Annotated in this window: 42 protein-coding genes (1 of these 42 running past the window's edge); 22 read left to right on the forward strand and 20 right to left on the reverse strand. The window is 69.8% G+C overall.

Annotation, left to right across the window (positions count from 1 at the left end; all coding sequences use genetic code 11):
• Positions 1-257: 257 nt before the first annotated feature.
• The 3 genes from BSP109_RS09270 to BSP109_RS09280 all read right to left on the reverse strand — a co-directional run bounded on the left by BSP109_RS09270 (position 258) and on the right by BSP109_RS09280 (position 3,637).
• Positions 258-1,325 (reverse strand): hypothetical protein, encoded by a 1,068-nt coding sequence (locus BSP109_RS09270; RefSeq protein WP_101600164.1) that lies wholly within the window; start codon positions 1,323-1,325, stop codon positions 258-260.
• A 368-nt stretch (positions 1,326-1,693) separates the two neighbouring features.
• The gene (locus tag BSP109_RS09275) at positions 1,694-2,176 is read right to left on the reverse strand and encodes a cupin domain-containing protein (protein ID WP_087003231.1); all 483 of its coding nucleotides are present in this window, start codon (positions 2,174-2,176) and stop codon (positions 1,694-1,696) included.
• A gap of 156 nt (positions 2,177-2,332) precedes the next feature.
• The gene (locus BSP109_RS09280) at positions 2,333-3,637 is read right to left on the reverse strand and encodes a glycine cleavage T C-terminal barrel domain-containing protein (RefSeq protein WP_101600166.1); all 1,305 of its coding nucleotides are present in this window, start codon (positions 3,635-3,637) and stop codon (positions 2,333-2,335) included.
• A gap of 183 nt (positions 3,638-3,820) precedes the next feature.
• On the opposite strand from BSP109_RS09280, the gene BSP109_RS09285 reads away from it, so the two are divergent.
• A complete protein-coding gene (locus tag BSP109_RS09285) occupies positions 3,821-4,651 on the forward strand; it encodes a methylenetetrahydrofolate reductase (protein ID WP_101600168.1) in 831 nt (276 codons plus the stop codon).
• 69 nt (positions 4,652-4,720) lie between these two features.
• On the opposite strand, the gene BSP109_RS09290 is transcribed toward BSP109_RS09285, so the two are convergent.
• From BSP109_RS09290 to aceA, 3 genes are all read right to left on the reverse strand, one after another.
• Entirely contained in the window at positions 4,721-5,473 is a 753-nt protein-coding gene (locus BSP109_RS09290) for an IclR family transcriptional regulator (RefSeq protein WP_087003241.1), read from the reverse strand.
• A gap of 159 nt (positions 5,474-5,632) precedes the next feature.
• Positions 5,633-7,381, reverse strand: coding sequence for a malate synthase (locus tag BSP109_RS09300; RefSeq protein ID WP_257944630.1), 1,749 nt, complete (start codon positions 7,379-7,381; stop codon positions 5,633-5,635).
• Positions 7,382-7,622: 241 nt separating this feature from the next.
• Positions 7,623-8,909 (reverse strand): isocitrate lyase, encoded by a 1,287-nt coding sequence (aceA, locus tag BSP109_RS09305; RefSeq protein ID WP_101600173.1) that lies wholly within the window; start codon positions 8,907-8,909, stop codon positions 7,623-7,625.
• Between the two features lie 172 nt (positions 8,910-9,081).
• Here aceA and BSP109_RS09310 point away from each other — a divergent pair, with 172 nt between their 5' ends.
• Positions 9,082-10,569 carry a helix-turn-helix transcriptional regulator gene (locus BSP109_RS09310; protein WP_101600175.1) on the forward strand — a complete coding sequence of 496 codons (1,488 nt, stop codon included), beginning with the start codon at positions 9,082-9,084 and terminating at the stop codon, positions 10,567-10,569.
• A gap of 28 nt (positions 10,570-10,597) precedes the next feature.
• Here BSP109_RS09310 and BSP109_RS09315 read toward each other — a convergent pair whose 3' ends face one another.
• Positions 10,598-12,028, reverse strand: a complete 1,431-nt coding sequence (locus BSP109_RS09315; RefSeq protein WP_101600301.1) for an MFS transporter — start codon at positions 12,026-12,028, stop codon at positions 10,598-10,600.
• Between the two features lie 372 nt (positions 12,029-12,400).
• Between BSP109_RS09315 and BSP109_RS09320 the strand changes: the two genes are divergently transcribed.
• The 3 genes from BSP109_RS09320 to BSP109_RS09330 all read left to right on the forward strand — a co-directional run bounded on the left by BSP109_RS09320 (position 12,401) and on the right by BSP109_RS09330 (position 14,873).
• Complete coding sequence (locus BSP109_RS09320; protein WP_101600177.1) at positions 12,401-13,354, forward strand: siderophore-interacting protein; 954 nt, start codon at positions 12,401-12,403, stop codon at positions 13,352-13,354.
• Between the two features lie 154 nt (positions 13,355-13,508).
• Positions 13,509-14,117: a DUF4333 domain-containing protein gene (locus BSP109_RS09325; RefSeq protein ID WP_101600179.1), complete on the forward strand. Its 609-nt coding sequence runs from the start codon at positions 13,509-13,511 to the stop codon at positions 14,115-14,117.
• Between the two features lie 87 nt (positions 14,118-14,204).
• Positions 14,205-14,873 (forward strand): hypothetical protein, encoded by a 669-nt coding sequence (locus BSP109_RS09330; protein WP_143275773.1) that lies wholly within the window; start codon positions 14,205-14,207, stop codon positions 14,871-14,873.
• Positions 14,874-15,008: 135 nt separating this feature from the next.
• Here BSP109_RS09330 and BSP109_RS09335 read toward each other — a convergent pair whose 3' ends face one another.
• Together BSP109_RS09335 and lhgO are read right to left on the reverse strand one after the other, a co-directional pair.
• On the reverse strand, positions 15,009-16,922 hold the full coding sequence (locus tag BSP109_RS09335) for a calcineurin-like phosphoesterase family protein (protein ID WP_101600181.1): 1,914 nt from the start codon (positions 16,920-16,922) through the stop codon (positions 15,009-15,011).
• A gap of 205 nt (positions 16,923-17,127) precedes the next feature.
• Entirely contained in the window at positions 17,128-18,381 is a 1,254-nt protein-coding gene (lhgO, locus tag BSP109_RS09340) for an L-2-hydroxyglutarate oxidase (protein ID WP_101600183.1), read from the reverse strand.
• A gap of 140 nt (positions 18,382-18,521) precedes the next feature.
• On the opposite strand from lhgO, the gene BSP109_RS09345 reads away from it, so the two are divergent.
• From BSP109_RS09345 to BSP109_RS09355, 3 genes are all read left to right on the forward strand, one after another.
• Positions 18,522-18,893: a hypothetical protein gene (locus BSP109_RS09345; protein WP_101600186.1), complete on the forward strand. Its 372-nt coding sequence runs from the start codon at positions 18,522-18,524 to the stop codon at positions 18,891-18,893.
• A 25-nt stretch (positions 18,894-18,918) separates the two neighbouring features.
• Positions 18,919-20,217, forward strand: coding sequence for a site-specific DNA-methyltransferase (locus BSP109_RS09350; RefSeq protein ID WP_257944631.1), 1,299 nt, complete (start codon positions 18,919-18,921; stop codon positions 20,215-20,217).
• A gap of 106 nt (positions 20,218-20,323) precedes the next feature.
• Positions 20,324-21,796 carry an APC family permease gene (locus BSP109_RS09355; RefSeq protein ID WP_101600189.1) on the forward strand — a complete coding sequence of 491 codons (1,473 nt, stop codon included), beginning with the start codon at positions 20,324-20,326 and terminating at the stop codon, positions 21,794-21,796.
• A gap of 305 nt (positions 21,797-22,101) precedes the next feature.
• On the opposite strand, the gene BSP109_RS09360 is transcribed toward BSP109_RS09355, so the two are convergent.
• On the reverse strand, positions 22,102-23,406 hold the full coding sequence (locus BSP109_RS09360) for a CaiB/BaiF CoA-transferase family protein (protein WP_101600191.1): 1,305 nt from the start codon (positions 23,404-23,406) through the stop codon (positions 22,102-22,104).
• Positions 23,407-23,616: 210 nt separating this feature from the next.
• Here BSP109_RS09360 and BSP109_RS17285 point away from each other — a divergent pair, with 210 nt between their 5' ends.
• Positions 23,617-24,075: a thioesterase family protein gene (locus BSP109_RS17285; protein ID WP_180959679.1), complete on the forward strand. Its 459-nt coding sequence runs from the start codon at positions 23,617-23,619 to the stop codon at positions 24,073-24,075.
• Between the two features lie 9 nt (positions 24,076-24,084).
• Here the strand turns inward: BSP109_RS17285 and BSP109_RS09370 are convergent, their stop codons facing one another.
• Entirely contained in the window at positions 24,085-25,635 is a 1,551-nt protein-coding gene (locus BSP109_RS09370) for an NAD(P)/FAD-dependent oxidoreductase (protein ID WP_101600195.1), read from the reverse strand.
• A gap of 125 nt (positions 25,636-25,760) precedes the next feature.
• Here BSP109_RS09370 and BSP109_RS09375 point away from each other — a divergent pair, with 125 nt between their 5' ends.
• From BSP109_RS09375 to BSP109_RS09405, 7 genes are all read left to right on the forward strand, one after another.
• On the forward strand, positions 25,761-26,390 hold the full coding sequence (locus BSP109_RS09375) for a helix-turn-helix transcriptional regulator (RefSeq protein ID WP_101600196.1): 630 nt from the start codon (positions 25,761-25,763) through the stop codon (positions 26,388-26,390).
• A 71-nt stretch (positions 26,391-26,461) separates the two neighbouring features.
• A complete protein-coding gene (locus tag BSP109_RS09380) occupies positions 26,462-27,673 on the forward strand; it encodes a serine hydrolase (RefSeq protein ID WP_101600198.1) in 1,212 nt (403 codons plus the stop codon).
• A gap of 2 nt (positions 27,674-27,675) precedes the next feature.
• The gene (locus BSP109_RS09385) at positions 27,676-28,179 is read left to right on the forward strand and encodes a hypothetical protein (RefSeq protein ID WP_101600199.1); all 504 of its coding nucleotides are present in this window, start codon (positions 27,676-27,678) and stop codon (positions 28,177-28,179) included.
• Between the two features lie 145 nt (positions 28,180-28,324).
• A complete protein-coding gene (locus BSP109_RS09390; protein WP_101600202.1) occupies positions 28,325-29,008 on the forward strand; it encodes an HAD domain-containing protein in 684 nt (227 codons plus the stop codon).
• Positions 29,005-29,970, forward strand: coding sequence for a glutamate racemase (locus tag BSP109_RS09395; protein ID WP_257944632.1), 966 nt, complete (start codon positions 29,005-29,007; stop codon positions 29,968-29,970). The genes BSP109_RS09390 and BSP109_RS09395 overlap by 4 nt, the downstream gene beginning before the upstream one ends.
• Positions 29,967-30,710, forward strand: a complete 744-nt coding sequence (locus BSP109_RS17905; RefSeq protein ID WP_101600204.1) for an HdeD family acid-resistance protein — start codon at positions 29,967-29,969, stop codon at positions 30,708-30,710. The genes BSP109_RS09395 and BSP109_RS17905 overlap by 4 nt, the downstream gene beginning before the upstream one ends.
• 201 nt (positions 30,711-30,911) lie before the next feature.
• The gene (locus BSP109_RS09405; protein WP_180959680.1) at positions 30,912-31,499 is read left to right on the forward strand and encodes an HdeD family acid-resistance protein; all 588 of its coding nucleotides are present in this window, start codon (positions 30,912-30,914) and stop codon (positions 31,497-31,499) included.
• A 68-nt stretch (positions 31,500-31,567) separates the two neighbouring features.
• Here BSP109_RS09405 and BSP109_RS09410 read toward each other — a convergent pair whose 3' ends face one another.
• The 5 genes from BSP109_RS09410 to hutI all read right to left on the reverse strand — a co-directional run bounded on the left by BSP109_RS09410 (position 31,568) and on the right by hutI (position 38,587).
• The gene (locus tag BSP109_RS09410; RefSeq protein ID WP_101600207.1) at positions 31,568-32,428 is read right to left on the reverse strand and encodes an IclR family transcriptional regulator; all 861 of its coding nucleotides are present in this window, start codon (positions 32,426-32,428) and stop codon (positions 31,568-31,570) included.
• A complete protein-coding gene (locus tag BSP109_RS17715; protein WP_374700152.1) occupies positions 32,425-34,254 on the reverse strand; it encodes an amidohydrolase family protein in 1,830 nt (609 codons plus the stop codon). Before BSP109_RS17715 ends, BSP109_RS09410 begins: the two co-directional genes overlap by 4 nt.
• Positions 34,251-35,534, reverse strand: a complete 1,284-nt coding sequence (locus BSP109_RS09430) for an allantoate amidohydrolase (RefSeq protein WP_101600209.1) — start codon at positions 35,532-35,534, stop codon at positions 34,251-34,253. The genes BSP109_RS17715 and BSP109_RS09430 overlap by 4 nt, the downstream gene beginning before the upstream one ends.
• A 63-nt stretch (positions 35,535-35,597) precedes the next feature.
• Positions 35,598-37,286: a histidine ammonia-lyase gene (gene hutH / locus BSP109_RS09435; protein WP_101600210.1), complete on the reverse strand. Its 1,689-nt coding sequence runs from the start codon at positions 37,284-37,286 to the stop codon at positions 35,598-35,600.
• Positions 37,287-37,399: 113 nt separating this feature from the next.
• Positions 37,400-38,587: an imidazolonepropionase gene (hutI, locus tag BSP109_RS09440; protein WP_101600212.1), complete on the reverse strand. Its 1,188-nt coding sequence runs from the start codon at positions 38,585-38,587 to the stop codon at positions 37,400-37,402.
• Positions 38,588-38,898: 311 nt separating this feature from the next.
• Between hutI and BSP109_RS09445 the strand changes: the two genes are divergently transcribed.
• The 3 genes from BSP109_RS09445 (at position 38,899) to BSP109_RS09455 (ending at position 43,712) form a co-directional block, all read left to right on the forward strand.
• Positions 38,899-41,391: an immunoglobulin-like domain-containing protein gene (locus BSP109_RS09445; protein WP_101600214.1), complete on the forward strand. Its 2,493-nt coding sequence runs from the start codon at positions 38,899-38,901 to the stop codon at positions 41,389-41,391.
• Between the two features lie 128 nt (positions 41,392-41,519).
• On the forward strand, positions 41,520-41,837 hold the full coding sequence (locus BSP109_RS09450; RefSeq protein ID WP_101588414.1) for a TM2 domain-containing protein: 318 nt from the start codon (positions 41,520-41,522) through the stop codon (positions 41,835-41,837).
• 243 nt (positions 41,838-42,080) lie between these two features.
• Positions 42,081-43,712 carry a BCCT family transporter gene (locus BSP109_RS09455; RefSeq protein ID WP_101600216.1) on the forward strand — a complete coding sequence of 544 codons (1,632 nt, stop codon included), beginning with the start codon at positions 42,081-42,083 and terminating at the stop codon, positions 43,710-43,712.
• 35 nt (positions 43,713-43,747) lie between these two features.
• Here BSP109_RS09455 and BSP109_RS09460 read toward each other — a convergent pair whose 3' ends face one another.
• On the reverse strand, positions 43,748-49,402 hold the full coding sequence (locus BSP109_RS09460) for a non-ribosomal peptide synthetase (RefSeq protein ID WP_180959681.1): 5,655 nt from the start codon (positions 49,400-49,402) through the stop codon (positions 43,748-43,750).
• A gap of 144 nt (positions 49,403-49,546) precedes the next feature.
• Here BSP109_RS09460 and BSP109_RS09465 point away from each other — a divergent pair, with 144 nt between their 5' ends.
• Genes BSP109_RS09465 through BSP109_RS09475 form a run of 3 tightly spaced genes read left to right on the forward strand, consistent with a single transcriptional unit; the run spans position 49,547 to position 53,920 of the window.
• The gene (locus tag BSP109_RS09465) at positions 49,547-51,268 is read left to right on the forward strand and encodes an ABC transporter ATP-binding protein (protein WP_101600221.1); all 1,722 of its coding nucleotides are present in this window, start codon (positions 49,547-49,549) and stop codon (positions 51,266-51,268) included.
• Positions 51,265-52,986, forward strand: coding sequence for an ABC transporter ATP-binding protein (locus BSP109_RS09470; RefSeq protein WP_101600223.1), 1,722 nt, complete (start codon positions 51,265-51,267; stop codon positions 52,984-52,986). The genes BSP109_RS09465 and BSP109_RS09470 overlap by 4 nt, the downstream gene beginning before the upstream one ends.
• Positions 52,964-53,920, forward strand: a complete 957-nt coding sequence (locus tag BSP109_RS09475) for an NAD(P)/FAD-dependent oxidoreductase (protein WP_101600225.1) — start codon at positions 52,964-52,966, stop codon at positions 53,918-53,920. The genes BSP109_RS09470 and BSP109_RS09475 overlap by 23 nt, the downstream gene beginning before the upstream one ends.
• Before the next feature lies 1 nt (position 53,921).
• On the opposite strand, the gene BSP109_RS09480 is transcribed toward BSP109_RS09475, so the two are convergent.
• The 3 genes in view from BSP109_RS09480 to BSP109_RS09490 are tightly spaced (each overlapping or abutting the next) and all read right to left on the reverse strand, a layout consistent with a single transcriptional unit that may run on beyond the window.
• Positions 53,922-54,962, reverse strand: coding sequence for a 3-oxoacyl-[acyl-carrier-protein] synthase III C-terminal domain-containing protein (locus BSP109_RS09480; protein ID WP_180959682.1), 1,041 nt, complete (start codon positions 54,960-54,962; stop codon positions 53,922-53,924).
• On the reverse strand, positions 54,946-57,162 hold the full coding sequence (locus tag BSP109_RS09485; protein WP_101600229.1) for an ATP-binding cassette domain-containing protein: 2,217 nt from the start codon (positions 57,160-57,162) through the stop codon (positions 54,946-54,948). Before BSP109_RS09485 ends, BSP109_RS09480 begins: the two co-directional genes overlap by 17 nt.
• Positions 57,155-57,671, reverse strand: the 3' portion of a protein-coding gene (locus BSP109_RS09490; protein WP_101600231.1) for an ABC transporter permease. It continues 419 nt past the right edge of the window; 517 of the gene's 936 nt are visible here — the last part of the coding sequence; the start codon falls outside the window, past its right edge; its stop codon occupies positions 57,155-57,157. Before BSP109_RS09490 ends, BSP109_RS09485 begins: the two co-directional genes overlap by 8 nt.

Genomic DNA, 57,671 nt, shown 5'->3' on the forward strand with positions numbered 1-57,671 from the left:
TACTCTCGTGCACAGGCTCGTGGTCCTCTGAGATTCGGATGTCTTGACAACACCCATCACAGCAGGACCACGAGCCGTTCTACGTCAACGACGCGACGCTCCCCATCACCACGAACCGGGAAGAGCCAGTTAAAGGAACTACCGAAGAACACCACGAAAAGGGACTTGACCAGTAGGACCGGGCTGCCCACCGCCACAGGTGGGAATATGGCCCTCAGGAATAGGCGCTCAGGAACGGGCACTCCGCGGTTGCGGGGTCAGTGCGCGCTCGGAAAGCGGAGAGTTCCCGCACGCAGCGCCGCGAACCGCTCGGTCAGAACGCCGATCAGCTCCACGAGTCCGGTCCTCTTCGTGAGCCGTTCGACGAAGTAGCCGGCTGAGCGGACAGCGTTCGCACGCTCGATGTCGGCCTCCACCTGCCACCTGTTCGTGCGATGCTGCTCTCCCTCGTACTCGATCGCAGTGCGGATGTCCTCGTAGAGAAGATCCGGCGTCAGGTGACGCCGCAGCTCCGCGATCCACACCGCTCGGCCCACAGCCGGTTCGGGAAAGCCCCAGTCGACGAGGTCGAGCCGGATCTCCGACTCTCGCGGCGGTCCGACACCCGGCCGAGCCCTCGCCCGTGCGTTGCGCAGCTTCCGTGCACCGCGTCTCCCCGGGTTCTCCCTCATATGCCGGTCGATCTGCTCCAGCGCGACCGGTGAGCCTCTCCACGGACCGATGAGGGCGTCGATCGCGACCACGAGGTCGCGTTCAGCCAGGAGCGGGGCCAGCTGCATCACTGTCTGGAGGTGGCCGGTCACCTCCACCCCGCCGGTCGTGACCGACGGCTCGGTGAGCGAACCGCGATGGCCGTGGGCGCCTCGGGCCTGGACTGCGTTCAGGACATGGATCGGCGCGTGTCTGCCGCGGAGGTGGGACGGCAGTGGGATCCCGAGGAGTTCCGCCGCAGACGTATGCGATCCGATGGCGTCGGGCCGCAGTGTCTGCAGCGCGGCCAGCCGGGACCGGACGGCGAACCATTGCGGCTCTGCCCAGCCCGGGTGCTCCACCGTCTCCGTTGTCCGCGATGACAGTCGGACACCGTAGTGGGGCGCCCGCATGCTGTCCCCCGCCAGCGCTTGAGCCCGGGTGAGGCCGGCACCGCTGGGGTCGTCGACCCCGAAGACCAGCGGCACCTCGGACTTCTCAGTCGTCTTCCGCGTATATGAGGGAAGGTCGGGGTCGTGCGGATCCGTCCCGGCCGTCACGATCGGCACCCGCGCCGCGTGGTCGGCGAACGTCGGAGCGCTGCGGCGGGTGCGGGGCCTGCGTTGCTTCGGCATGGCCACAGTCTGCGGTGCTTCCTGTGCGGCCTGGGACGGGACAGGATTCCTGTGGATGACGGTGAAGCTGGGATCATTCCTGTGGATGACGGTGAAGCTGGGATCCGGAACTGTGACCTGCAGTCGACGGCAATCCGGGGACGGGCACCCGCACCCACCGGCACGGCGTCGAGTGAGTGCAAACCGGCCCCTGATCAGGCGTGAGTGGACCAGGTTGTACTCACTCGGCGCCGGGGGTGTGTGAGAGGGCGCTCCAGACGACTCATGTGAGGACACGAGGAGCCAGACCCGTCAGGATCTGGCTCCTCGTGTCCTCACTCGGCGCGAATAAGGGTGAAGATGTCAGGGGGAGAAGGACCGCGTCGCCGTCAGTCGCGGACGGGGCCGACCGTCCACTTCGGCAGATCCTGGCCCGTCCAGGCAGGCGGGACGTCCTCACCGGACTCCTCGTCGATCTCCGCATCCTCAGCGGTCGGGTGGATGCGCCCCTGCGCGTGGTGCACCGGCGAGTAGATCGAGTACAGGCGCAGCGGCTCCGATCCCGTGTTGATCACGTCGTGCCACACACCCGCCGGCACCTGGATCGACCAGTCATCCGAGACGTCCTGCTGGAAGTTCAGCTGATCCTCCGCGGGCCCCATGACGCAGCGTCCCTCACCGGCCTCGATGCGGAGGAACTGATCATTCTCGTCGTGCACCTCGAGACCGATCGACTCCCCCACGGGGATCGACATGAGCGTGACCTGCATGTGGCGGCCCGTCCACACGACCGTGCGGTAGTTCTCGTTCTCGACGGTCGCCTCTTCGATGTTGAAGGCGTTGGGGTTGGGGCCGTTGTCGATGATGTCCATAGAGTGCATTCCTCCCTGTCGATACGTCCGATACGTCGGGGCGCCGGAACCGATTCCGGAGGCCGGACGACAGTCCTCGTATGTGAGAACCTTAGCCGTCCGAACCGCGCGCCGACAGGGAGGGACGCCTATCCTCAGACCGCGGTGTCCCTAACCTCACACTGCGGTGTCGAGCCCCTTCTCCCGCAGCCGTTCGCGCTGGCTGGGATTGGCGGAGGGGCGGAACGGCATCGCGACGACCTCGGCCGCCACCGGCACCCCGGGCTCGTCGGCGTACTCGTCCGGGAGCCACACCCACAGCTCGGTGCCCAGCGCGGTGTCGCGCAGCGGCACGTAGCCCATCGCGATGTTGTTCTCGAGCTCCGGCGAGTACCAGGGCGAGGTCACGTATCCGATCGGCTCGCCGTGCTGCTGCTCGCTGATCAGCCAGAAGTCAGGCGCGTAGTCGTCGATCGGCCGGCCTCCCAGCTTCAGTCCCACCAGCTGCAGCGAGTACGGCGGCCGCCCGTCCTCGATCTCATTCCGCGCGGCCTCGAGCGCTTCCTTCCCGATGTACTCCCCTGCCTTCTTCCGCGGGACCTGGTAGGCGAGGTTCACCTGGAACGGGAGGGTCTCCGCATCCATGTCCTGGCCCCACGACAGGATGCCCGCCGCGATCCTGCGGTGGTGCGCCGGCGCCACGACCCGCAGACGGTGCGCCGCGCCCACCTCGAGGATCGCGCTCCACAGAGTCTCCGCGTTGAGAGTGGAGTCCTGCAGATAGATCTCATAGCCCTTCTCTCCGGAGAACCCGGTCTGGGAGATGATCACCTCACAGCCGCGGATCGTCGCCGCCATGAGCCCGTAGCTGGGAATCTCCGCGACCGCGTCGCCCACGAGGTCGATCATGAGGGCGAGCGACTTCGGCCCCTGGATCTGCACCGGCGAGACATCGATCTCCGCTATGTCGACGTCGAACCTCCACCCGACGTTCACGCCCTGCAGCCAGAGCATGAGGTCGGAGTCCGACAGGCTGAACCAGAACTCGTCCTCCGCCACCCGCAGCAGGACGGGGTCGTTGAGGATGCCGCCCGCCTCGTTGCAGAGGATCACGTACCGGGCCCGCATGACCGGGATCTTCGTGGCGTCGCGCGTGATCACCCGGTCGACGAACGACTCCGCGTCCGGGCCCGTGACCCGGATCTGCCGTTCGACGGCGACGTTCCAGAGCGTCACGTCGTTCACGAGTGAGTCGTACTCGACCATCATCCCGCCCTCGTCGGGACGGACGTAGCCGCGCGGGTGGTACATCCGGTTGTAGACGGAGGCGCGCCAGCAGCCGTGCTGCATCGACAGGGCCCAGTACGGAGACTTCCGCACACGGGTGTCGATGAGCATCTCCACGGGAGTCGGCCCTGACTGCCGGAGATTGATGGGAACCAGCCGGTCGCGCTGGTCGATGGACGGGACGTTGAAGTTCATGGCATCCTCCTCAGTGAGTTCTGCCCTCCGGGAGTTCTGTCCCACATCCCGGGCTTATATCATAGAGTTCTGGACTACCTGCGGACAAGAGACTGTTCCCGCACGACGAACCGCAGGTTTCCAGCATGGACAGGACCCACGGGTCCGCGGCGACAATGGGATCCCCGGTGAAGGGAGAATCCGATGACCGGCGACACGAGCACCATCGCCCGCCTCCTCCGCACGGCGCGGCTGGAAGTCCTGCCCACCGATTCGATCACCGCCGAGGTTCGGGCCCACGCACCGCAGCACCGCACCGTCACGATCACCGCGTCGGAGAGCCTGGGGCTCGACGCGACCCTCGCCGTCGCCTGCGCACTCCGCGCCGACGGCCGTCGAGTGGTCCCCCACCTCGCCGCACGCATGGTGTCGGGCCGCTCGCACCTCGAGGACATCGTCGACCGCCTGCACGCAGCCGGCGTCGACGCCGTGTTCGTCCCCGGCGGCGACGCGACCCCGGGGCCGGGCGCCTACACGTCCTCACTCGCACTGCTGCGCGACCTCGAGCAGATGGACCACCCGTTCCGCGACATCGGCGTCGCCGCCTATCCGGAGTCGCATCCGACCATCCCCGACGCCGAGGTCGTCCGGGCTCTGGCGGACAAGCATCCGTTCGCGACGGAGATGGTGAGCAACCTCTGCTTCGACCCGGACGCGCTCAGTGCATGGATCCGCTCTGCACGGGATCGGGGGACCGCCCTGCCCCTCTGGCTGGGCGTCCCCGGCCGCGTGGACGCCGCCCGCCTGGCGAGGGTGGGGGCGCGCATCGGGGTGGGCCAGTCGCTGCGGTTCCTCAAGGGGAAGCTCGGGACGATCACGCGTCTCGTCACCCCCGGCGGCGTCGACACGCACCGTCTGCTCACCCGGATGAGCGGCACGCTGGACGATCCGACGTCACGGATCGCGGGGCTCCACCTCTACACGTTCAACCAGGTGGAGCTAACGGAGGCGTGGCTGCACGACACCGGCGGCTGACAGCGCGGCCGAGGCCCCGCACGAACCTGAGACCGCCTCGCGGCCGAGGCCCGCGACTCACTCCCCGACTCACTCCCCGCGAGCGGGAAGCTTCGCCAGACCGCGCGACAGCAGATCCGCCTCACGGACCAGGAGACGACCGAACTCCTCGATGCGCTCCGTCATCCGCACCGCCGGCCCGGAGATGCCGATCGCCGCGAGCACGGCCCCGCCCTGCCCGCGCACCGGTGCCGCGACCGCGTCGAGTCCCAGCTCGAAGTCACCGTGCGTGATCGCGAAGCCGCGGGTCCGGATGAGCGCGGCGTCCTCCACGACGCTGGCCTCTGACAGCACCACCCCGTCAGAGCAGCGGGTCAGCGATCCCTTCGGCAGCTCCAGCGGACCGAACGCGCTCAGCACCATCCCCAGCGCGGAGCAGTGGATCGGCACATCGATGTCGACCCAGTTCGCGGCACCCAGCACGTAGGTCGAATCGACCTGAGCCACGTGGACCACGCGCCCCCCGCTGGGCAGACCCAGGTTGACCGTCTCCCCCGTCTTCTCCCCGATCCGCTCGAGGGTGGGGGTCGCGGCGGCGGCGAGCGCCTCGGTCCTGTCGAAGCGCGCGGCGTACGCGGCGAACAGAGCGCCGCCCCGGTAGGCACCGTCCGGCATCCGCTCGAGCAGCCCGTTGTCATGCAGCGAGGCGAGCAGGCGCGACACCGTCGAGCGCGCCATGCCGGAATGCTCGACGACATCCGTGAAGGACACCGGCGCCGGGGCATTGATGACGAACATCAGGAGCGCGGCGGCCCTGTCGATCGATTGCGTGCCCTGGCCCATCGGTTCCTTCCACCTTGTCCTCTGTGGACTGGACCACAATCATACGACCGACGCCGAGGTGCCGGACCCCTCGGAGGGGTCCGGCACCTCGGCGTCGGTCGCTGTACCGGTCATCGCGCCGGGCTGGGAGGCGATGCCTCCGTCAGCCGGCGACGGGACTCACGCGGCGAACGGGTAGGGCATCCGCGCCGCCCGGTCGACCATGAACCGCTGGTAGGCCTCCACGGTGAAGGAGTCCGGCAGCTCGTCGCCCAGCGCACCCCAGCGCAGCAGCTCCGCGGATTCGCAGAAACGGTCCAGCGGATTGCGCGAGGTGATCGCGAGCTCCTCCGCCACGTACCGGTCCACGAGCACCGTCGTGAGCACGCGGCCGTTGTCCATCTTCACGCCGCGGCGGATCCACTGCCAGATCTGCGCACGGGAGATCTCCACGCTGGACACGTCCTCCACCAGGTGGTCGACCTTGAGCGCGCCCTTCCCCGACAGCCACGCGTCGAGGTAGGCGATGCACGCGCGGATGTTGGTGCGCACGCCGTCCTCGCTCACGTGCTCGCGGAGGTCCTCCGGCGTGGGCAGACCGTCGCGGGACAGGAGGTCGGCCGACGTGATGCGTCCGTTCTCACCGGTTCCGTTCGTCGCGGGGATCCGCTCGATCTGGTGGTCGGCATCCCCCAGCACCGCGTCGAACGCCTCGCGCGCCACGGGGATGAGGTTCGGGTGCGCGACCCAGGTGCCGTCGAAGCCCTGCGCGGCCTCGCGCTCCTTGTCCTCGCGCACGCCCTGCTGCGCGACCGCGGTCAGCTCCGGGTCCTCGCGGTCGGGGAACGCCGTCGCCATGCCGCCCAGCGCGTGGATGCCGCGGCGATGGCTCACATCGATGATGCGCTGCGCGTAGCTCTCGAGGAACGGCAGCTCCATCGTGATCTCCTTGCGGTCGGGCAGGAGGAAGGAGCGGTCGTGGCGGAACGCCTTCGTCATCGAGAAGATGTAGTCCCAGCGACCCGCGTGCAGGCCCGCGCAGTGCTCGCGCAGCTCCCACACTATCTCCTCCATCTCGATCGCCGCACTCAGCGTCTCGATGAGGACCGTCGCACGCAGCGTGCCCGGCTCCAGGCCCAGGAGCTCCTGCGCCCGGAGGAACAGGCGGTTCCACCAGCGCGCCTCCGCGGCGCTCTCCACCTTCGGGATGCAGAAGTAGATGCCGCTGCCGCGGGCCGCCAGCTCCTCCGCGTTGTGGAAGAAGTACAGCGCGAAGTCCACGAGCGAGGCCGCCGCCGAGGTCTCCGATCCGTTCCGGTCGACGTACCGCAGGTGCGCCTCCGGCATGTGGAGACCGCGGGGCCGCACGACGATCGTCGGCTGCCGGGCTCCCGCGCGCCGACTCGCCCGCTGCTCGTAGTACTTGCCCACGCGCGTCACGTGCTTGAGCCGGCTGCGCACTGCTGCGCGCAGGTTCACCTGGCCGAGCACCACGTTCGACCACGTGGGTGACATGGCGTCCTCGAAGTCCGCCAGCCACGAATCGGCGTCGGAGTTGAGTGCGTTCACCGCCGTGCGGCCGTCCGGCGCGCCCGTGATCTCCACGCGGCGGCGGGACAGACCCGATGCTCCGGCGTGGCCGATCGCGCGCCAGTCAGCGTCCTCACGGATGTGGCGGGTGTCCTCGCGGTGGCTGGGCAGATCGCCGCGGGCGATCGCGTCGTTGCGCGGGCCGCGCTCGGTGAGCAGCCGGCGGCGCTCCGTGAGGAACTCCGCGTGCAGCGTCGCCAGGAAGTCGAGCGCCTCGTGGGTGAGGACCGTGTCGTACGTGGGCTCCATGGGGCCGGCGACGACCATGCGGCCGCCGGCGGTCCGAGCGGACGGGGACGGGTGCAGCTCCTGTGCGGAGGAGGTCGAGAGGGTGGACATGGCTGCTCCTGAACGAGTCATGTGGCGAAGTGTGGCGAGTGGGCGGACCGCTGTGGGCGGGCCGTGGCGAGCGAGGCCGGGTACGGCGGTTGAAGAAATCGGCCGCCCCAGCGCAGGGAAACCCCAGAAACCCTGCACCGGAACGGCCGATCCGCTTCCTCCGAGGCCGCCGGCCGGCTCAGCCGGCGGCGTCGGAATGGTGAGGTCCACGAGCGTGGTGGCCGGGACCTCGGCTGCGGGCTCAGCTGCTGAACTGAGCGGCTTCGGTCGAATCCTCGAGCGCGGTGGTCGTGGAATCGGGATTGATGGCGGTCGAGACGAGGTCGAAGTAGCCGGTGCCGGACTCGCGCTGGTGGCGCGTCGCGGTGTAGCCGCGCTCCTCCGCCGCGAACTCCTTCTCCTGCAGCTCGACGTACGACGCCATCTGGTTGCGGGCGTAGCCGTGGGCCAGGTCGAACATCGAGTAGTTCAGGGCGTGGAAGCCAGCCAGCGTGATGAACTGGAACTTGTAGCCCATCGCACCGAGCTCGCGCTGGAACTTGGCGATCGTCGCGTCGTCCAGGTGCTTCTTCCAGTTGAACGACGGCGAGCAGTTGTACGCCAGCATCTGGTCCGGGTACTCCGCGTGGACGGCGTCGGCGAACTTCTTCGCGACCTCGAGGTCCGGAGTGGAGGTCTCCATCCAGAGCAGATCCGAGTACGGAGCGAACGCCAGCGCACGGTCGATGCAGGGCTCGATGCCGTTGCGGACCTTGTAGAAGCCCTCCGCCGTGCGCTCACCGGTGACGTACTTCCGGTCGCGCTCGTCGATGTCCGACGTCATGAGGGTCGCGGCCTCGGCATCCGTGCGGGCGATGACGAGCGTGTTGACGTTCTCGACGTCCGCCGCCAGGCGAGCCGTGTTGAGGGTGCGGACGTGCTGTCCGGTCGGGATGAGCACCTTGCCGCCCAGGTGGCCGCACTTCTTCTCGGAGCCGAGCTGGTCCTCGAAGTGGACGCCCGCAGCACCCGAGTTGATCATGCCGCGCATGAGCTCGTAGACGTTGGCGGTGCCGCCGAAGCCGGCCTCGGCATCCGCGACGATGGGGGCGAACCAGTCGTCCACCTTCATGTCGCCCTCGGAGCGCTCGACCTGGTCGGCGCGCATCAGCGCGTTGTTGATGCGGCGGACGACGGCCGGAACCGAGTTCGCCGGGTAGATCGACTGGTCCGGGTAGGTCTGGCCCGCGAGGTTCGCGTCGGCCGCCACCTGCCAGCCGGAGAGGTAGATCGCCTTGAGGCCGGCCTTGACCTGCTGCACGGCCTGGTTGCCGGTGAGGGCACCCAGCGAATTGACGAAGTCCTCGGTGTGGAGGAGGTCCCACAGGCGGTCCGCGCCGTGACGAGCGAGCGTGTGCTCCTCGATGAGCGAGCCGCGCAGCTTGACGACGTCCTCCGCGGTGTAGTCGCGAGCGACGCCCGCCCAGCGGGGGTTGGTCGCCCAATCGCTCTGGATGGCCTGTGCGTCGTGGATGTTCTGCTGCGTCATCGTCGCTCTCCTTCAGGGGTTCTGTACTGCGTCTGTGCTGCGTTGTGACATCCAGTCTTCCGGAGCGGAACCCGTTGGACGAGACTTTTTCACGTGAAGTTCTGCCGGATTTCTGCTGGAGTGAAGAAGTTGCGTTCTTTCGCAAACCCGTCTGTTCTGTCAGAGTGGTCACATGGTGATCACCTCACGCGTGAAGCGCGCGACAGACCACTCCGACGACAGCGGGCCGGGGCCCTCAGCCGATGCCCTGAGCATCGGTCGTCGGATCCGCCACTATCGGACGGCGGCGGGACTGACGCTGGGCCAGCTGGGCGAGCGGATCGATCGCGCGCCGTCGCAGATATCCGTCCTGGAGAACGGGAAGCGCGAGCCCGGCCTGGGGCAGCTGCGGGACCTCGCGGCCGCACTGGGCGTCACGACCGACGACCTGCTCGACCCGTCCCCCGTCGACGCGCGGCAGGCGCTGGAGCTCGAGGTGGAACGGAACCAGATGTCGCCGCTCTACAGCTCGCTGCACCTCCCCGCAGTGAAGGTGAAGTCGCTGCCGCAGGACGCGCTCGAGGCGATCGCCGGCCTCCAGCGCCAGCTCACGACCATGGTGCGGCGGCGCGCGGCCACTCCGGAGGAGGCCCGCCGGGTCAACCGCGCACTGCGGGAGCAGATGCGCCAGCAGGGCAACCACTTCCCGGAGCTGGAGAAGGTGGCGGGCGAGGTGCTCGCGCGGATCGGCTACGACGGCGGGCCGCTGTCGCAGCGCCAGACCGCTGCGGTGGCCGACCACCTGGGGTACTCGCTGCACTACGTGTCCGATCTGCCCTCGTCCACCCGGGCGGTCGCGGACACGGAGAACAGGCGCCTCTACCTCTCCCACGAGGACGTGACGGGACACGATCCGCGGTCCCATCTGCTCACGGCGCTGGCGTCGCACATCCTGGGCCATTCCGCCCCTGCGGACTACGAGGAGTTCCTCACCCAGCGGGTCGAGGCGAACTACCTGTCAGCCGCGGTCATGCTGCCCGAATCGGAGGCTGTGCCGCTGCTGCAGCGAGCGAAGAAGAACCGGTCGATTTCTGTGGAAGAGCTCCGTGACGTGTTCGGAGTCTCGTATGAGACCGCCGCGCACCGATTCACGAACCTCGCGACGGCCCACCTGGGGCTGCCCGTGCACTTCATGAAGGTCCATTCTTCTGGAACCGTCCATAAGGCGTACTCGAACGACGGACTCCCGTTCCCCACGGATCCGCTGGGAGCGATCGAGGGGCAGTACGCGTGCAAGCGCTTCACCTCACGGACCGTGCACCGGGTCGCGGACCGGTTCAGCCCCTACTTCCAGTACACGGACACCCCGGGCGGGACCTTCTGGTGCACCGCGCGCGTGCTGCCCGGCGGGGACTTCTCCGTGAGCGTCGGGGTGCCGTTCGCCCACGTGGGGTGGTTCGAGGGCCGCGAGACGACGAAGCGCTCCGCCTCGCGCTGCCCCGATCCGTCGTGCTGCCGGGAGGCGCCGGATGAGTTGGCGAAGAAGTGGGAGCACGCGAGCTGGCCGTCGGCCCGCACCCACGCGTCGCTCCTGGCCGCCGTCCCGCCGGGCATCTTCCCCGGCGTGGACACCACCGAGGTCTACACCTTCCTGGAGCGCGACGAGCCCGACGAGGAGTGAGCCAGACGACGCCCGCTGGCAGCTCGCCTCAGCGGACGATCGTGAGGTCGATGCCCTTGCGCTCGGGCAGGCGCCACGCGGCCCACAGTGCGAGCGCCGCGGCGAACGCGATGAAGAGGTTCGAGGCCCACGGGACGCCCTGGCTGACAGCCAGCTCGTTCACATACGGGGTGGTCCCGCCGAACACGGCCGTCGCCAGTGAGTAGGCGAAGCCGATCTTCGCCGTGCGGCTGGAGGTGGGGAACGTCTCCGCCATGACGCTGGCCAGCAGGGCCGCGCCCGCGGACAGCAGGAACAGTGCGATCGAGGTGGAGGCGAACAGCGTCCAGGGACGGGCATCGATGAAGCCCATGAGGGGGAACACCGTGACGATGGTGCCGACGGTGAAGACGTACAGCACGGGCTTCCGACCCCACCGGTCGGACACCGCACCCCAGAAGGGAAGCGAGGCGAGCCCGACGACCAGCGCGGCGACGAGCGCCCAGTACGCACCGCTCGGGCTCATCCCCTCCTGTGTCTGCGCGTAGGTCGAGACGTAGGACGTCCACGTGTAGTTGCTCGCTGCGACACCGGAGACCAGGAAGAAGATCAGCACGATCGACAGCGCGGGACTCAGCGGCTTGAGGGTGTCTGCGGAGAACGAGTCCTCCCCCAGCCCATCGCGAACGGCGACGCGGTCGGCCTGCTGGTCCGCAGGAACGGCCTCGGCGGCGGAGGCCGCGGCCGCGGGGTCCGCGGCGGCCGGGTCCTCGTCGTCCGTGCCCTCCTGGAAGACCTGCGATTCGACCATGCCGATGCGCAGCCATAGCGCGACGACGGCCAGCACCGCTCCCAGCAGGAACGGGATGCGCCAGCCCCACGCCTGCACCTGCGGCTCGGAGAGTGCGCCCGTGATGACGCCTCCCAGCACGAACGCGAGGAACGCGCCGCCGAAGATCGTCATGAAGACGGCGGATCCCCAGAGCCCGCGCTTGTGCGCCGGCGCGATCTCCGCGATGTAGGAGTTCGCGGTCGCGGACTCACCGCCGTGGGCGAAGCCCTGGATGATGCGGGCCAGCAGCAGGAGGAGCGAGGCGGCGAGCCCGATCGATTCGAACGTCGGCAGCAGACCGATCGCCACGGACGCACCGGCCATCATGAGCATCGTCGTGACGAGGACGAACCGGCGGCCGCGGCGATCCGCGATGCGTCCGAACACGATGCCGCCCAGGGGTCGGAAGAGGAATCCGATCGCGAAGACGCCGAACGTGGCCAGCAGACCCGACACCGCATCGTCGGGATTGAAGAGGGCGAGTGCGATGAACGGCGCGAAGACCGCATAGGCGCTCCACTCGTACCACTCGAGGAGCTGGCCGACGATGCTCGCGATGAACGACTTCCGCTGGCGTCGCCGTCCGATGCGGGCGAGCTGGGCCTCCTCCGGAGTCGCCGCGACCGCGGTCTGCGCAGGTGTGGTCATGGTCGCGTCCTCCATCGGGTGCGTGCGGGGGCAGGCTCGGGTCACCTCTGGCCGGTCGCCTCTGGCCGGTTGGCCGTGGCCGTTTGGCTGTGACCAGCTGGCTGTGACCAGCTGGCTGTGGCCGGTGGGCTCTGCCCGGCCGACTCTGGCTTGATCGTGAGAAGGCATGGGGTGCCCCTGCCGGCTCAGGTGTTCGTGTGAAGCCTGCCGCTCTCGCACCTCCTCGATGACCGCAGCCGTCATCTCGAGTCACAGAGCGTCACACTCGGACGCACAGGCGCGCGCTGGCGTTGCGAGTGAGGCACGCCTTACCCTGGCGGAGGACTCTTCGTGTCCCACACCTCACTCTGCCCCTCAGGAGGCACCCCACCCATGGCACCTCGCTCCGCTTACCGCCCCTTCGCCGTCACCCTGGCCCGTCGGACACGGCTGAGCGACAACTTCTTCCGCCTCACCTTCACCGGTCCCGCACTGGACGAGTTCGCGGACACCTGCCTCGACCAGCGCATCAAGCTGGTGTTCGGCACGGACGCGCAGCTCGACGAGGCCGCCGCGACCGACGACTGGGCGACCTGGTGGCGCGAGCAGCCGAACGAATCCCGCCCTGTCATGCGCACCTACACGGCCCGGTACGTCCGTCGCGACGCCCGCGAGGTCGACGTCGACTTCGTCACGCACGGCTCCGAAGGCCCCGCCAGCCGCTTCGCGCTCAACGCCGAGCCCGGTGCTCCCCTCGTCATCGTCGGCGCGTATGCCGACCACCCGGAGGCGGACACGCAGGGCCTCGCCTGGCGTCGCGACGGCGCCCCCTCCGTCCTGCTGGTGGGCGACGAGACCGCGCAGCCCGCGATCGCGAACATCCTCCGCAGCCTGCCGGCCCACGTCACCGGCGCCGCCTTCGTCGAGGTCCCTTCCCCCGGCGATGCGATGGAGATGGACACCGCCGCCGAGGTCGCCGTCACCTACCTGCCCCGCTCCCGCTCCGATGTGCGCGGCTCCCTCCTCAGCGCAGCCGTCTTCGCCTGGGCCGACGAGCGGACGGGTGAGCAGGCCGACGGTTCGGCGACCGGCCCCTCGACGACGGGCACCTCGGCGACCGGCACCTCGGCGACCGGCACCGTCTCCGACGACGAGGACGCGACGACCACGGAGACCGGCATCCTCTGGGAGGAGGGTGCATCGGGTTCGGGTCTGCGGGTGTGGGTCGCCGCGGATGCGCAGACCGTCCGCGAGCTGCGACGCGGACTGCTGCGGGAGCGGGGCTTTGACCGGAAGTCCTGCTCGTTCATGGGGTACTGGAAGCAGGGTTCGCGCGAGGGCGAATGAATCTCCCGCCGGTCGAGATTCGAAAGGTACCCTGTTGTTGCCGAACAGCAACAGCAGACACCAGATGCGCACACCGATCCGCGCCTCGGGACTGTCACCGCTGGAAGCATGAAGGTGTACACAGACACAGTCACAGCGCCACGAGGAGATCACGATGCGCACAACCACACTCATGCGGGCCGCAGTCGCCACCGGCGGATTCGCCGCACTCATGACACTGTCCGCCTGCGATGGGATCACCATCAACTTCGGCGAGGAAGAGGGCCAGGAGCCCACCACGAGTGAGCCCGCCGCAGATCCGGACGCCGGCACCACCGAGACCCAGCCCGCGGGCGACACGGCTGGCGGAGACACGAGTGGTGGAGACAGCGCGGGCGGCGATACGGCCGGCACGGACACCTCGGGCGGGAGCGCTGACGGAGGAGACACGACCGGCGGGGACGGTTCCGGCTCGGACACCTCCGGCGGGGATTCCGGCGACGACACATCGAAGCAGGACGCAGGCTTCACCCTCGACGAGCATGGCAGCGGGGAGATCCCCGAGGCAGTCCTCGAAGAGGACATCAAGCAGGCCTACTCGGACCAGGGCACCACGGTGGACTCGGTCGACTGCTCCAACCGAATGCTCGTGAACAACAAGCAGGGCTCGCAGACCTGCGACGTGACCGTGGGCGGCAAGGAGTACTACGGCGTCGTCAAGGTGACAGACGTCGTCGGCCAGAACGTCTACTACGAGCTCGAGTTCGCCGGCATCGACTTCTGAGTCGCCGGACGGCCGGGTCGACGTCTCGGACGGCCGATCCGCTTCCGTGCACGAGCAGTGCACACTCCACTCATCGAGGAGATCTCCATGCAACCGATCCGCACACGTGCGGCCCGCGCACTCACCGTGGCCGCCGGAACCGCGCTCGCACTGTCGCTCGGGGCCTGCGGCCTGCTGGGCGGCGACCAGGGCGACGAAGAGGCCCCACCGACAGAGACCCCGGAGGCTGCGCAGTCGGCCGACGCGGGAGGCGGCCCCGAGGGCATCTCGTCCGAAGGGGACGGACTGACGGTTCCCGGCGAGGGCTCATCCACTAAGAGCGCTGAGGGCAGCTCCGAAGGCGACCCTGAAGGCGACTCCGCGGACGATGAGTCAGGGGACGAATCGGGCGAAGGCTCCGACAACGGTCGGGAAGGCGTGGGCCCGGAGGACGGCGAACCGCGGACGGCATCTCTCGCGGGCGACGACTCGATCGAGATCGACGAGGACGGAAACGGGGTCGTGCCGAAGGAAGCGCTCGCCATCGACATCGAGGACCTGTTCGTCAACAAGTACGACATCCCCGTCGAAGAGGTCACCTGCAGCGACGACATGAAGATCGTCGCCGAACGCGGGTCGCAGAACTGCGAGATCGTCACGGCGGATCGGACGTACTTCGGCACGACCGCGATCGTGGGCTTCGACGGAGAGATGGTCGAGTACGAGCTCTACTTCCCCGGTCTCGACGAGGATGCGCTGGACCTCGCGGACGACTGAGTGCACGAGCACGAGGCGCCGACGTCGATGACGTCGGCGCCTCTGCTGTGTGCGGCGGCTGCGTGTGGTGCCGCTGTGTGCGGCGTGCGGTGTTGCTGATCAGTGTCCCGGCCAGCCGACTGACCAGTCCGCAGATCAGTCGGGCAGCACTGCCTCCGCCTCAGCGGAGTCGAGGCCCGCGCTCTCGTCGACCGCGGCCTCCTCCTCGAGCGAGAAGCCGTCGTCCTCGAGGAGTGCCTTCGACGTCGTCGCCGCCTTCTGCTCGTCCTCGACGACCGTGAACAGGATGGTCTCCGTGAACTCGCGGTCGTACCGGTCCGTGCCGGTCACCTCGGCGGTGTGCGTGCCCAGGTCGAGGTCGGACGGGATCTCTGCGCGCCACAGGTGCGAGCTCGTCTGGCCGACCCCGCCGGAGGTCCGCAGGTTCTGCGAGGCGGTGTACGGATCCGTGTACTCCCAGCCCTTGCGCAGCTCCTCGCCCTCACCGGGCTGCGTGTGCTCGGCGACGACGGGGCTCGTGCTGTCGAAGCTCACCTCGACGCTCGCGTCGCTCGTCCCGGCGAGGAAGCTCGATGTCAGCCAGGTGTCGCCCTCGGCCAGGTCGTCGCGGGTGACGACGCGCTCGGAGATCGCCTCCGGCTCTTCGCCCTCCTTGTCCGCGTCCTGCCAGTCCTGCGCCTCCTGCGCCCAGTCGCGCCACTCGGGGGAGTTCACGCCGAGCAGCAGCTGGTGGTCGTCGGACTCGTTGCGTACCGTGTAGCGCTCGCTGCGGTCGGCACCGTCGAACTCGAGGGTGAGGATGCCGGGCTCGGATGCGTCGGAGGTGAAGGCGTACGGGAGGCCGTCGGCGTTGAGTCCGCCCGAGTACCAGTCGCCGGAGACCGCGCCGGCGACGATCTGGGTGTGCGAGAGCTCGTCGATGCCCTCTGCGGCCCATTCGGCGCGCTGCTCGCCGGCGACCAGGTTCTCCTGCGTGTGCGTGTGGCCGCCCACTGTCACCGCGTTGGGGTAGTCCGCGATGATGTCGTAGAAATCAGTCGCGTTCTGGATGACCGCGCTGCGGTGTGTGACGACCGGCACGTGCGACGCGATGACGACGTGCGCGTTCTCCGGCACGTTGGCCAGGTCGTTCTCGAGCCATTCGAGCTGATCTTCGCTGAACCTCTCCGTGTACTTGTGCGTCGACTCGTCACCGGAGTAGTCGATGCCGTCCAGCACGACGAAGTGCGTCTCGCCCACGTCGTAGGAGAAGTGGGACGGACCGAACTGATCGCGGAACGTGTCGAGCGAGTGCGCGTCGTCCTCCGAGTCGAAGTCCATGTCGTGGTTGCCGGGAGCGGCGCGGACGGGACCGTTGACATCCGAGTAGATGTCGCGGAGGTCGTCGTTGAGGCTCAGGTCGTCGCCGACGTTGTCGCCCAGGAGGAGGACGCCGCACGCCCCATAGTCGTCGCGCTCGACGAGGTCGCGCACCGCACCGTCCCGTGCGTAGCCCATCTCCGTCTTGTCGTACGCCTGGGTGTCGGACGCGATCGCGCAGTCCTGCTCCGCCTGAGCGGTCCCCTGGGACTCGATCATCGGGAAGTTCACGGCCCGCGGCGTGTCGCCGGTGGGCTCGATGCCCCCGTACTTCAGATCCGGCGAGCCCTCCGGCATGTGGTTGTAGCTGAACTGCGCGAAGTTGTCCGAGTCGACGGGCACCTGCCAGCCGGGGGGCTGGGTGACGGAGACCGTCATGTTGTCGCGGACGGGCAGCTCGTACGTGCCCTCGCCGTCGGTCTGCACGACGTCGATGCCGTTGGACACCGCGACGCCGGGCACGCCGCGCTCGTCCTCGTCGAGCTTCGAGTTCTGGTTCACATCGTCGAACACCTGCCCCTCGAGGACCTCGGCGTCGTCGGCCTCACCGCGATCGACCTCGACGTGTCCCTCGTAGAGCTCTGCGGGCGGATCGGCGGCCTGGGCCGGTGCGAGCGGTGCCATCAGCGTGAGAGCGGCGACTGCGCTCACACCCGTCACCGCGGATGACAGGAATCGTCTCTGGTGCATGTTCTGGTCCTCTTCTCAGCAAGTTGGATGCGTGCCGAGAGAAGACGCTATGGAGGCTGAAAGACGATGGAGCGGAGATGCTCTGACCAGCGGATGAACGGTGATCATTCAGGAGTTGAGCAGATGTTGAAGGATCAGGCTTCCGGTTTTCCGAGCGTCTCGACCGATCCGCACGGCGGCAACGCTGCGGACGCTTCAGTGTGCGTCACCTCAGGGATTCGACCGCCGTATCGACGACGTGCTCCGCGATGGCCAGCGAGCTCGTGGCGCCCGGCGACGGCGCATTGCGCACCTGGGTGAGACGACCGCGGGAGGTGATGACGAAGTCGTCCACGAGCGTGCCGTCCGGATTCATCGCCTGGGCGCGCACGCCGCGGGGTCCCGGACTCACGGCGTCGGCATCCAGCGTCGGCACGAACTTCTGCGCCTCCGCGATGAACGCCTGCGGGCTCAGCGCGGTGCGCGCTTCGCGCGCCGCTGCGCGCAGGTTCTGCGACGCGAACTTCCAGAAGCCCTTGTAGCCCAGCGTCCGGCCCAGGTCGCCGAGGTCGATCCCGCCGATCGGGCCGATCTTCCGCTCGTACTTCTCACGGCCCAGCGAGAGGAACGCGTTCGGGCCCAGCATGAGCGACCCGTCGATGCCCCGCGTGAGGTGGACTCCCAGGAACGGGTACGCAGGATCCGGCACGGGGTAGATGAGGCCCTTGACGACCTCGGCGGCGGGGCCCTGCGCGACGAAGTAGTCGCCGTAGAAGGGGACGATCCGCGGCTCCTCCTCGAGTCCGCTCGCCACGGCGAGCCGGTCCGACTGGAGGCCCGCACAGGTGACGGCGAGGTCGAAGGTGCCGCCGTCCTCGGTGATCTTCGACCCCTGCGCGCCAGGCAGCGCGAGCATGACCCGGACCTCGGAGGACAGCGTGTCGAGGCGGGCGACCTCGGAGTCGAACCGGATCACGCCGCCGGCGGCCTCCAGGTCCCGTCCCAGCGATTGGGTGAGAGCGGCGTAGTCGATGATCGCGGTGTGCGGTGAGTGCAGGGCGAGGACGCCGCGGACGTTCGGTTCGACCTCGCGCATCCGGTGCCGGTCGAGCAGCTGCACGTGCGGCACGCCGTTGGCCTTCGCGCGCTCGAAGATCGCCTCGAGGCGGTCGACCTCGTCCGTGTCCTGCGCGACGACGAGCTTGCCGCACTCGTCGTAGGGGATGCCGTTCTCCACGGCGTAGCGGATGAGCTTCTCCACGCCCGTGCGGCACAGCCGTGCCTTGAGCGATCCGGGCTCGTAGTAGAGGCCCGCGTGCACGACGCCGGAGTTGTGTCCGGTCTGATGCGCGGCGAGGGTGGATTCCTTCTCGAACAGGGTCACGGTGGCGTCGTCGAAGCGGTGGGCGAGCTCGCGGGCGACGGCGGTGCCGATGATCCCGCCGCCCACCACGGCGATGCGCTGGGGCTGTCCTCTCATGTGGTCAGTCTTGCAGAGTGGCGGAGGATATGGCGGGGATTCAGCGAGCGGCGCTGACGGAGGGCACAGTGTCGTGTCAGCATGGAGGTGACGGGCGGCGGGCACGCCGTCCTGCACCGAGCCACACCGGAGGAGGAGCCATGACCGATACAGGCGAGGATCCGATGGACGCAGCGCACTCCGACGACCCCACCCTCGCGGAGCCGACGCCCGGCGAGATCCGCGACGCCGCCGCCGAGGCCGGAGAGACTCCGGGGATCGGCGAGGAGCTGGCGGATCGGGACACGGCAGACGGCCTCGGCGTGACCGAACCCGGTGCGGAGGGTCCTGAGGGCACGGGGATCGAGGGTGCGGACGACGCAATGGTGGACCTGGAGGACGACGCCGGGCCGATCGGTGACGCCTCCGGTTCCGTGAGCGACGCTTCCCCTGACCTCGAGACGGCCGCTGACCAGGGCAATCGCGAGGGCGACGAGATACTGGCGGAGGGCGACGACCCGGACGCACCGTGAGAGCGGCGTCCGGGATACTGGGAGCGTGACAGACCCGAACCCGGACAGCCTCGTCGTCGAAGGCGAGAACCTCGCCGTCCTGCGCGCCCTGCTCCCGGTGCACCGCGGCACGGTCAAGGTCGTCTACATCGACCCGCCGTACAACACCGGCAATGCGCACGTGTACCGCGACCGGTTCGGCGCATCCGGGCCGGCGACGGGCGCGGCGAGTCATGCCGCATGGCTGGCGTTCATGCGTCCGCGGCTCGAGCTCGCCCGTGAGTTCCTGCGCGAGGACGGCGTGCTGTTCCTCCACATCGACGACCGGGAATCGGCGTACGCGCAGATCCTCGGCCATGAGGTGTTCGGGGAGCACAACAGCCTGGGCACGCTCATCCATCAGCGGGCCAAGGGCGGCGGGAACGCCCGCATGTTCGTCCGCGGCCACGACTACATCCACCTCTGGGGGAAGGATGCGGAGCAGGTCGCGCCCTTCGTGACGGAAAAGAAGCCGCCCGCCCGCTACGAGACCATCGACGGCAGACGCATGCTCGTCGACGACGACTTCCTCCGCGTGAGCTTCGGCCGCTACCGGCGCGGCGAGGAGCGTCGCCTCATGTACGAGGACATCGAAGCCGTCCGCGGGATCGCGAAGAAGGTGGAGGTGGATGCGCACCTGGCCTCCGGCGACTACATGCTGCGGCCGTGGGGGGACCCCGATCCGGCCACGGGCGGGCGCAAGCATGCGGTGCTGCGCCTGACCCCCGCCGAGCAGGCGACGTCCAAGCTCTACTCGATCATCCGCGTCATGAACGCCGACGGGAGCGCCGACCTCGACTCCCTGGGGCTGGGCGGCGTCTTCGGCTACCCCAAGCCCGTCGAACTGCTGCGCATCCTCATCGAGTCGCAGACGTGGTCCGACCCGGATGCGATCGTTCTGGACTTCTTCGCGGGCTCCGGCACGACTGCAGAAGCAGTCATGCGTGCCAACCTGCGCGACGGCGGCCGTCGCCGTTTCCTCCTCGTCCAGGTCGCGGAACCGCTGCGGACCGCATACTCGTCGACGGGCGGACGCACGATGGCCGCGGCTCTGACCCGAGGACCCGAGGCGGCAGAGACGACAGCGAAGACAGGTGATGAGGGCGCGGGGGCCTCCGGAGCTTCTGCGGAGGACCCGGGTGCTGGGCACACCGGCACGTCGGCCACGGGGCCAGCCGGGGCCTCGGCGGCGTTCGCCACGATCTCCGCCTTCTGCGCGGAGAGGGTGCGGTGCGCGGCCGCGGCGCACGAGGAGGCGGGAGGTGCGCCCGTGGCAGTGCGATTCCTCGACCAGGAGGAGCTGTGACCTCTCGCACTTCCCACCGCTCCGGGGTTAGTCTTCCACCATGTGCATGACCTACACTGGCGCATGACCTGCACTGACGATGACGTCACGACCGGAGGAGCCCGCCATGAGCAAGCCGACCGACAGCCACTCCCCGCGCGCGGAGGTGAGCGGCACAGGCCTTGTGAAGGTTCTCAGCAGCTGGGATGCCCTGTTCGTGGGATTCGGGGCGATGATCGGCTTCGGCTGGATCGTGCTGACCTCCGGCTGGCTCCAGAGCGCCGGCACACTGGGTGCGATGCTCGCATTCGCCGCCGGCGGCGTCATCATGATCTTCGTCGGACTCGTGTACTCGGAGCTCGTGGCGGCGATGCCGTTCGCCGGCGGTGAGCACAACTACCTGCTGCGCGGCATGGGCCCACGGGCGGCGGTATTCGGATCCTGGGCGATCGCCGGCGGCTACATCTCCGTCGTGATGTTCGAAGCCGTGGCGATCCCGCAGACCGTCGAGTACATCTTCCCGAACCTCTCGCAGATCTACCTGTGGAACTTCGCGGGCTCCGACGTCTACCTCACGTGGGCGCTCGTCGGATCCGCAGCGGCACTCATCATCGGCCTGATCAACATCCGCGGCATCAAGACGGCCTCGCTGGTCCAGACGTTCGTCGTGAGCTTCCTGCTGATCGTCGGCCTCCTGCTGATCTTCGGCACCGCTGTGGGTGCCGAGCCGTCCAACGCACAGCCGCTCTTCACCGGCGGTGTGCCCGGCATGATCGCAGTGCTGGTCGCAGTGCCCTTCCTCTTCGTGGGCTTCGACGTCATTCCGCAGTCCGCGGAGGAGGTGAAGGTGCCACCACGGCGGATCGGCGCACTCGTCGTCGTCTCCGTCCTCATGGCGATCGTCTGGTACCTGCTCATCATCTTCACGTCGTCGATGGCGATCCCGTCGTCCGACCTCGCGAACTACGAACTCGTGACGGCGGATGCGCTGGCGATCCTGCTGGGCCACGAGATCTGGGGCACCATCGTCATCGCCGGCGGTCTCGCGGGCATCATCACCTCATGGAACGCCTTCCTGATCGGCGCGTCGCGCCTCATGTTCTCCATGGCGCGGGCGCGGATGATCCCACTGTGGTTCGGGAAGCTGCACCCGAAGTACCGCACCCCATCGAACGCGGTGATCTTCATCAGCGCGCTCGCATTCATCGCTCCGTTCCTGGGATCGGGGATGCTGGGCTGGATCGTCGACGCCGGATCGCCGGCGATCATCATCGCCTACTTCATGGTGTCGGTCGTGTTCCTGGTCCTCCGGAAGAACGAGCCGCGCATGGACCGTCCGATGCGGGTGGGCGGACGAGGGAACGCCGGCGGCACGGTGATCGGCGTCCTGTCCGTCGTCCTCACCGCGCTGCTGCTGTTCATCTACATCCCGGTCACGCCCTGGTCGGCGCAGCTGGGCTGGCCCTCGTGGGTGATGTTCGGTGCGTGGATGCTGCTGGGCATCTACTTCATCGCGCGCCTGCCGGGCGGCATCAAGCCGGGGGAGAAGGCGGAGGAGGATCTCATCGCCGCCGTGAAGGCGAAGCGCGGGGAGACATGAGGGCTGAGGGCGGCACGGGGGCTCGATCCCGCGTCCGCCGTCCCCGAGCGACCCAACGTGAGCCACTCACCAGAGCGACAACTTCCACGTGCCAGCCACCAAGCACCAAGCACCAGCTTTCATCAGACCGCACATCTTCTTTCATATGCGGTCTGATCAAAGCTGGTGGGTGGCGGGGAGAGTGGGTGGCGGGGAGGGTGCCTGCTGGAGGAGCGGGACCCTCTGCAGGGTCCTGACCAGCCTCACACTGAGCCCCCGCCCGGCCTCACACTCGACTTCGCACTCACCCCCGAACCGAGTCGAGGTCAGGCGGCGCCGGTCGATGCCTTCAGCGCCGTGATCTCGTCAGCGGTGAGTCCGGCCGAGGCCAGCAGCTCCTCCGTGTGCTCGCCCACGCGGGGTGCACGGGCCGGCTGCACATACGGTTCGCCGCCGCCGCGCACGGTGCCGGCCTCAGTCGCACCGGCCGCAGCCGTCTCGGTACTCGCACCAGTACCCGCCTCAGCACCAGCCTCTGCTCCCCCGGCCCACGACGCGCCGCCGAGGTCCGCGAAGCGCGGTGCCGGTGCAGGCTGGCGGACGTCCGCCTCATCCCGATAGAAGAGGTCACGGGCGACGTTGTGGGGGGCGGCCTCGGCCTCGGCCCACGACCGGATCCCCATCGTGCACGCGTCAGAGCCCGCGAACAGCTCGTCCAGCTCGGCACGCGTCCGCGCCGCGATGGCCTCGGTGAAGACGGCGCGCTGTGCGGCCCAGTGCTTCGGGTGCCGGTGCTCCCCCGGGCTCATCGCGGGCAGGCGGTCAGCGATCCCCATCTTCTCGACGAACTCCGCGTAGAACTGCGGTTCGATGCAGCCGACGCTCACGAAGTCGTCGTCGGCCGTGCGGTACACGTCGTAGAACGGGGCGCCGGAGTCCAGCAGGTTGCGGCCGCGACCCTCGCGCCACAGCCCCTGCGCCTCGAATCCGAACTGCATCGCCCACAGCAGGTTGGCCCCGTCGCCCATCGTGGCGTCGACGACTGCGCCGGTGCCGGACGTCCGTGCCCGCAGCAGCGCGGCGACGATGCCCAGTGCCAGCTGCATGCCGCCGCCCCCGAAGTCGCCGGCCAGGTTCGCAGGGAACTGCGGAGCCTCGTCGGCGCGTCCCAGCTGCGCGAGGAGTCCGGAACCCGCGATGTAGTTCATGTCGTGACCGGCTCGGTGGGAATCGGGGCCCGTCTGCCCCCAACCGGTGACGCGTCCGTAGACGAGTGCGGGGTTCTCCGTCATGAGGTCCTCGGGGCCCAGGCCCATCCGCTCGGCGACACCGGGCCGGAACCCTTCGACCACGCCGTCCGCCGTGCGCGCCAGGCGGCGCACCGCGTCGACGCCCTCAGGGGATTTGAGGTCGAGCACGATCGAGCGCTTCCCTCGGTCCAGCACCGGGTTCACCGGGTCCATGCCGACTCCGTTGCGGTTGCCGGCGGCTTCCTGGGGACGGTGGACGCGGATGAGCTCCGCGCCCAGGTCTGCGAGCACCATGCTGGCGAACGGACCCGGCCCGATCCCGCCGAGGTCGATGATGCGGATCCCGTCGAGCGGCAGCGGAGGGGTGGTGGGTTCAGTCATGACGACTCCTTCGTCGAGAGGCTGCGGGCGCAGCCCGTGACACGCACTGGGCGAACGATTGCTAAGTTGGACACTAGACTTCCGCTCAGCGGCGGGCAAGACGGCCGATGCCGATCCTCGCCCGTGCAATCCGACAGTCCATCCCAGCCAGCCCATCCGAACCAGCCGGCTCAGCCAGGCTGCGCCTCACCCCAGGAGACCCGACGCACCGTGACCGTTTTCCCCGCCTTCGTCGCCACCCCGCAGATCCGCTGGTCGGACCTCGACCTGCTGGGACATGTGAACAACGCCCGCATCGTCACGCTCATCGAGCAGGCCCGCATCGACTGGCTCAACACGATGCGCGACCGCGAGTCGATCGCCGCGCCCAAGCTGGTGGCCCGCGTCGAACTCAACTACCGCACGCCGGTCCTCTACGGCCCCGAACTCCAGGTGCAGCTGGGGATCGGCCGCGTGGGCGGATCCTCGTTCACCATCACGTGCCGCGGCATCCAGGATGAGACCGTCGTGTTCGACGGGCTCAACGTCATGGTCATCCTCGATCGTGAGACCCAGCGGCCGACGCGCATCCCTGACGTCGACAGGGAGTTCCTCTCCCAGTTCGGCACGTTCGACCCGGCACACGTCATGGATGTCTCCGCAGCACCGCTCGCCGCGGCTGCGGGCTGAGCATACGACTCACATCCCCAGCGACACTCCGTCGCGCATCCCGAACCGCTGCGCCAGCACGTCGCGGGCAGCATGGAACCCGGCCATCCCGTGGACGCCGGGCCCAGGCGTCGTCGCCGCGGAGCACAGGTACGCCGAGGTCCCGGCAAGCCTCTTCGTCTCCCACGCCCACCGCGGCCGTGCGACGAGTCGGGCGAGCCCCAGCCGCCCGCCGCTGATGTCCCCGCCGACGAGGTTCGCGTTGTGCTCCGCCATCCGGCTGGCGGGCGTGCCCCGCACCGCGACGATCCGCTCCCGGAAGCCGGGGGCGAACCGCTCGATCTGTGCGAGCACGAACCGCGTCGGGTCGATCGGGCAGTCGGCGGGCACGTGCGCGTAGGCCCACACGGGTCGCAGCCCGCCCACCACGCGTGACGGATCGAACCGCCCCGGATCGCTGACCAGGACCACGGGCCGGGCAGGCATCCGACCGGCGACGACCTGCGCCTCCGCCGCGGCCATCTCCGCACGCGTCCCGCCGACGTGCACGGTCCCCGCATCGCCGAGGCGCGGATCGCCCCACGGGATCGGCCCGTCGATCACCAGGTCGACCTTCGCCGCTCCCGGCCCGTGCCCCAGGCCCCGCAGCCCCTGGCGCACACGCGCAGGGAGAGCGTCGCCGAGGACGGCGGCAGCGGCCTCGGCGGTGGTGTCGAAGAGGACTGCACGGGCGGGCGGGAGGTCCTCGACGGACCGGACCCGGACATCGGTGCGGACCTCTCCGCCGTGGGCCGTGAGGTCTGCGACGAGCGCGTTGGTGATCACCTGCGAGCCACCCACGGGGATCGGCCACCCCTCGCCATGGGCGAGCGTGGCGAGCAGCAGGCCGGTGCCGGCCGTCGTGAGTGAGGGCTGGCGTCCGATCGCGTGGGTCGCGACCCCGGTGAGCAGGGCCTTCGCCGCCTCGGTGCGCCACGGCAGGTTCCACAGGGCAGTGCCCTCGCTCCCGACGCGGAGGCCGAAGGAGCCCAGCGCGCGGATCGCGGTGAGCCGATCGGCACTGCGCGGTCCGGCGGGGGCGTCGCGACGGACGCCGACGCCGCCCCGGCCACTCGAACCGCTCGTGAGCGGCAGCGAACGCTTGTCGCCCAGTGCTGCGGCGACGATCGCGTCCGGGGCGGCGAGCAGAGGGCGGAAGAACCGCTCCCATGCGCGGCCGTCGAGCCCCAGGCCGGCCGCCGTGCGCCCGAGGTCCCGGTGGGCGAGCGCTGCCGGTCCCGTACCGAACGGCTGGCCGTAGGAGACCTCCGGGGTGACGAGTTCGACGCCGCGGCCGCGAAGGTCGAACTCGCGGAAGAACGGGCTCGCGACGGCCAGGGGATGCACCGCGGAGCAGAGGTCGTGCGTGAGACCGGGCGCCAGTCCCAGATCGAGGGTGCGGGCGCCGCCGCCCAGCGTCGATTCGGCCTCGAGGACGAGTACGGACAGACCCGCCCGCGCCAGGACGACCGCGGCGGCGAGCCCATTGGGACCGGAACCGACGATGACCGCATCGACGTCACACGCAGGACCGGCACTCATGGCGTCATCGTAGTGCGGCCGTCGCGCACACCAGCGCTGCGGAGCCGCCGCATCTCGACCTCGCGGCTTCCACCTTCACGAAATCAGGTCATTGACGTAATTACGTAGTTTCGTACTATGGAGGCATGAGCACTCCCCCTGACGAGGCACTCCGCACTCGGATCTCCGAACTCGAGGCGCGCGTGGGTCGTCTCGAAGAAGAGGGCGAGCGCGCGGAGCGCCGCGAGGACAGCGAGCGCACGCCTCCGGATCCGGGCCCCGAACAGACGGGCCACACACCGGCAGAGACCGCTGAGTCGGAGACCGCTGCCATCGGCCCCGCGTCCCCCGATCCCGCCCGGCAGGCCGACGATGACGACCCCTACTGGGTGCTCGCGGGCCTGGAGGATCGCTACCCGGACGATGACGTCGTCCTCTACGGCGGCACGATGTCCACCGACGGCGGCGGCTACCGCTGGCAGTATGGCCTGCCGACGCAGACGGTGCTCGACGGCGACTTCGCCGACGCCGCGCCCGCCCTCAGCGCGCTGGCCCACCCCGTGCGCCTCGCGCTGCTGCAGGCCGTGCTCACCGGCACGCACGCGACCGCAGACCTCGCTGCTCTGCCGGGCCTGGGCACGAGCGGACAGGTCTACCACCACCTCAATCAGCTCTCCTCCGCCGGCTGGCTGCGATCGCCCCGCCGAGGCCGCTGGGAGGTCCCCGGCGAGCGCACCATCCCGCTCCTGGCCCTCGTCATGGCAGCGACCACGTAACAGTCACCACCTGCCCACCTGCCCATCCCGGCTACTCCACCTCTGCCCGCCTCTTCAGGAAGAGACGCACCATGCACACATCGCCCGCTCCCCCGAAGCCGGCGCCTCCACCGAGCGCACGACCTCCCCGCACAGCGCATCGCCCGTCTTCCCGACGCGTCGTCGCCGCGGGCGTCGCGGTCGCCTCGATGGTCGCCCTCGCGGCGTTCACCCCGTGGGAGCGCGGTCTCACCACCGCACCCTCAGGCGACGCGCACCTGGCGGCGGAGCTCGAACCGTTCCTGGACTCGGGTTACATGCGCGATGTCTCCGCCGCGGCGATCGAGCCCGACGGCACCGTCCGCTTCACCGGGTGGGGCGCCGATGAGCACGACCAGTTCGAGATCGGATCGATCACGAAGACCTTCACGGCCGCCCTGCTCTCCGACGCGATCGAGCGCGGCGAGCTGACGGCGGAGACCACGCTCGGCGAGGTGTTCGCGGAGCTGGAGGGGACCTCGGCGGGGGACCTCACGATGGAGCAGCTGGCGACCCAGCACACAGGGCTGCCGAAATCCGTCGACAGCGCCCCGATCACACAGATGTGGAAGGTCTACCTGCGACTGGACCCGTATTCCGAGGACCTGCCGTCGCTCCTCGAGCGCGCGCAGGGCTTCGACACGGACCCCGGCACGTACGTGTACTCGAACACCGGCGTCGCCCTGCTGGGGCACGCGGTCGCCCGCGCAGCCGGCACCGAGTATCCGCAGCTGGTCCACGACCGCCTCCTGGAACCTCTCGGCATGGAGGAGACGATCGTCCCGGAGTCGCCCGCGGACCTTCCGGCCGATGCTCCGGCGGGGTTCACGAACTCCGGGCTGCGCACCGGCCCGTGGACGCTGGGCGCCGAGGCGCCGTCCGGCTCCATCCGCTCCACTGCACATGACATGGCGATCTGGATGCAGGCAGTCGCCGACGGAGACGCTCCGGGCGCCGATGCCGTCGAACCGCGCACGGAGCTGGAGGACGGAGGGTCGATCTGCTACGCCTGGCACGTCACGCCCCTCGACGGCACGGACATCACGTGGCACAACGGCGGGACGGGCGGCTTCCGGTCCTATGCGGGGTACTCACCGGACGGCCGGGCGGTCGTCGTCCTGTCGAACACGGAGACGTCGGTCGACGGCGCAGCCGGGTACCTCACGACAGCTCCCGACGGCGCGGGCGGAGCGGGCGGAGCGGATGCGCAGGCCGCGCCCGAAGCCGTTCACGCAGCCGCCGACGACACGACCACGGAGGAGTGACCATGTTCCAGAGCCTCGTCATCCCGCTCATCGGCACGGTCGTCCTCCTGGGCTGGCTGGCACCCGTCGCGTGGGCGCTGCGCCCCGTCCGCACGCGTCCCGTGGAGGCCCTCCTCGGGGGCGGGCCTGCGGGTGGGTCCCAGTCGACAGCCGAGGCCGAGGTCCCACCGCAGCAGCACAGCTCCCTCGCCGCTGCGAAGGTCGCACGTGCCCTCACCCGCAACGGGCTGCTGGGGGTGCCGCTCGCAATCCTGACGGTCTTCCTCGTGGCCCGCCTGCTCTTCGACCTGCCCGGGTGGTTCCAGCTCACCTGGGTCGTGGGCATCCTCATCGCGGGCTACGCCATGTGGCGGTGCGCCCTGCTCTGGCCCGGCCCCGCGCGCGAGGAGGATCTGCGTGCGGTCGTGACGGCGCACGGGATGCGGCCGGTGGGGCTCCCCTGGGCCATGATCATCACAGCACTGGTCGTCCTCGCGGTCTGGTTCGTCCCGCCGCTCTTCTTCTGACTCCGGCCAGCCCCGACACAAGTCGGCTCCGACACCGGACGACCCTGACACACGTCGGCTCTGACACAAGTCAGCTCTGGCGCCGGACGACCGCACGCGTGCCGGATCACAGTCCTGACCGAGGAGTGGCCGGTAGTCTGGGAGTGTGAGTGGAACGGGCACGACCGAGGCGGCACGCGGCCACGCGACTCTGTTCCTCGACGTCGACGGCGTCCTCAACTCCTATCCCGTCGCAGGTCCGCGATACCTCCGGGAACGTCGCCGCACAGCACGCGCCTGGGCGTTCGAGCTCCACTACCGCCCGCAGATCGTCCGCGCGCTGGATCGCCTCGTGGAGACCCACGACGTCGACATCGTCTGGCTGTCGACGTGGTCGCATCGCTGCACCGGGGAGCTGGAGCCGGCGCTGAGATTCCGGCACTCGTTCGACGTGGTGCCGATGCCGGACGACTCCTTCAACCGGTTCGCGGGCGACCCGCAGGTGTGGTGGAAGGCGATCCACATGAGCGCGTGGCTCGATGACGATCCGGACCGCCGCGCCGTCTGGGTCGACGACGACCTCGCCGCGCCCGTCACCCGCGCGCACTTCGCCGAGCATTACCCCGACCGCCTCCTCATGGTCGCGCCGACGTTCTCCGAGGGGCTGCTGGCCTCCCACCTCCGCACGATCCGCGACTTCCTGGACCCGCGATCGCGCAGGGAGCGCCGCGCAGCCCGCCGGGCCGCCCGATCCGATCGCGCCCGCCTGCTCACGGGGAAGGCCACAGAGCCCGACACAGCGACCACCGAAGAACCCGCCGGTAGAACCGACCGGGAGGACCCGCAGTGACCATCACTCCTCCCCCACGGACGGACGATTCCCCTCTGCGCATCGGCTTCCTCGATTCCGGCCTCGGCCTGATCGGGTTCGCGGACGCACTGCTCACCCGCGCGCCGTCGACGGACCTGGTCCTCGGGATGGACCCCGCGAACAGGCCCTACGGGGCACTGACCGCGCAGCGGCTCACGGAGGTCGTCCTGGCATCCGCGAGCTCGCTCGCGCAGTGGGAACCGGACGCGATCGTCGTCGCCTGCAACACCGCCAGCGTGCACACACTCGGGGCGCTGCGCGCCCAGTTCGAACCGCGCATCCCCATCATCGGGACGGTCCCGGCGATCAAGCCGGCCGCCGCGACGAACCGCCCGTTCGCGGTGTGGGCGACGGATGCGACGACGGCCAGCGACTACCAGCGCCGCCTCATCGACGCCTTCGCCGCGGACCTGCCGGTCACGCGAGTGGCGGCGACGGGCCTCGCGGATGCGATCGATGCCGGCTCACCGGAGCGGATCGAGGCCGCCATCGCCGAGGCCGCCGCCCAGACCCCGACGGACGTCGCCTCCGTGGTGCTGGGCTGCACCCACTACGGACTGGTCGCGGATCGCATCCAGCATGCGCTGGCACTGCGCGGCATCACCGGCCTCACGCTGTTCGACTCGCCCGACGCCGTCGCCGCACAGACGCTGCGCCGCGTGCGGGCGACGCACGCCGCGGGTGTCGCGGCGGTGCCATTGGGCACCGCGACCGCACCCCTGCCCGTCCTCGCGTTGGGAGCAGACCGTGCAGCGGACGGTGGCGGACCGACCTCGGTGACGACGACCTCGGCGGCGGGGGGCTATGCGGCGGGAGGTACCGCGGCAGGCGGGTCCGGCCGCGTCCTCGCCACGTATCTGTCCGGGGAATCAGGTCGCCTGCCGGCGGTGTTGGACGGGTATACCGCGGGACGACGACTGCTTCAGAGGGAGACACCATGACGATGCCGATCGGCGGATTCCACTCCGCCGGAGACCCGGACGTGCTCACACGGATGCTGGGCCGGCTGCGGACGTCGTTCATGATCCAGGGCGGCTTCGCGATCGTCGCGGGACTGCTCTTCCTCGTCTGGCCGACAGAGTCCGCGACCGCGTTCGTCCTGGTGTTCGCGGTCTGGCTGCTGGCATCGGCGATCCTGTCGGCGATCTTCTCCGTCGTGCGCAAGCAGGGCAGTCTGCTGGGCACGCTGGTGCCGGCGGCGCTCGGCATCCTGCTCCTCTTCATCCCCGAGGCCGCGGGCGCGACGATCGTCTTCCTCACAGCCTTCGCGGCCCTGCTGGTGGGCGGACTGGCCGTCGCACTGTCGCTGAGTGTGCGGCGCATGGGCGTGAAGGGCTGGTGGATCACTCTGCTGGCCGGCGTCCTGGCCGTCGCCTACGGCTTCCTCGCCCTGTTCAACGTCGACGCCGCGCTCACCGGGCTCCTGTGGGCGCTGGGCGTGCTGCTCATCGTCATCGGCGTCGCCATCATGATGCTCGGCTGGCGGATCGGGAAGCTGGCGATCCACACTCCGGGGGTCGGCGCACCCGGCGGCTCACCCGGCGGCACGGGGCAGGGCACGCCGGGAATGCCCGGATTCGGCGGTCCCGGTGCAAGCGGTCCGGGTCGGGGCGCTCCCGGTCACGGCGGTCCTGGGCGCGGTGGACGCGACGACGACGTCATCCCCGGCGAAGAGGTCTGACTGCGCCTGGTCGGCGAGTGCTCCGGCGACCGGCGAGTGCTCCGGCGACCGGCGAGTGCTCCGGCGACCGGCGAACGCACCGGTGTCGTCACAGGACTTCACAGGACGCTCGCAGAGCGAATGAGGAATAGAACATCTGACGAGCACGTTGTTCCTGGTGACGGACTGACCACAACCGATCGTCAGAAGCAAGGAGAGTCGATGAGCACGCAGCAGCAGAGTCCGGGGCTCGGCGCAGCACCCCTTCCCTACGACCAGTTGAGGAAGGGCGCGCGCACCGCCCTCATCGTCCAGGGCGTGCTCAGCATCCTCATGGGCGTCCTGTTCCTGCTCATGCCGATGGCCTCCGCGTTCGTGGTCGCGATCTTCTTCGCCGCGTGGCTCGTGGTCAACGGCATCGTCTCGCTCATCAGCCACTTCCAGCGCGACAAGGAGCACCGCAGCGCATGGGTGCTGGTCGCCGCGATCCTCTCGATCGTCGTCGGCATCATCGCGATCTTCCTCCCCAGCAGCACGGTGCTGGCACTCGCACTGCTCGTGGGGGCATGGGCCTTCGTCGTCGGTGCCTTCGCCATCGCCGGCGCGTTCTCCCTCAAGAAGATGGGCGCCAAGCACTGGTGGGTCATGCTCCTCAACGGCATCGTCGGGATCATCGTGGGCATCGTCTTCGTCGTAAGCCCGGCGAGCGCCTTCCTCGGCTTCATCTGGGCGCTGGGCATCTTCGCCGTGGCGGACGGCATCGCAGAGATCGTCCTCGGCATCCGCATGCGCCGCGCGAAGACTGCGTGATCCTCACCTGACCCGGGAGATCGGCCGCGAGCCGCAGTCCGGTGTGATGCCGACCCTGTGCGAGGCCCTCACCGCAGACGTGCGGTGAGGGCCTCGGCCGTCCGGCGGACGGACTGGACGGACGACAGCACAGCGCCGGTGTACGGATCCGCAGCGCTGACGGCGGCGTGTGCTCGGTCCGTCTCCACCGCCTCGGCGGCAGTCGCCTTCGCTGTCCCGTCAGCCTTCGCCGTCCCATCCGCCTTCGCCGTCCCGTCCACCTCCGTGGCCACGCTCACGCCGACCGCAGCGATGGGCCTCTCCAGCACGTCGAACACCGGAACCGCGATGGTCAGGACGCCGGGAGTGACCTCGCCGTCCTCCTCGGCGTACCCGCGCCGGCGGGTCAGCGACAGCTCGGCGCTCAGCTGCGAGAACGTCCGCGGCCCGCGCCCCGTCCGGTTCACGAACTCGGCCTCGCCCTGCAGCGCGGCGAGCAGCTCCGGCTTGGGCAGATGGGCCATGATCGCGCGCCCCGTGGCCGTGAGGTAGCCGGGCAGCCGGACGCCGGCCGCGGTGATGAGGGCCAGGGACTTAGACGAGCTCTCCTTCAGCAGGTACACCGTCTCCCACCCGCGCAGGACGGCCAGCTGCGCCGTGCCGCCGGTCTCCTCCGCAAGCCGCCGCACCAGGGGCGCCGCGAGGTTCTGCAGCGGGTTCGTCCGCAGGTAGGAGGCACCCAGCTCGTGGACGCCCGGACCCAGGACGTAGCCGGCCTCGACCCGGTGGACCATGCCGAGTTCCTCGAGCACGCCCAGCAGGTCGTACACCGTGGACCGCGGCAGATCGAGCAGCCGCACGAGCGTCCCGGCGCTCACTGCCCGGTTGGACGCGGACAGCTGCCGCAGGATGGCGACACCGCGGCGCAGCGCGGGGACCTCGGCGCTCATGTGTCCAGCCCCAGTGCTGCGTACGCGTCGCGGTAGAGCGCACCGATGTCGCCGAGCGTCGTGTGGTGGCCGTCGCGCACCCGCACCTGCCCGGCGGTGACGACCGTGCGGACATCCGCCGAGGTCCCCGCCAGCACCACCTGCTCCCCCACCGACCCGTGGGTCCGAGAGCTGGCCGGGTCCACCGCGACGAGGTCGCACACACGGCCCACCTCGAACGATCCTGCGGGGAGGTCCAGGCTGCGTGCGCCCCCGGTCGTCAGCGCGTCGATCAGCTGGGCGGGGGTGAAGCGGCCGCGCTGTCCGGAGCGCAGCCTCTCGCCCGCCTCCAGGCCCTGCAGCTCCCGCAGCGCGTCGAGCACCACGTGTTGGTCGGATCCCAGAGCGATCGTGGCGCCTGCGCGCGCGAGGTCGAGCGCGGGGCCGATCCCATCCGCCAGGTCCGCCTCCGTGGAGGGGCACATGACGATCGTCGTGCCCGCTGCACCGAGCGCCGCGATGTCGCCGTCCGTCAGGTGCGTGGCGTGGACGGGCGACAGGGCGGGGCTCAGGACGCCGGCGTCCTCCAGCACTCCGGTGGGCGTGCGGCCGCATGCGGCGAGGCTCGCGTCGTTCTCCGCGGGCTGCTCGGAGAGGTGGATGTGGATGGGACCGCCAAGGTCGCGGAAGCGGGCGATGTCCGCTGCCGGCACGGCGCGCACGGAGTGGATCGCGGCCCCGAGGGTGACGAGGCGGGTAGCCGACCCCGCGTGGGCGGTGTCGTCACCTGCGTGGGCGGTGTCGTTACCTGCGTGGGCGGCATCCTCACCCATGTGGGCGACACTCTCCCCCACGTGGCCGGCGCCCTCCCCTGCGAAACGCCGGTTACCGGTTCGAAACACCGCGCTGTGCACCGGTGTTTCATACCGGTAACCGGTGTCTCGGGGATCTGCGGGGTCGCGAGCGGAGAGGGCGGCCGCGAGGTCGGCGTGCCTGCGGAGGTAGCCGTCGATGTCGCAGTCGCCGAACCGGGCCTGCTCGTCGGAGAGCTCCTCCCCGATCGCGCCGGTGAGGTAGCAGGTGTCGAGGAGGCGCATGCGGATGCCGACGTCGTCCGCGGCTGCGGCGAGCGCCAGCTCCATCGCGTGTGCGCCCCCTGCGTGGCCAGAGCCTCCACCATGACCGACGGCTCCCTCACTCGAGGCCCCCGTCTCCTGCTGTTCACCCGTCCGCTCAGATGCCGCGCCGGTTGAGTCTCCCTGCCCGTACGGCTCGCCGTCCGGGGCGTGGTGGACGTAGTGGAATTCGCCCACGCTCGTCCATCCGCCGGCGAGCATCTCCGCGAACACCGCCCGCGCCACCACGCGATACGACTCCGGAGTGAGCCGCTCGGCCACGTCGTACATGACCTCGCGCCATGTCCAGAAGGTCCCGCCGTCCGCGTGGGTGCGGCCCCGCAGCATCCGGTGGAACGCATGGGAGTGCGCGTTCACCCCACCCGGGAACACGACCCCGGACAGGTGGTGGACGGACGCACCGGAATCATCCGCGGTGATCCCAGAACCGGTGCCCCCTGCGGAAGCGACTCCGTCCGGAGGCTCTCCGTTCGGAGACCCTCCGTCCAGAAACCCTCCGTTCGGAGGCCCTCCGTCCGGAGACCCCTCTGCGGCCTCGGCGGTGGTGACCCCGACCCGCACCTCCGTGAGCACTCCCGCCTCATCGACCCGCAGCAGCACTCCGTCGCGGACAGCGCCGTCCACCCAGGCGCGCTCGCACCAGAAGGCCGAGGCCCCGGCCGGCACCGAGGCTTCCCCCAGTACCGAGATCTCACGCCGTGCCGACGTCACGACCGGCCCTCGACTCCCTTGGCCTCGGGCGCCGGCTCCTCCACTCCCGGCTCCTCCACTCCCAGCTCCATCGCGAGTGCGTCGGCGAGGGCGCGCACGCCGGCGCGCGCGTCGTCGTCCTCGCAGGCCTCCTCCGCCGCGTGGGACACCCCGGTGGGGTTGCGGACGAACAGCATCGCGGACGGCACGTGCGCGGCGAGGATGCCCGCGTCATGACCCGCACCCGTCGACTGCAGCGGCGCCTCCGGGAGCAGCGCGGACAGCCTCCGGGTGAAGTCCGCGTGGAAGTGGGTCGTCGGCGAATACGACTCCTGGTCGACGGTGAGCGAGACCTCCTGGCCCCGGTATCCGGCGCCGGAGGCTCGGTCGCGGGCGCGCGCGGCGATCTCCTCGAGGACGTCCTGCACGACCTCGTCATCGGGGTGGCGGATATCGAGCCACACGTCCATCGCGGAGGCGATGGCGTTCGTCCCGCCCGGGTGCACCCGCGTACGGCCGACCGTCGCCACCGCCCCGTCGAAGCGGCTGACGATCGTCGGGATGTCTCCGATGATGCGTGCCGCAGCGACGACCGGGTCCGCTCGGCGCGCCATGGGGGTCGTGCCCGCATGGTTGCCCTGCCCCTCGAAGCGGATGTGCCAGCGGCCGTGCCCGAGGATCGACGACCCCACCGCGACCGGCTGATCCGTGTTGATCAGTCCCACGCCCTGCTCGACGTGCAGTTCGAGGAACGAGCCGATGCGCCTCAGTCTCTCGTGGTCCCTGCCGACCCTCTGGGGGTCCAGGCCGTGGCGGGTGAGGACCTCGGCGAACGTGTCGCCGCGGTCGTCGGTCATCGCGAGCGCGCGCTTCGGCCCGACAGCCCCCGTGAGCAGGCGCGATCCGAGGCAGGAGATGCCGAACCTGGACCCCTCCTCCTCCGGGAACACCGCGATCGCGAGCGGACGGCCGGCCCGTGCGAGCCTGCCCGACTCGCGCAGCTCGTCGATGGCCGCGAGCGCCGAGGCCACACCCAGCGGGCCGTCGAACTCACCGCCGCCGGGCACCGAGTCCAGGTGGGAGCCGGTCACGACCGCGTTCTCGCCCGGCGGGGTCGCCCACGCCCACGTGATGCCGTTGTGGTCCACCTCCACGTCGAGTCCGCGGGACTCCGCCTCCGCGACGAACCATTCGCGCAGATCGTGCTCCACACGACTGAAGCCGGGGCGCAGGTAGCCGGGGCCGCGGGGGTCTCGGCCGGTGTCCGTGATCTGGGCCAGCAGGGAGACGACGTCCGTCATGGTGATCCTCCTCCAGTGCGGTGAAGCGGGTGTGCGGGTCGGGTCGGGTCGGGTCGGTGGTCCTCAGGGGGTGGTCGGGGATGCGGACGTGGTCGGGCCATCCGGTACGGCGAATTCGGGGAGCACACGCACGAGGTGGGCCGCAGCATCAGCCGCGGCGAGGATCTCACCGGATCTGACCAGCGCGATCGTCGCCTCGAGCTCCGGGCTGAGGAAGCGGTCCGGGCCCGGCCCGGGGACTTCGGGCCGCAGCCGCTCGAGCACGGCGGTGGAGACCGGCGACGGATCCTCGTCGCGCAGCTCCACTCCGCGGGAGGCGGCGTAGAGCTCGATCCCGACGACGTTCGCGAACGCGTCGACAGAGCGGCGCAGCTTGCGTGCCGCGGCCCAGCCCATCGACACGTGGTCCTCCTGCATCGCCGAGGACGGGATCGAGTCGACGCTCGCGGGCGCGGCGAGGCGCTTCATCTCCGACACGGCTCCGGCCTGCGTGTAGTGCGCGATCATGAGTCCGGAGTCCACGCCGGGGTCGTCCGCGAGGAACGGGGTCAGATCCTGGTTGCGGGACGTATCCATGAAGCGGTCGGTGCGGCGCTCAGCCATCGAGGCGACATCGGCCAGCACGACCGCCAGGAAGTCGAGCGCGTATGCAAGGGGCGCACCGTGGAAGTTCCCGTTGGAGGACACCGTGCCGTCGGGCAGGACGACGGGGTTGTCGATCGCCGCGCGCAGTTCGCGGGAAGCCGTCTGCGCAGCGAAGGACACCGCGTCACGGGCGGCTCCGTTGACCTGCGGAGCGCAGCGCAGGGAGTACGCGTCCTGGACGAGGTGCGTCGAGTCGCGGTGGCTCGCGACGATGCCGGAGTCCGTGAGCGTCGTGAGCATGTTCGCCGCGGCCTCGGCCTGCCCCGGATGGGGGCGCAGCGGGTGGTGGAGGTCCGGCTGGAAGACACGGTCCGTGCCGAGCAGCCCTTCGACGCTCATGGCGGCGGTGACGTCGACCGTCGTGAGGACGACGTCGATGTCGTGCAGGGCGAGGATCAGCATGCCGAGCATCCCGTCGGTGCCGTTGACCAGCGCGAGGCCCTCCTTCTCCCGAAGTTCGACGGGGGCGATCCCGGCAGCCGCCAGGGCCTCGGCGGCGGGGACGGGCGCGGTGGGGGTGCCGTCGTCGGCCGGCGGCCCGTGGACCTCGCCCTCGCCCATGAGGACCAGCGCGCAGGCGGACAGCGGCGCGAGGTCCCCCGAGCAGCCCAGCGACCCGTACTCGTGGACCACGGGGGTGATGCCCGCGTTGAGCAGGGCGACGTAGGTCTCGAACGTCTCCGTGCGCACGCCGGTGCGGCCGGTCGCGAGCGTGCGGGCGCGCAGGAGCATGAGGGCGCGGACGACCTCGGGCTCGACGGGTGCGCCGACACCGGCGGCATGCGAGCGGATGAGCGACTTCTGCAGCTGCGTGCGCAGGTCGTGGGGGATGTGGCGCTGGGCGAGCGCGCCGAACCCGGTGGACACGCCGTAGACCGGACGATCCGCGGTGGCGAGGGCGTCTACGGCGTCACGGGCGTCGGCGACGGAGTCCAGCACCTCGGTCGGGATCTTTACGCGTGCGCCATGGCGCGCGACGGCGACGACATCCGCGAAGCTCAGCGCCTCCGGGTCCAGTGCGACGGCTGCCGGCGCCGAGGTGCCGGTCCGGTCGCGGGGACCGGTCCCGGCGGCGGCGCGGGTGCGAGGGGTGGGAGTGTCGGTCATGGAGCCTCCTTGCGGCGGATGGGGATCCCCTCAGGTCCATCGTCGCCCATGTGGACGCGGAACGGGAGGGGTGCGAGGTGGAGAAGATCTGGGCGGTGGTCAGTGCGGTGCGGTCACTGCGCCTCTTCGCCGGCGACGAAGACGCGCTGCACCAGTGGGACTCCGGGCCGGTACATCAGCTGCACGTAGGACGGAGCGTCGAGGATCGCGAAGTCTGCGCGGGCGCCCGGGGCCAGGTGGCCGACGTCCGTGCGGTGGAGTGCGCGGGCGCCGCCCGCCGTCGCCGCGTGCAGTGCCTGGGCGGGGGTGAAGTGCATGTCGCGGACGGCGACGGCGAGGCAGAACGGCATGGAGTTCGTGAAGCTCGACCCGGGGTTGCAGTCGGTGGCCAGTGCCAGGTGCACGCCGGCCGCGACGAAGCGGCGGGCGTCCGGGTAGACCGCTCTGGTGGAGAATTCCGCGCCGGGCAGCAGGGTGGCGACGGTGCCGGCGTCGGCGAGTGCGGCGAGGTCCTCGTCCGTCGCGTGCGTCGCGTGGTCGGCGGAGGCGCAGCCGGTCCGGGCGGCGAGCTGCAGTCCGTCACCGTGGTCGAGCTGGTTCGCGTGGACGCGCGGCAGGAGGCCCGCGGTCTTCCCGGCGGTGAGGATGCGCTCCGTCTGCTTAAGCGTGAAGGCCCCGCGGTCGCAGAAGACGTCGATCCACTTCGCCGCGTCTGCCCGCGGAATGATCTCCTCGACGATGAGGTCGACGTACCCGTCCGGGTCGTCCTCGTATTCGGGCGGGACGATGTGGGCGGCGAGCAGGGTGGCCTCGCTGGTGTGGCGGGCGATGATCTCCAGGCCGCGCAGCTCGTCGGAGACCGTGAGCCCGTAGCCGGTCTTGATCTCCAGTGTGGTCGTGCCCTGGCGCCGCGCCTGGTCGACGAGGTGGACGAGGTTCGCTTCGAGCTGTGCGTCGGTGGCTGCACGCGTGGCGTTCATCGTCGTGCGGATGCCGCCGGCGGAGTAGGACTGTCCGGACATCCGGGCGGCGAACTCCTCCGTCCTGTCGCCGGCGAAGACGAGGTGGTTGTGGCTGTCGACGAAGCCGGGGATGACGGAACGGCCCGCGACGTCGACGGTGAGGTCGTCCGATGAGGCGGACGGGGCATCGGCGGCGAGGCCTGCGAAGACGACGTGACCGTCCGCGACGATGAGGACGGCGTCGTGCACGATGCCCAGCCGATCGCCTGGGTCCGTATGGTGCGCGTGGGCGGGGTCGTTCGTGACCAGCTCTGCGATGCCGGTGATGCGGGTGTTCATCGTGGCTCCTCCTGGCTGTGTGCAGGGCGGTGGGCGGGGCGGTGCACGGCGGCGGGCGCGATCGCCGACGTGATGTGAAGCCAGTATGCGCGCGTAGGAGCCGGCTGGAACGGGATCCGAGGAAAGCGCTGTCCGATATTTCGGACGAGACGTCGCGTCGTTCCGTCGGCTTCGCCCTCAACGCTCCACACCCAGACCCTTTGCGTGCGCTCCACACTCAGCACCCTCCAGCTTCACTTTCGGGTAACCCTCAGGAAACTCCGTCCCCATAGCGTCGTGCGGGCACAGCCCCACTTCCGTGAAGGACCCCCATGAAGCATCTGACCAGGTTGTTCGCCGCCACGGCAGCACTCACACTCCTGAGCCCGGCGGCCGCCACCTCCGCCTTCGCCTCACCGTCCGATACCGTCTCCCCGACGAACCTGCTGGTGAGCGGCGAGGCCGAGTGGAGCTACCTGGACGACGACACGGACCCCGCCGACGGCCTGCCCGAGCGCACAGACTGGACCGACGCGTCCTTCGACGACTCAGCATGGGAGTCCGCTACCGGGTCGTTCGGTGCACTCCGCGGCGAACTCGACGAGCTCAACGGCGGCTTCACTCCGGACAACCTGCTCCAGCAGTACAAGGACGGCGAGGGCGCGCCGAATACTGAGGCCTTCTTCTTCCGCACGAACATCACGGTCGATGCCGAGGACCTGCAGGACGCCGGCCAGCTCGCCGGGGCCCTGCAGTCCGACGACGCGGCGACCGTCTACGTCAACGGCGAGCGCGTCGCAGGCTTCGACGATGACGGAATCGACTACCCGTCCGAGGGCGAGCGCCGGAACATGCAGTACGGCGGGTCGAACCGGTCCGCTCCGCAGGAAGGCACCTTCGCGATCGACCCGGAGGTCCTGGAGCCCGGCGAGAACACGATCGCCGTCCAGCTGCACCAGGGCCGGGCCACGAGCTCCGACCTGTACTTCGATTTCAAGGACCTCGCGCTCGAACCGGAGCCGGGGAAGGTCGGCCAGTCGTCGATCCTCCTGGGTGTGGGATCGGATCAGTCCGAGCGGAACCTGTCCTGGTTCACCGATTCCGGCGTCGACGAGTCCGTCCAGATCGCTGCGGGGCAGCACGAGACCCTGCCGGGCAACGCGCAGACCTTCGAGCAGACGGAGCGCGGCACCGCCGACGACGGCGCGAACGACTACGTGCACTCCACCGTGACCGGCCTTGAGCCCAGCACCTGGTACTCGTACCGCGTGGGCAGTGAGGAGGGCGGCTGGTCCGACGTCCAGCAGTTCCAGAACCACGACGCGGACCTCGAGCACGAATTCACTTTCATCGGCGATGCGCAGATCGGCTCCTCGGGCAACATCGAGAGCGACGGCGCCGGCTGGCAGACCACGCTCGACCGTACGAATGAGATGTTCCCCGACTCGCACTTCCTCTTGTCCGCCGGCGATCAGATCGAGACGGGCTCCGGCAATCCGGACGAGTACCAGGCCTACCTCGAGCCGGAGCAGATGCGCACGCAGACGTCGGCGCAGACGCTGGGCAACCACGACTACGACGGCAACCAGCCGCAGGCGCTGTTCGGCCAGCACTTCAACCTGCCCAACCAGTGGGAGGGCGACCCCACCGGCGGCAACTACTGGTTCACGCAGAACGACGTCCTGCACCTCAACATATCGACGGAGAACCGCGACTTCGAGTCGCACCGCGAGTTCATCGAGCAGACGATCGCGGAGCAGGGTGACGAGACCAGCTGGACGATCCTCACCTTCCACCGCTCGATCTACAGCGCCGGCATCCACGCGCACACGGACGGGCGGGAGATCCGCGAGGAGTTCGCGCCGGTCCTCGCGGATATCGAGGGCATCGACATGGTGCTCGCCGGTCACGACCACACGTACGCGCGCACGCACCTGATGGACGGCACGGAGGTGTCCAGCGAGGAGACGACGCAGGCGCCGGAGGGCCATGACCAGGTCCATCCTGAGGGCAACGAGCTGATGTACATCACTGCGAACTCGTCGTCCGGCAGCAAGTACTACGACCTCGTGCCGGAGTCGACCACCCCCTGGACGGCGGTGCGCGACCAGTCCCGCACACCCACGACGGCGAACGTCGAGGTGGGCGAGTGCTCGATCACGACGACGTCCGTGCGTGTGGACAACGGCGAGGAGATCGACAAGGTCGAGCTGGTCAAGGACCGGACGGCGCCGGAGATCGAGACCCCGGGCGACACGGAGCTGACGGTGGGAGACGAGTTCGATCCGATGGAGGGCGTCGAGGCGTCCGACGAGTGCGGAGAGCTGACGGACGAGGGCATCACGGTCGACGGAACGGTCGACACCGGTGCCGCCGGGACGTACGAGCTCACCTACAGCGCGACGGACACCGCCGGGAACGAGGGAACTGCGACCCGGACCATCACCGTCGCCGAGGCCCCCGCACCGGAGCCGACCGACGACCCGACCGAGGATCCCTCGGGAGACCCCTCCGAGGACCCGACGGGTGAGCCCACGGGCGATCCCACCGACGGGCCCTCGGATGGCCCGTCCGACGATCCGCGCGACGACGACTCAGACGAGGACCGGGATGACGACGGCCAGGGGGACGGCGGTCAGGATGACGACGGCCGGGGCGATGACGGCGATGACGCTCCCCGCGGCGGCCAGGACGACGAGTACGACCGGGGCGACGACGGGAAGCTCCCGCGCACCGGTACGACCCTTGCGGGCCTCGGCGCCGGCGTGACCCTGCTGGGCGCGGGCATTGCAGCGCTCGTCGCCTCGCGCCGCAGGAAGGCATGATCCGGCACTGAGCGCCGGCTGAGCCCCCGCCTCTGTGTGCGCCCGCGAAGCCTGCTCCTGCATGCGGTTGCAGAACTGAAACACGGATGCGGTGCAGGTCGAGGGTTCTCGCGTCGTACGCTAGTCCCATGAACAAGTCCTACCTCGTCACCTGGGCCCTCGCACAGTTCCTGGGCACCCTCGGCATCGACCGCTTCTACCTGGGCAAGATCGGCACCGGAATCCTCAAGCTCATCACCGCCGGCGGATTCGGGATCTGGGCGCTCATCGACCTCATCATGGTCCTCACCGGCAACACGCGGGACAAGGAGGGCCGACCGCTCGAAGGCTTCGAGGAGCACAAGAAGGTCACTCGCATCGTCACGATCGTCCTCATCGTCCTCGGTCTGCTGTCCGGCGGCTGCTCCGCAGCTCTCACCGCAGGGAACGTCACTGAACTGATGTGACACGAACCGGCTGAGAACCGCTCCAGGAAGAACCGTCCCCGCGTGCTCACGCGGGGACGGTTCTTCTGTGTGCTGCGTCCCATCACGCTGGGATACACGGTTCCAGTGGGGGTCCCACCTGCGATCGGGGCTAGGGTGTACCGCGCCGTGAACAGCGAAACGGCTCAGACCGTCCGCCCCGCATGCAGTGCCTCCGGCCGCCCCTGCCCGCGCGGACCCCCTCTTCAGCAGACCTAAGGAACCATGGACCATTCTGACGGCAGTACGACCAGCGAACCCCCCGAACCCCCTCCGGCTGACCCGGCACCCGCACGGACCGGCCCGATAGGCGCTGTGTTCTGGGGGTCGCTCTCCATCATCGCCCTCTTCGTCGTCTGGGCATCGATCTCCGCCACGTCACTCAACGACGCCATGACGTCGGCGATGGACGCAACGGCGAGCAGCGTGGGCTGGCTGTACCTCCTCGTCCCGCTCGGCTGCATCGCGCTCCTCATCTATCTGGCACTCAGCCGCTACGGCACGATCCGCCTGGGTTCCGACGACGCACGCCCGGAGTACAGCACCTGGGCATGGCTCGCGATGATCCTCTCCGCCGTGATGGGCATCGGCCTCATCAGCTACGCGGTCGCAGAACCCATCTCCCACTTCGCCGCGCCTCCCCACGGGCGCGCGGAAGCGGGGACGATCGAGGCGGCAGTCACCGCCATGCAGTTCTCGTACTTCGACTGGGGGCCTCACGCCTGGGGCGTGTTCGGCGTCTTCGGACTCGCCATCGCGTACTCGACGCACCGGAGGAACCGACCGGGCCTCGTCTCGCCGATGCTCCGTCCGGTCTTCGGCGATCGTGTCGACGGATGGCTCGGGAAGGTCATCGACATCTTCGCCGTCATCGCCACCCTCTTCGGCACGACGACGTCGCTGGGCCTCGGCGCGGCCCAGATCGCAGAAGGTCTGGACGGGGTCTTCGGCATCCCGTCCTCGCTCGTCGGACAGATCGTCATCATCGCCGTCATCACGGTGCTCTTCACTCTGTCCGCTCTGTCCGGTGTCCACCGCGGCATCAAGTACCTCAGCCAGATCACCATGCTGCTGTCCGCCGGGCTGGGCGTCTACGTCCTGATCGTCGGCCCCACGAACTTCCTCTCGAACCTGTTCTTCCGGTCTGTGGGCCAGTACCTGAGCGAGTTCTTCGCCGTCAGCCTCACCACTCCGAGCACTCCGGAAGACGTCCAGTGGATGCAGTGGTGGACCTTCTTCATGATGGCGTGGTGGCTGAGCTGGGGAGCCTTCGTCGGCGTGTTCCTCGCGAAGATCTCCAAGGGGCGCACCGTCCGCGGGTTCGTCGCAGGGGTGGTCGGGATCCCCAGTCTCGTCTTCTTCCTCTGGTTCACGATCTTCGGCGGCACCGCCATCAGCATCGACATGAACGACGGCGGTGAGATCGGAGCCGCAGCGCTCGAGGACATCAATTCCGCGTTCTTCGCCACGCTGGAACACCTCCCGCTCGTGACGGTGACCTCGATCATCGCGATCATCCTCGTCGTGCTGTACTTCGTCTCCGGTGCCGACGCGAACACGTTCGTGCTCAGCATGCTGTCCTCGCAGGGCTCCCTGAATCCGCGCCGAACCGTGCTCCTCGTCTGGGGACTCGTCACCGGCCTGACCGCCGTCGTGCTCCTGCTGGTCGGAGGCCTCGCCGCACTCCAGCAGGCCGCGATGCTCTCCGCACTGCCGTTCACGTTGATCGTGGCGCTGCTCGGCATCTCACTGGTGCTCGAGCTGCGGGGCGATGACGAGTTCAACGCCGCGCAGAAGGCGTCTCGCAGCAGCGAGTCCGCGTCTGTACCCGACGCCTCGGGCGCCGCACTCGGCTGATCGCCTGGCCTCGGAGGCACGACCGGACCACCCGCTCACACGCCGACCGACAGCTGACGAGCCGCGCGCCTGCGTTCACGACGGGAGCGCGGCTCGTCCGTGTCGACGCCGATCTCCGTTGTGAGAGCGGGGCGTTCGACCGCCGTCGGATCGCTGTCTGCATCCAAGTGCTCCGCCAGCGCAGTGAGAGTGCTCGCCTCGAACAGGTCCAGCACGTCCACGCTCATACCCTCTTCTGCGAGTCTGCGTTGGAAGCGGATGAGCCCGATCGAATCCACGCCCAGCGCGAAGAACCTCGCGTCGGGGTCGAGTTCGGCAGCATTCCGGCCGATCGTCTCTGCCAGCAGGTCGCGGAGGCGATTCCGGAGTCCGGTGGTTCCCTCCGCGTGGTCCTTCAGTCCAGGAGATCGCGAGGCTGTGCTCCGCTCAACAACTGAAGTCGGTGTGCCTCCGCCGATGTCGAGAGTTCCGCCGGCTGTTTCCGTCCATCCGCCCGCCCCTGCGAGGCCTCGCACGGTGCGTTCGACCTCTGCGAGCACGGTCGCGGCCCATCTCGGAGGCAGGAGGGAGTCCACGGCATCAATGCGCACCACGAGTCCGTCGGTGTCTTCGAACACCTGCACATCGGCCAGGACGCCCGGTGTCTGGCTGATGGCGTACTCGGTCGTCCCCCAGGAGTCCAGCAGTCTCCCGGCGTCCACGGGTCGGCCGCTCGTCGCGCTGACGCTCCCCAGTCCGCTGGAGAACACGATCGGCACCCGCTGTGGACCACCCGACCGTGCCCACATGCGGAGCACCTCGTTGCCGTGCACTCCCAGCGGCCCCACGGAGTGCTCGAGGTCCTCCGCGAGGCGATCCCGCATCCTGCGCGCCCGCTCGGCGAAGGTCCCGACGGACGCGGGCAGACCGACGACGAGAGTCGACGTGAAGTCGCCGATCACTCCGCGGTGATCGGCAGGGCGATCGAACAGCGTGAGGATGATGCTCGTCCCGCTCTTCCCGTCCTCGGCCCCCAGTGCACCGGCCAGCGCCGTCAGCACGACAGCGGTGGGCGAGACTCCGTTCGAACCCGCCGTTCGGACGATCCGGGACCACAGCGCGCCGTGCACACGTTCCTCATGCCTGACCACCACGGGCCCGGCGGCGGATTCTCCGCCGGTGACCGGTCCAGTGAGGGCGGGCGAAGGCATCTCCTCGAGTCGGGCCCTCCAGTGCGCCAGCTGGGGCTCCCTTCCCTCCCGCAGGCGGCGCTGCGACACCGCAGTCGCCCATCCGCGGAAGTCTGCCTGCGGAGCCCGCACCTCATCTCCCGCCACTGCATCGTCGAGAGCCTCGACGATCGTCACGGCACTCGCAGCGTCGACGAACAGCAGATCCATGCTCAGGCCTACAACCCAAGATCCGTCGGGGAAGGCGATGACGTCGAAGCTGAGGGAGGGGTCGGAGACCGGGTCGATCACTTCGTGGGACCGCAGTTCTCGGACAGCGCTCACCGCGGCTTCCGCGGCCTTCCGGCTTCCAGCCGAATGGTCGTGGACGCGCAGCGGGATGCGAGCGTCCGGATCCTCGACCGGCAGCACGATCTGTCGCGCATCGTGGGTGATCCGGGCTCGCAGCATGGGATGGGCCGCGCTCACGGCTTCCAGGGCCGCACGCAGCCGATGAGGATCGAGAGCCGCGACCCTCACCTCCGTGTAGTAGTGAGGTGCGAACCGGACTCCGACCGCGTCATCCCTGCGACCCAGCAGGTAGGCCATCTGCATCTCCGTGAGCTCGAAGGGACCGTCCAGAGACGATCCGACTTCGTCGTGATCCTGGGCTGACCGGACGCGATCAGAGCCGATCGCGACCTGATCGGAACCGTGCCTGCCTCGATCGGGACGAGCCGCCGCCGGCGACCCCGCGCCCGCCTTCGTCGCCACCGCTCCCGGCGAGGGTCGCTCGTGGGCGACGGTGTCGCCGCCGAGAGGAAGGATGAGCAGGCAGTCCGTGCCCCAGCGCAACTGCTCACCGAGGCCGCCCAGAGCATCCGCCCAATCCGCAAGCTCTCGCAAGTGGTCAGCGCTGGGCGCGGCAGGGCGTTCGATCCGCAGCTCTCCGGCCAGGGGCGGCAGCGGCAGAGGAGAAGCGTGCGGCAGAGCGGGAGCGCTGGGGCCGGCTGCTGCGCCGGTGAAGGCGGGAGCCGGGGCCCGGGTGTCTTCCATCCGGGAGTCGGAGTCCCCCGCGCCCACGGCCTCGGATTCAGCCTCAGGAGCCCCAGCCCCGGCCAGCACTTCCGCCAACGGGCGATCCGACAGGAGGGAGCGCACAGACGGACGGTGCCCCCAGCGCTCCTCCACCACATTCGCGATGCGCACAGCATCCAACGACGTGCCTCCCTGCTCGAGGAGCGACCGGGCCGAGTCGGGTGCTCTGCCCATGAGTTCGGTCACCACACGGCGCACGGCATCGGTGTGCGGCGTCGATGCTGAGGCTGCCCGGTTGCCTGCATCGGAGACGGAGTCGGCAGGCTTCGCCCGCGCGAACGGGTCGGGCAGTGCACGATGATCGATCTTGCCGTTGTCCGTGACGGGCAGGGATCGCAGGATCGTGAGGACCGAGGGGACCATGTAGGCGGGCAGCCGGTCAGCTGCTTCGCTGCGCACGCGGTCCGCGTCGAGGCCGTCCCCACCCACCCAGGCGACGAGCCGTAGCCGGCCGTCCGGCCCGTCGACCGCAGCTGCCACGGCTCCACGAACGCCGGTCACCCGTGTGAGCGCTGCGTCGATCTCACCCAGCTCGATGCGGAACCCGTTGATCTTGACCTGCCGATCGACCCGACCGCGGAACTCGATGTCCCCCGAGCGCAGCCACCGCCCGCGATCGCCCGTCCGATAGACGCGCCGCCCCACGGCAGGGAGTTCGACGAATCTCTCATCGGTCTGCTCGGGGTCGTCCAGGTATCCTTCGGCCACTCCCTCACCGCCGATGAAGAGCTCGCCCTCGTCTCCCACGGCCGCAGGAGCACCGTCGTCGGTCAGCACGAAGAAGCTCTGACCGGGCAGCGCGCGCCCGTACGGAATGCTCGGCGCGCTCGGGTCCACCTCGCCCACCGCGTGGGCGATCGACCAGATCGCGGCCTCCGTCGCGCCTCCCAGCGAGTGCACGTCTGCGTGCGGCACCAGTGCGCGGAATCGGTCGGGCAGGGTCACCGGGATCCAGTCTCCGGACAGCATCACCGTCCTCAGGCTGCACAGCTGCGCAGAGGCCCGGTCGTCGTGCTCCGCGTACTCCACCAGCATCTCCAGCAGAGGCGGTGCCGAGTTCCACACCGTCACCGCGTGCTCCTCGATCAGGTCGCACCAGGCCGACGGATCCCGCAGCTGAGTCTCGTCCGGCAGCACGAGCGCACCGCCGGCCCCCAGCATGCCGAAGACATCGAACACGGACAGATCGAACGTCAATGCCGAGACACCCAGGACTCGGTCGTCCGGGCCGAAGCGGAAGCGGTCGACCACCGCATCGATCGTCGTCCGCGCCTGATCGTGCGTGATCGCCACACCCTTGGGCTCGCCTGTGGAGCCCGAGGTGAAGATCGCATACGCTCGATGCTCGGCGAGCGGATGGCGATCGGCACCGGTCTCGTCCCCGCATCTCCTCGCACCTGGAGAGCGAACCTGGTTGGGGCGCCCTTCGTCGTCCAGCTCCATGACGTCGAAGAGGTCACTGATCGCCTCACCCTCAGAGCCTGCGAGGACCAGTGCCATCGAGGCGCCGGATCTTCTCCGCACCTCCTCCAGCCGCCGCAGCGGCCACCCCGGGTCGACGGGCACGTACCACGCACCGCTTCTCATCACTCCGAGCACGGCGACGACCTGGGCTGTTGATTTCGGGATGGCGATCACGACGGGTCGACCCGGCTCGATGCCCCGGCGCACCAGCTCTTCTGCCACCGCCGCTGCACCGCGTGCCGCTGCTCCATGAGACAGCGCAGCACCCCCGGCCAGAACTGCAGGGGCCTGCCTCTCCTCCACCATCCGCAGCGGGTCGTCGATCCGACTGCCCGCACCGCTGAAGGGCGACGGAACTCGCGGCAGCGGCAGGTCGCCAGTGGGATCGCCGCCCCACGCCGGATCCAGCCAGCCGTCGGGGTCGGCGAGACCGTTCAGCAGGCCGACCGTACTCCGGCACAGGGCAGCCGCGAACCCCGGTTCGAGAGCCTCGTCCACTGCGTCGAGGCACAGGAGCAGGCGCCCGTCCTCCTCGCGGACGATGTGGTCGATGAGCACCTGCGGAGTCTGCGAGACACGGTGGACGCATTCGCCCAGCCACTCATCATCCGTGGCTCCGTCGTCGCCCAGGGCGGACGTGAAGACGACCGGCAGAGCGGGCACACCTTCCATCGCTCCGTCCCAGGCGCGCTGTCGCCTGCCGACCTCGATGGCGCTCTCTCCCGTGTCGACCGCGGAGCCCAGGGCATCCGCGACTCGTCGTGCATAGTCCGCTGCCGTCTCCCCTCGTGACCATCGACGCAGCGGGGGTTCCATCGCGACCAGGCGCGCAAAATCGCCCACGACGGTCGCCCGGGTCTCGTACTCGCCGCGGCCGTCGACCGTGAGCGCCAGGGAGCCGGGACCGGCATGCAGAGCGAGCGCGGTGGCGAAGGCGGTCAGGACGACACCGGTAGGCGTCAGTCCGCGTTCACCCGCGTGCTCGCGCACCCGTCGCCACACCGCTGCGTCGAGCACTCCCTCGTGGCTGACGAAGCGATGCCCGTCGCGGGGAATCTCCGTGAGTGGGAGCGGGGGCGTGCGATGGACCCAAGCGACATCCGCAGCGCGCGTCGGATCGTCTGAGCCGAACTGTCCTGGCGGCTCCACCGCCAGCTGCTGGCAGAAGTCGAACTGCGGTGCGGGGATCCGACACCCCGGGTCCGCGGTGAGCCTCCCCCACTGGTGCATCAGCAGTCGCCAGCTGCGAAGGTCCACGGCGATCGCGTCGAAGCCCACCTGCACCCGCACCGAACCGGGCAGCAGGACGGCCCGGACGAAGAACGGCGGCCCACCTGCCTCGGTGAGGTTCCGGTGATCAGCCTCTGTCCGCAGACGGATCGCGAGGTCGTGGTGCGACGGCTCTGATCGCAGATCGATCCGCTGCAGGGACCAGTCGGACTCCGGGATGATCTGCTGTCGTCCCGCTGCCGTGACTCGCATCCGCAGCATGGGGTGGACGTCGATGAGTGTCCGCCAGGCGTTCTCAAGTGCATCGAGGAAGTGTCCCGGGCGGTCCGGGGTGCTCTCGTACTCGTGGTACCAGTAGGTGGCGACCCCGCCAAGGGGAAGCTCGGGATCACGTCCCGCCCAGTACGCCGCCTGCACTGCGGTCAGCGGCGCCTCGTCCGCCGCTCCTGGTCGAGGACCGGAGGTACTGCGCCCCCGCTGCCGGCCCCCGGTGTCGCCAGCACTCGTCGCACCGTCGGGCAGCTCGCAGAGCGCCTCCTCGATCCGCGTCACGACCTCACCGATGCTGTGCTGCGGGGAGAACGCGACGAACGGCAGCCGCACACCGAAGTCCTGCTCGATCCGACGCCTCACGGAGATCGAATCCAACGACGTCAGACCGGAATCCCCGATCCTCGTGTCGTCATTCAGATTCTCGAGAGCGATTCCGCAGGTTTCGGAGATGATTTCTGACAGGGATCGGACATTCATATAAACCATCACCTATGCTATTACCTGCCGCTTATTTTTCGGACCTGATTTTCCTCTATACGCTCTTCAACTGTGGGGAATTCGACAGAGAACGACAAATCAAAGGGTCGTAATATAGCCGTTTCTCCGCGGCGGATTCGTTCATTGCTGGCGGCCGCCGTGGCCGTCCAGGCGCTGGCGTCGGCCTGCGCCGCGCTGCCGCTCATCTCTCTGGCTCTCCTCATCGAGGCGGTCGCGACAGGTGGTGCGCTGCTCCCCTGGGTCCTGCTGGCCGCGGTCTCCGCACCAGCTCGCGCTGCGCTCGACTCGCTGGCGCTGACCCTCGCCCACCATGCGGACGCGCGACTTCAGCTGCATCTGCGCAGAGAGACATCTCAGTCGGTGCGCCGTCGTCCGCTCGCCGATGTGGAGGCGCTGTCGCCGGCCGCGGTGAGACGCGTGGTCCTCGACGACGTGGGCGCGCTGCATCACCTCGTCGGGCACACCGTCCTCGATCTCACCGCGTGCGTGGTCGGGCCGCTCACCGGGTTCGTCGCGCTTCTGATGCTGGCACCGCCGCTCGCACTCCCCGCAGTCGTTCCCCTGGTCGTGGGCACTCTTCTCCACAGGAGATCGCTGGCGCAGATCCGAGCCTCCATGCCCCACTACATCGCCGCATCGGCTGCGCTCGACGAATCCGTCGTGGAGTACGTCGAGGGCTTCCGGGTGGCTCGAGTGTTCGGCGATCCCCGGCAGGCCCATTCCGGCTACGTGCGCGCAGCGAATGACTACGGCGGCTTCGTCCGCCGCTGGTCGGCCTCCCTGACACCCCGCATCGGCGCGTCTCAGATCTGCTTCTCCGCTCCCACCAGCGTCGTCGTGACGGTGCTGGTGGGCGCAGCACTCGTGGTCGCCGGCACCCTCGACCTCAGTCAGGTCGCAGCAGGAGCGCTGCTCGCACCGACGCTCACGGCACCCGCACAGTCACTCGCCTTCTCGCTCCAGGAGGCGGCCCAGGGCCGCCACTCTCTGCAGCGCATCCGTGAGTTCCTCGATGAGGCGCCCCCTGAGACACGCACAGAGGCGCCCGCTGAGTCCTCACTGCGGCCGCGAGACGAGGAGGACCTCATCCCGATCCGGCGCGCGACCGAGCAGGTGGTCCTGGACGGCGTCGGCTATTCCTACGGGGCCAGGCAGGTGCTCGTCGATGTCGGGCTCACGCTCGTGCCGGGCCGCACGGTCGGAGTGATCGGCCGATCGGGATCCGGGAAGTCCACCCTGGCGGAGATCCTCGCAGGGCTGCGTGAGCCGCATGCCGGCCGCGTGCTGATCCACGGTCACGACACCCGCGACCTGTCCGAGGACCAGCTGCTGGCGCGAGCCGCGTACGTCCCCCAGGACACCCGGCTCATGCGCGGGACGATCGCGGAGAACATCCGACTGGCGTCTCCCGGCACGGACGACGACCGGATCGAGGAAGCGCTGCGGGTGGCGGGCCTGGGACCGCTGCTCGCCCGACTGCCCGACGGCATCGACACAGCGCTGGGCGACGGGGTCGACCTGTCGGGAGGCGAACGGCAGAGGGTGGGAATCGTGCGGGCGCTGCTGAGCGACCATGATGTGCTCGTGCTCGACGAGGTGACCTCTGCTCTCGACGAGGAGGCTCAGGAGCGCGTTCTCGCGGCGATCCGAGCGCAGGGCCGCGCACGATCCGTCCTCCTCGTCTCGCACCGGATCAGTGCAGTCGCGCAGGCGGACGAGGTGCTGGTGATGGACGAGGGCCGCATCGTCGAGCGGGGGACTCCCGCACAGCTGGACGACCGGGACGGGATCTACGCGCACTACTCCCGGCTGCAGACGGCGGTTCCTCGTGAGGATGCGCGGTGAACCCCCTGCTGCGGCTGCGCCGCCTCGCCCCTGCCTCGCACCGACGCCGCATCGACGCGGCGATTCTCCTCCTGGTCGTGGCGGCCGCGGCACCAGCAGGCGTCTATGCACTGCTGCTTCCGCTGCTCCGCTCCATCAGCACGGCACCGGCAGAGTTCCCGTGGTGGCCCGCTTTCGCGCTGACGACAGCCTGGGCGGTCTGCTCCGCGCTTCAGCATGCTGCGCTCCGGCGGGCCCGCTCCAGCGGGTACGCCCTGACGGAGCCGCTTCACGAGGCTGTGGGCCAGGCTCTTCGCACCGCCGCTCCCGCGAACGTGACGAGCGGTGCGACCGGCCCGATCAGCCGGTTGGCGGGAGCCGACGTCATGAGCACGGTGACCCTGCCCGCGCACCTCGCCGAGCCGTGGACGCGGGCCTTCATCACCCCAGCGGCTCTCATCACGGTCATGGCGGCGATCGATCCCCCGTCGGGCATCGTCCTGCTTCTGCTCTTCCCCCTGCTGGTCCTGGCCCACCGCGTCTGCGGCGACCTCGTGGTGCGCACGGATGCGCAGGTGCAGGCGTCCGCAGCCGAGGCCTCCTCTCGGGTCATCGAGTTCGTCCAGCTCCAGCACCTCATCCGCTCCGCCGGAGCCGGGTCGAGGGCCGAGTCCTCACTCGACCGTGCGCTCCGGGTCATGCACGACCGCCACCGGGGGCTGCTGCGCCTGGCCATGCCGGGCCTCGCAGGCTACGGCGCTGCGGTGCAGCTGGCGCTCGCGGTCACGGTGGTGACGCTCGCCTGGCGACTGGGAGACGCCACCGGTCCCGAGGCGGTCGTCCTGGCGGTGCTCGCCGCCAGACTCGTCGAACTGGCCACCGCCGCCGGCGAGCTGTCCGGCGCCTGGCGACTCTCCGACGCAGCGCTGAGCCGGGTCGAAGCGCACCTCTCGCAGCCGAGCCTCACGGAACCTGACACACCGGCTCAGGCGCCGGCCGCTTCGGACGTCCGGGTCGCGGACGTCGTGGCGGCGCATCGCGCCCGGGAGGTGCTCAGCGGACTCGACTTCGCGGCGCCCGAAGGCACGATCACGGCGGTGACGGGGCCATCGGGGTCCGGGAAATCGACCCTGCTGGCGCTGTGCGCCCGCCATCTGGATCCGATCGGCGGAGCCGTGCTGATCGGCGGTGTCGACACGCGCGCCCTGGGCAGCGACAGCACGTCGACGATGGTCTCCGCAGTGTTCCAGGACAGCTACCTCTTCCGCGGAACGCTCCGCGGAGCGGTTCTGGCCGGCCGCCCCGACGCCCATCCCGAGGACATCGATCGGGTCATGCGCGCATGCCTCGTCGACCGCATCGCCGATCGCCTGCCGGACGGATTCGAGTCCGACGTGGGGCCCGGAGGACACGCACTCAGCGGCGGTGAGCGTCAGCGCGTGGCACTCGCACGTGCACTGCTCAAGGATGCGCCGATCCTGCTCCTCGACGAGCCGACCGCTGCGCTGGATGCGATCACGGAGGCCGAAGTGGTGGAAGCGATGCTGCCCGTGCTGCGCGGGCGCACCGTGCTCATCGCCTCGCATCACCCGTGGATCCTCGACCGGGCCGACCGAGTCGTCCGGTTGTCCGGTGACCTGTCTGACGACCTGCCCGCCGACAAGCACCCTCGAACGCAGACGAACGACGACCGCAACTCACCAGGAGGGAACGAGAATGACCGACACTGGAACCGATGAGCAGCCCGAGGTCTACGACGCGGCAGTGCTGGGAGGCGGGGCTGCGGGCCTCAACGCCGCGATGCTCCTGGGGCGCCAGCGACGCTCCGTCCTGCTCGCCGATGACGGCAGGCCGCGGAATGCACCCGCCCGTGAGATGCACATGTTCCTCTCCCGCGACGGCTTCGATCCTGCCGAGCTGCGCCGCCTGGGCCGCCAGGAGCTCGCGGCCTACCCCTCCATCACCACGGTGCCGGTCCGGGCTGAGAGCGCGTCCGGCGTGAGCGGCGACTTCACGCTCACCTTCTCCGACGGGACCATGCGCCGGGCCCGTCGGCTGCTTCTGGCCACCGGGCTGCGGGATCACCTGCCGGCGATCCCCGGCCTCATGGAGCGGTTCGGGCGCACGGTCTTCCACTGCCCGTTCTGCCACGGCTGGGAATCGCGCGACACCGCTCTGGCCGTGATCGGCACAGGGAAGTTCGGCCCCGTGCAGGCCGCGTACATCGCAGACAGGTTCTCCACCGATGTGCACGTCCTCACCAACGGGCCCTTCGAAGCGGGGGCGGATGTGCGATCCGCGCTCGAGGCGCTGGGCGCCCGCATCGACGAGACGCCTCTCGAGGCGATCGAGGGTGAGGACGAGGTCCTCATCCGATTCGCGGACGGCAGGATGCTGGATCGGGACGGTGTCTTCGCCTTCCCCACCACGACCGCCGGATCCACGATCGGCGCGGATCTGGGTGCGGAGTCGCTGCTGGACGGATGCCTGGCCGTCGACGCCTTCGGCCGGACGACCGTTCCCGGGGTGTATGCAGCCGGCGACGCGGGACGCAGCCGGGACCTGCCGGGCCCCGCCTCCTCGGTGATCGGGTCCGCCGGCTCCGGCGCACAGACCGCCATGTGGCTGGAGCAGGACCTGTTCAGGTCATCGGGCGCAGTGCCCCTTCCCTGACTCACACGCGCCGCAGCACCGCCACCGAGCAGGTCTGGCCGCCTCCCACCCCGACCAGAACCACGAGGGCACCGGGGCTCGAGGCGCCCGCGGACTCGAGGTGGTCGAGGGCCACGAGAGCGTCCGCCCCGCCCAGGTGGCCCGTGGTGCGCCCGAGGACCGACGTGGACGCAGCCTCGTCGATGCCCAGGGGCTCGAGGTACCCCACCTGCAGCGCGAGCCGCCCCACGAACGGCAGCGCCCAGCGATCCACGCGTGAGCGGTCGACGCCCGCCTCCGCCAGCGCTCGATCGACGGTCGACGTCAGCATCGCTGCGTGCTGGGCTTTCAGCCCCGCGACGTCCACGTTGCGCCGAGCGCACGCCTGCGACAGCAGCTCCCGGTACCGCATCGGGGCAGGCCGTTCACGGCCCGGCTCCGCATCACCGCGCTGCAGGTATTCGAGACCGGCGTGTGCACCCTCGCTGACCGACAGCAGGGCCCACGAACCGAGCTGGGCGCTGGGGTCCCTCCCCTGTCGGCCGAGCACCGCGGCCCCGGCGCCGTCGCCCAGTGTGACGCCGCCGTCGAACGCCCACCGGTCAGCGCCCATGGCCTCGGCCGTGTCGCTCGAGACGATGAGCGCGCTGTCCATGTGCGGCTCCGTGGTGAGCAGACGAGCGGCGGCAGCCAGCGCATGGACACTGCCGGCGCAGAGGGCATTCACGGTCCCGCAGTGGGTGAGTCGATCGTGTCCCACTGTCTGCGCGCCCAGCCAGGACGCCGCGGACCAGAGAGGGTGGCCCATGCGGCTGGAGCTCGCGAGGATCAGTGCAGTGGCGGTGTCGTCGCGGCGTTCGGGGTGACGTGCCCACGCAAGCCGTGCCGCCTCGGCAGCGGATTCGTGAGGAGGACGGCCCCCGCGGCAGACGGAGGCCAGCTCTTGAGCGTCGAGGTCCGCGACTGCAGGATGACCGGCACGGATCGCGGCGTCCAGGGGGATGCGATCCCCCAGCACCGCCGCGGCCGACGTCAGTCCCAGTCCTTCACATCGCATGTTCATGCTCCTCGATCTGTCCGGGATGTTCCATGTGGATGGCTCGGTGAGCGAGCGAGACGAGGTCGGGGTCATGGGTCGCGACCAGTACGCAGCCGCCGGCGGCCGCGACAGACTCGAGCTCCGCGCGCACTCGAAGAGCCGAGGCCGCGTCGAGCGACGCGGTGGGCTCATCGGCGAGCAGGACAGTGGGAGCCGACGCGAGTGCGCGAGCGAGCACCGCTCGCTGTCGCTGCCCGCCGGAGCATCTGCCCGGCCGTCTGCGCATCGCCCCGGTGGGGACGTGCAGCCGTGCCAGGATGCGGGCCGCGCGTCGTCTGTCGCTGCCCGCCGCCTGCGCGACGGAGGACACCAGCGAGCGCAGCGGCCCCAGCTCCGCAACAGGATCCTGCCCGGCATACGCCACCAGAGCCCGCTGCGCAGGATCTCGCGGCGGGATCCACGACCAGTCCTCCATGCTCGCCGTTCGTCCGTCCACCCGGAGGCGGCCCGATCCGGCGCTCACTCCGGCCAGCACCCGGAGCAGGGTCGACTTCCCGATGCCGCTGGGCCCGGTGAGGGCGACGATCTCACCGGAGCGGAGCGAGACGACCGGTCCGCGGGAGGGATCAGACGACTCGGAGGGGCCCTCCCACCGCAGCAGTTCCCGGCCGGTGCCGCTCGTGGAGACTCGTGGAGGGCGACCGCCCGCAGGACCGGGAAGGACGGTACCGTCCACCGGCCCTGCAGGGCTCCCCGGAGCGGCGAGATCCACCGTGCGAGACGCCAGTTCGTCGACGAGAACGGAATCGTGGGACACCACGAGCGTGATGCGGCCCCGCTCGCTGCGGTCGCGCACCATCCCGACGACGAGGTCGCGGGATGCGGCGTCGAGTGCATTGGTCGGCTCGTCCAGCGCGAGCACCGGAGGATCGTCGAGGACCGCTCGCGCAATCGCCACTCGCGCGGCTTCGCCGCCGGACAGCTCCCACGGCTGCCGATCGAGGAACTCCTCCGCGAGGCCCACCTGAGCGAGCGCCTCGCACAGCGCGGCCCGCGAGAATCCGCGGCGGCCGTCGCGGATCGCGCGGCCGACCCTCCTCTGCGGGCTGAGCGTCGATCCTGGATCCTGAGTGACCATGCGGACTCTGCCCGGTACGCGCAGCCGCCCGCTCACCCGGAAACCGGGGACGGGACGTCCCGCCAGCACGCGGAGGAGGGTCGTCTTGCCGGAGCCGGAGGCGCCGCGCACCGCGAGCACCTCACCCGGCACCACGCTCAGATGAGTGAGGGCGACCACGGTCCTCCCACGCAGCGTGGAGACGCGCAGAGTGCCAGCCTCCACGCCGTCCTCCTGCGCACCGCGGTGTCTCCTGAGCTGCTCGTCCGTCACTCGCACCCGAACGCCGTCCTGTCGCGACCGTGCCGCCCTTCCCGCACCGGGGTGCTCCCGGCCCCTGATGATGCGGTCGCTCAGCGCGTCGAAGCCCACCGCCATCGCCGCCCCGATGAGGGCGATCGCGAAGGCAGGGCCCAGCGTCGCCCACGGGTTGAGCCGGATGCCCGACATCCCCTGCGCGATCATCGTCGCCCAGGAGAGGCCGCTCGGCAGGATGACGCCCACCGCCACAGTCAGCTGGAGTGCGGCGATGACGCGCATCGCCGCGTCCCCGATGACGGTCTCCGCCGCTGACGGCAGCACCTCCCGCAGCAGCACCGCGGTCGGGGGTGCGCCGCGCAGCTGAGCGTGACGCACATATCCGGAGCGACGCTGCGCCGCGAGGCTGCTGCCGACGACCCGCACGGACAGCGGGACGCCCAGGAGCGCCATCGTCAGCGCGACCGCGACCCAGGCCGGCAGGAAGATGCCCGCGAGGAGGACGACGAGGATTCCGGGCAGCGCCAGCGCCGTGCGCGTGACAGCGCTCACCGCGGCCTCCACGCGCAGGCTGCGCCAGGCCAGCAGCGCCAGACCCGTGCCGCACACGGTCGTCGCCGTCCCCGCGGCCGCGGCCAGCAGGATGAGCCACCAGCCGCCGTGCGCCAGGCGGGCGAGCACGTCTCGCCCCTGGCGATCCAGACCCAGCGGGTGCGCTGTGCTGGCCGCCTCCCAGGGGCGGCCCACCACTGCCGCGGGATCCGGCACTCCGGGGAGCAGGGGTGCGAGCAGGCCCACCACCACGACGAGCACGGTCACGACGATCCGGAGGTCTCGGATGTCACGCATAGGCGCCACTCCTGCTCCGCGCCGCGCGCGTCAGTTCGTCCCCGCAGGCCAGCAGCAGAGACGTGACGCCCGCGATGACGATCGACGTCCCCATCACGACGGGAAGATCCCGCGCGGATACTGCGGCGGCCAGCATCGCTCCGACGCCGGGATAGGCGAGCAGCTCCTCGACCACGACCGCACCTGCCAGGGTGCTCGCCGCCAGCAGCGCCGCCACCTGGACGATCGTGGGGGCGAGCGCGGGGACGGCGAACGCCAGCAGCGTGCTGTGCAGTCCCCTCCCCCGGTCCTGGGCGTCCCGCACGTCGGGACGTCGCGCGACGTCCGCCGCCGGTCCGCGCAGCATGCGCGCCATCCAGGCGGCGGAGGGGACCGCGAGCGCGATGATCGGGAGCACGAGCACGCGAGGATCCGACAGCGGACTCTCCCCGAGGGGCACCAGCGAGATCGCGGGGAGCACGTGCAGCCACACCCCCAGGAGGATCACGAGGCCGATGACCACGACGGCC

It is taken from the genome of Brevibacterium sp. Mu109 (genome assembly GCF_900169375.1).
Classification (GTDB): Bacteria; Actinomycetota; Actinomycetes; order Actinomycetales; family Brevibacteriaceae; genus Brevibacterium; species Brevibacterium yomogidense_A.

Bases quoted from the DNA above. Each gene is read 5' to 3' on its own strand.
- BSP109_RS09270 (WP_101600164.1), bottom strand. From the start codon at position 1,325: ATGCCGAAGCAACGCAGGCCCCGCACCCGCCGCAGCGCTCCGACGTTC.
- BSP109_RS09275 (WP_087003231.1), bottom strand. From the start codon at position 2,176: ATGGACATCATCGACAACGGCCCCAACCCCAACGCCTTCAACATCGAA.
- BSP109_RS09280 (WP_101600166.1), bottom strand. From the start codon at position 3,637: ATGAACTTCAACGTCCCGTCCATCGACCAGCGCGACCGGCTGGTTCCC.
- BSP109_RS09285 (WP_101600168.1), top strand. From the start codon at position 3,821: ATGACCGGCGACACGAGCACCATCGCCCGCCTCCTCCGCACGGCGCGG.
- BSP109_RS09290 (WP_087003241.1), bottom strand. From the start codon at position 5,473: ATGGGCCAGGGCACGCAATCGATCGACAGGGCCGCCGCGCTCCTGATG.
- BSP109_RS09300 (WP_257944630.1), bottom strand. From the start codon at position 7,381: ATGTCCACCCTCTCGACCTCCTCCGCACAGGAGCTGCACCCGTCCCCG.
- aceA (WP_101600173.1), bottom strand. From the start codon at position 8,909: ATGACGCAGCAGAACATCCACGACGCACAGGCCATCCAGAGCGATTGG.
- BSP109_RS09310 (WP_101600175.1), top strand. From the start codon at position 9,082: ATGGTGATCACCTCACGCGTGAAGCGCGCGACAGACCACTCCGACGAC.
- BSP109_RS09315 (WP_101600301.1), bottom strand. From the start codon at position 12,028: ATGACCACACCTGCGCAGACCGCGGTCGCGGCGACTCCGGAGGAGGCC.
- BSP109_RS09320 (WP_101600177.1), top strand. From the start codon at position 12,401: ATGGCACCTCGCTCCGCTTACCGCCCCTTCGCCGTCACCCTGGCCCGT.
- BSP109_RS09325 (WP_101600179.1), top strand. From the start codon at position 13,509: ATGCGCACAACCACACTCATGCGGGCCGCAGTCGCCACCGGCGGATTC.
- BSP109_RS09330 (WP_143275773.1), top strand. From the start codon at position 14,205: ATGCAACCGATCCGCACACGTGCGGCCCGCGCACTCACCGTGGCCGCC.
- BSP109_RS09335 (WP_101600181.1), bottom strand. From the start codon at position 16,922: ATGCACCAGAGACGATTCCTGTCATCCGCGGTGACGGGTGTGAGCGCA.
- lhgO (WP_101600183.1), bottom strand. From the start codon at position 18,381: ATGAGAGGACAGCCCCAGCGCATCGCCGTGGTGGGCGGCGGGATCATC.
- BSP109_RS09345 (WP_101600186.1), top strand. From the start codon at position 18,522: ATGACCGATACAGGCGAGGATCCGATGGACGCAGCGCACTCCGACGAC.
- BSP109_RS09355 (WP_101600189.1), top strand. From the start codon at position 20,324: ATGAGCAAGCCGACCGACAGCCACTCCCCGCGCGCGGAGGTGAGCGGC.
- BSP109_RS09360 (WP_101600191.1), bottom strand. From the start codon at position 23,406: ATGACTGAACCCACCACCCCTCCGCTGCCGCTCGACGGGATCCGCATC.
- BSP109_RS09370 (WP_101600195.1), bottom strand. From the start codon at position 25,635: ATGAGTGCCGGTCCTGCGTGTGACGTCGATGCGGTCATCGTCGGTTCC.
- BSP109_RS09375 (WP_101600196.1), top strand. From the start codon at position 25,761: ATGAGCACTCCCCCTGACGAGGCACTCCGCACTCGGATCTCCGAACTC.
- BSP109_RS09380 (WP_101600198.1), top strand. From the start codon at position 26,462: ATGCACACATCGCCCGCTCCCCCGAAGCCGGCGCCTCCACCGAGCGCA.
- BSP109_RS09385 (WP_101600199.1), top strand. From the start codon at position 27,676: ATGTTCCAGAGCCTCGTCATCCCGCTCATCGGCACGGTCGTCCTCCTG.
- BSP109_RS17905 (WP_101600204.1), top strand. From the start codon at position 29,967: ATGACGATGCCGATCGGCGGATTCCACTCCGCCGGAGACCCGGACGTG.
- BSP109_RS09405 (WP_180959680.1), top strand. From the start codon at position 30,912: ATGAGCACGCAGCAGCAGAGTCCGGGGCTCGGCGCAGCACCCCTTCCC.
- BSP109_RS09410 (WP_101600207.1), bottom strand. From the start codon at position 32,428: ATGAGCGCCGAGGTCCCCGCGCTGCGCCGCGGTGTCGCCATCCTGCGG.
- BSP109_RS09430 (WP_101600209.1), bottom strand. From the start codon at position 35,534: ATGACGGACGTCGTCTCCCTGCTGGCCCAGATCACGGACACCGGCCGA.
- hutH (WP_101600210.1), bottom strand. From the start codon at position 37,286: ATGACCGACACTCCCACCCCTCGCACCCGCGCCGCCGCCGGGACCGGT.
- hutI (WP_101600212.1), bottom strand. From the start codon at position 38,587: ATGAACACCCGCATCACCGGCATCGCAGAGCTGGTCACGAACGACCCC.
- BSP109_RS09445 (WP_101600214.1), top strand. From the start codon at position 38,899: ATGAAGCATCTGACCAGGTTGTTCGCCGCCACGGCAGCACTCACACTC.
- BSP109_RS09450 (WP_101588414.1), top strand. From the start codon at position 41,520: ATGAACAAGTCCTACCTCGTCACCTGGGCCCTCGCACAGTTCCTGGGC.
- BSP109_RS09455 (WP_101600216.1), top strand. From the start codon at position 42,081: ATGGACCATTCTGACGGCAGTACGACCAGCGAACCCCCCGAACCCCCT.
- BSP109_RS09460 (WP_180959681.1), bottom strand. From the start codon at position 49,402: ATGAATGTCCGATCCCTGTCAGAAATCATCTCCGAAACCTGCGGAATC.
- BSP109_RS09475 (WP_101600225.1), top strand. From the start codon at position 52,964: ATGACCGACACTGGAACCGATGAGCAGCCCGAGGTCTACGACGCGGCA.
- BSP109_RS09480 (WP_180959682.1), bottom strand. From the start codon at position 54,962: ATGAACATGCGATGTGAAGGACTGGGACTGACGTCGGCCGCGGCGGTG.
- BSP109_RS09485 (WP_101600229.1), bottom strand. From the start codon at position 57,162: ATGCGTGACATCCGAGACCTCCGGATCGTCGTGACCGTGCTCGTCGTG.